The organism is Pseudomonas sp. PHC1 (assembly GCF_046487845.1).
GTDB classification, from domain to species: domain Bacteria; phylum Pseudomonadota; class Gammaproteobacteria; order Pseudomonadales; family Pseudomonadaceae; genus Aquipseudomonas; species Aquipseudomonas sputi.
Genome location: NZ_JBJXHJ010000018.1, coordinates 57,672 through 115,342, shown reverse-complemented (window position 1 = coordinate 115,342; position 57,671 = coordinate 57,672). Strand labels below are relative to the sequence as shown.

Annotated in this window: 49 protein-coding genes (2 of these 49 cut by a window edge); 32 read left to right on the top strand and 17 right to left on the bottom strand. The window is 61.6% G+C overall.

Features of this window, described 5'->3' with window-relative positions; translation table 11 throughout:
• A protein-coding gene (gene nhaB, locus ACKJSM_RS20980) for a sodium/proton antiporter NhaB (RefSeq protein WP_236178501.1) crosses the window boundary here: on the top strand, positions 1-629 show its end. Its footprint begins 874 nt before the window's first position; 629 of the gene's 1,503 nt are visible here — the last part of the coding sequence; its start codon lies off the left edge, out of view; its stop codon occupies positions 627-629.
• Between the two features lie 44 nt (positions 630-673).
• Here nhaB and ACKJSM_RS20975 read toward each other — a convergent pair whose 3' ends face one another.
• From ACKJSM_RS20975 to gnd, 3 genes are read right to left on the bottom strand one after another with little or no spacing between them, the layout of a single operon-like run.
• Positions 674-1,483, bottom strand: a complete 810-nt coding sequence (locus ACKJSM_RS20975; protein ID WP_236178500.1) for an HAD family hydrolase — start codon at positions 1,481-1,483, stop codon at positions 674-676.
• A complete protein-coding gene (gene zwf, locus ACKJSM_RS20970; RefSeq protein WP_410238707.1) occupies positions 1,480-3,003 on the bottom strand; it encodes a glucose-6-phosphate dehydrogenase in 1,524 nt (507 codons plus the stop codon). The genes ACKJSM_RS20975 and zwf overlap by 4 nt, the downstream gene beginning before the upstream one ends.
• Entirely contained in the window at positions 3,000-3,980 is a 981-nt protein-coding gene (gene gnd / locus ACKJSM_RS20965) for a phosphogluconate dehydrogenase (NAD(+)-dependent, decarboxylating) (protein ID WP_236178498.1), read from the bottom strand. Before gnd ends, zwf begins: the two co-directional genes overlap by 4 nt.
• A 272-nt stretch (positions 3,981-4,252) precedes the next feature.
• Between gnd and ACKJSM_RS20960 the strand changes: the two genes are divergently transcribed.
• The 4 genes from ACKJSM_RS20960 (at position 4,253) to ACKJSM_RS20945 (ending at position 9,182) form a co-directional block, all read left to right on the top strand.
• Positions 4,253-4,435, top strand: coding sequence for a DUF6026 family protein (locus ACKJSM_RS20960; protein ID WP_236178497.1), 183 nt, complete (start codon positions 4,253-4,255; stop codon positions 4,433-4,435).
• Positions 4,436-4,647: 212 nt separating this feature from the next.
• Positions 4,648-6,396: a phosphoethanolamine transferase CptA gene (locus ACKJSM_RS20955; RefSeq protein WP_410238705.1), complete on the top strand. Its 1,749-nt coding sequence runs from the start codon at positions 4,648-4,650 to the stop codon at positions 6,394-6,396.
• Between the two features lie 147 nt (positions 6,397-6,543).
• Positions 6,544-8,790, top strand: coding sequence for a TonB-dependent siderophore receptor (locus ACKJSM_RS20950; RefSeq protein ID WP_339488679.1), 2,247 nt, complete (start codon positions 6,544-6,546; stop codon positions 8,788-8,790).
• A 185-nt stretch (positions 8,791-8,975) separates the two neighbouring features.
• Positions 8,976-9,182: a hypothetical protein gene (locus ACKJSM_RS20945; RefSeq protein WP_085603949.1), complete on the top strand. Its 207-nt coding sequence runs from the start codon at positions 8,976-8,978 to the stop codon at positions 9,180-9,182.
• Between the two features lie 82 nt (positions 9,183-9,264).
• On the opposite strand, the gene ACKJSM_RS20940 is transcribed toward ACKJSM_RS20945, so the two are convergent.
• The 7 genes from ACKJSM_RS20940 to ACKJSM_RS20910 all read right to left on the bottom strand — a co-directional run bounded on the left by ACKJSM_RS20940 (position 9,265) and on the right by ACKJSM_RS20910 (position 14,874).
• The gene (locus ACKJSM_RS20940) at positions 9,265-9,762 is read right to left on the bottom strand and encodes a GNAT family N-acetyltransferase (RefSeq protein ID WP_236178494.1); all 498 of its coding nucleotides are present in this window, start codon (positions 9,760-9,762) and stop codon (positions 9,265-9,267) included.
• Between the two features lie 98 nt (positions 9,763-9,860).
• Entirely contained in the window at positions 9,861-10,442 is a 582-nt protein-coding gene (locus tag ACKJSM_RS20935) for a DinB family protein (protein ID WP_410238704.1), read from the bottom strand.
• Between the two features lie 16 nt (positions 10,443-10,458).
• On the bottom strand, positions 10,459-11,577 hold the full coding sequence (zapE, locus tag ACKJSM_RS20930; protein ID WP_410238703.1) for a cell division protein ZapE: 1,119 nt from the start codon (positions 11,575-11,577) through the stop codon (positions 10,459-10,461).
• A 22-nt stretch (positions 11,578-11,599) separates the two neighbouring features.
• On the bottom strand, positions 11,600-11,941 hold the full coding sequence (locus tag ACKJSM_RS20925) for a nuclear transport factor 2 family protein (RefSeq protein ID WP_236178491.1): 342 nt from the start codon (positions 11,939-11,941) through the stop codon (positions 11,600-11,602).
• Positions 11,942-11,992: 51 nt separating this feature from the next.
• Positions 11,993-12,709: a helix-turn-helix transcriptional regulator gene (locus ACKJSM_RS20920; RefSeq protein ID WP_115077845.1), complete on the bottom strand. Its 717-nt coding sequence runs from the start codon at positions 12,707-12,709 to the stop codon at positions 11,993-11,995.
• A gap of 87 nt (positions 12,710-12,796) precedes the next feature.
• Entirely contained in the window at positions 12,797-13,756 is a 960-nt protein-coding gene (speB, locus tag ACKJSM_RS20915; protein WP_236178490.1) for an agmatinase, read from the bottom strand.
• Positions 13,757-13,782: 26 nt separating this feature from the next.
• Positions 13,783-14,874, bottom strand: coding sequence for a polyamine ABC transporter substrate-binding protein (locus ACKJSM_RS20910; RefSeq protein ID WP_410238702.1), 1,092 nt, complete (start codon positions 14,872-14,874; stop codon positions 13,783-13,785).
• Positions 14,875-14,973: 99 nt separating this feature from the next.
• On the opposite strand from ACKJSM_RS20910, the gene ACKJSM_RS20905 reads away from it, so the two are divergent.
• The 4 genes from ACKJSM_RS20905 to ACKJSM_RS20890 all read left to right on the top strand — a co-directional run bounded on the left by ACKJSM_RS20905 (position 14,974) and on the right by ACKJSM_RS20890 (position 18,591).
• Positions 14,974-15,873: a LysR family transcriptional regulator gene (locus ACKJSM_RS20905; RefSeq protein ID WP_410238701.1), complete on the top strand. Its 900-nt coding sequence runs from the start codon at positions 14,974-14,976 to the stop codon at positions 15,871-15,873.
• Between the two features lie 99 nt (positions 15,874-15,972).
• Positions 15,973-17,439 (top strand): nucleobase:cation symporter-2 family protein, encoded by a 1,467-nt coding sequence (locus ACKJSM_RS20900; protein ID WP_085667096.1) that lies wholly within the window; start codon positions 15,973-15,975, stop codon positions 17,437-17,439.
• A 70-nt stretch (positions 17,440-17,509) separates the two neighbouring features.
• Positions 17,510-17,983: an LEA type 2 family protein gene (locus tag ACKJSM_RS20895; protein ID WP_007957522.1), complete on the top strand. Its 474-nt coding sequence runs from the start codon at positions 17,510-17,512 to the stop codon at positions 17,981-17,983.
• A gap of 50 nt (positions 17,984-18,033) precedes the next feature.
• Positions 18,034-18,591 (top strand): GNAT family N-acetyltransferase, encoded by a 558-nt coding sequence (locus ACKJSM_RS20890; protein ID WP_339488642.1) that lies wholly within the window; start codon positions 18,034-18,036, stop codon positions 18,589-18,591.
• On the opposite strand, the gene ACKJSM_RS20885 is transcribed toward ACKJSM_RS20890, so the two are convergent.
• The gene (locus ACKJSM_RS20885) at positions 18,581-19,504 is read right to left on the bottom strand and encodes a carbon-nitrogen hydrolase family protein (protein WP_236178486.1); all 924 of its coding nucleotides are present in this window, start codon (positions 19,502-19,504) and stop codon (positions 18,581-18,583) included. The genes ACKJSM_RS20890 and ACKJSM_RS20885 overlap by 11 nt on opposite strands.
• 84 nt (positions 19,505-19,588) lie before the next feature.
• Between ACKJSM_RS20885 and ACKJSM_RS20880 the strand changes: the two genes are divergently transcribed.
• Complete coding sequence (locus ACKJSM_RS20880) at positions 19,589-20,503, top strand: LysR family transcriptional regulator (RefSeq protein WP_236178485.1); 915 nt, start codon at positions 19,589-19,591, stop codon at positions 20,501-20,503.
• On the opposite strand, the gene ACKJSM_RS20875 is transcribed toward ACKJSM_RS20880, so the two are convergent.
• The gene (locus ACKJSM_RS20875; RefSeq protein ID WP_236178484.1) at positions 20,504-20,758 is read right to left on the bottom strand and encodes a hypothetical protein; all 255 of its coding nucleotides are present in this window, start codon (positions 20,756-20,758) and stop codon (positions 20,504-20,506) included.
• A 153-nt stretch (positions 20,759-20,911) separates the two neighbouring features.
• Here ACKJSM_RS20875 and ACKJSM_RS20870 point away from each other — a divergent pair, with 153 nt between their 5' ends.
• A complete protein-coding gene (locus ACKJSM_RS20870; protein ID WP_236178483.1) occupies positions 20,912-21,229 on the top strand; it encodes a YqjD family protein in 318 nt (105 codons plus the stop codon).
• A 57-nt stretch (positions 21,230-21,286) separates the two neighbouring features.
• On the opposite strand, the gene ACKJSM_RS20865 is transcribed toward ACKJSM_RS20870, so the two are convergent.
• Positions 21,287-22,318, bottom strand: coding sequence for an Ldh family oxidoreductase (locus ACKJSM_RS20865; protein ID WP_236178482.1), 1,032 nt, complete (start codon positions 22,316-22,318; stop codon positions 21,287-21,289).
• A 368-nt stretch (positions 22,319-22,686) separates the two neighbouring features.
• Between ACKJSM_RS20865 and ACKJSM_RS20860 the strand changes: the two genes are divergently transcribed.
• Positions 22,687-27,270, top strand: a complete 4,584-nt coding sequence (locus ACKJSM_RS20860) for a dermonecrotic toxin domain-containing protein (protein WP_410238699.1) — start codon at positions 22,687-22,689, stop codon at positions 27,268-27,270.
• A gap of 59 nt (positions 27,271-27,329) precedes the next feature.
• Here ACKJSM_RS20860 and ACKJSM_RS20855 read toward each other — a convergent pair whose 3' ends face one another.
• On the bottom strand, positions 27,330-27,599 hold the full coding sequence (locus ACKJSM_RS20855) for a PepSY domain-containing protein (protein ID WP_236178480.1): 270 nt from the start codon (positions 27,597-27,599) through the stop codon (positions 27,330-27,332).
• Positions 27,600-27,752: 153 nt separating this feature from the next.
• On the opposite strand from ACKJSM_RS20855, the gene ACKJSM_RS20850 reads away from it, so the two are divergent.
• On the top strand, positions 27,753-28,754 hold the full coding sequence (locus tag ACKJSM_RS20850) for a FecR family protein (protein ID WP_410238698.1): 1,002 nt from the start codon (positions 27,753-27,755) through the stop codon (positions 28,752-28,754).
• A 63-nt stretch (positions 28,755-28,817) separates the two neighbouring features.
• Here ACKJSM_RS20850 and ACKJSM_RS20845 read toward each other — a convergent pair whose 3' ends face one another.
• Positions 28,818-31,154 (bottom strand): acylase, encoded by a 2,337-nt coding sequence (locus tag ACKJSM_RS20845; RefSeq protein WP_410238697.1) that lies wholly within the window; start codon positions 31,152-31,154, stop codon positions 28,818-28,820.
• A 292-nt stretch (positions 31,155-31,446) separates the two neighbouring features.
• Between ACKJSM_RS20845 and ACKJSM_RS20840 the strand changes: the two genes are divergently transcribed.
• Complete coding sequence (locus ACKJSM_RS20840) at positions 31,447-31,824, top strand: fe2+ zn2+ uptake regulation protein (RefSeq protein ID WP_236178475.1); 378 nt, start codon at positions 31,447-31,449, stop codon at positions 31,822-31,824.
• Positions 31,825-31,842: 18 nt separating this feature from the next.
• Here ACKJSM_RS20840 and ACKJSM_RS20835 read toward each other — a convergent pair whose 3' ends face one another.
• Positions 31,843-32,031, bottom strand: a complete 189-nt coding sequence (locus tag ACKJSM_RS20835) for a hypothetical protein (protein WP_410238696.1) — start codon at positions 32,029-32,031, stop codon at positions 31,843-31,845.
• Positions 32,032-32,188: 157 nt separating this feature from the next.
• On the opposite strand from ACKJSM_RS20835, the gene ACKJSM_RS20830 reads away from it, so the two are divergent.
• The 6 genes from ACKJSM_RS20830 (at position 32,189) to ACKJSM_RS20805 (ending at position 39,621) form a co-directional block, all read left to right on the top strand.
• A complete protein-coding gene (locus tag ACKJSM_RS20830; protein ID WP_236178473.1) occupies positions 32,189-32,326 on the top strand; it encodes a hypothetical protein in 138 nt (45 codons plus the stop codon).
• A gap of 262 nt (positions 32,327-32,588) precedes the next feature.
• Positions 32,589-33,848, top strand: a complete 1,260-nt coding sequence (locus tag ACKJSM_RS20825) for an MFS transporter (protein ID WP_410238694.1) — start codon at positions 32,589-32,591, stop codon at positions 33,846-33,848.
• The gene (locus tag ACKJSM_RS20820; RefSeq protein ID WP_410238693.1) at positions 33,848-34,978 is read left to right on the top strand and encodes an acyl-protein synthase; all 1,131 of its coding nucleotides are present in this window, start codon (positions 33,848-33,850) and stop codon (positions 34,976-34,978) included. Before ACKJSM_RS20825 ends, ACKJSM_RS20820 begins: the two co-directional genes overlap by 1 nt.
• Before the next feature lies 1 nt (position 34,979).
• Positions 34,980-37,397: an aldehyde dehydrogenase family protein gene (locus ACKJSM_RS20815; protein ID WP_410238692.1), complete on the top strand. Its 2,418-nt coding sequence runs from the start codon at positions 34,980-34,982 to the stop codon at positions 37,395-37,397.
• Between the two features lie 17 nt (positions 37,398-37,414).
• Positions 37,415-38,704, top strand: coding sequence for a phenylacetate--CoA ligase family protein (locus tag ACKJSM_RS20810; RefSeq protein ID WP_410238691.1), 1,290 nt, complete (start codon positions 37,415-37,417; stop codon positions 38,702-38,704).
• The gene (locus tag ACKJSM_RS20805; protein WP_410238690.1) at positions 38,704-39,621 is read left to right on the top strand and encodes a GNAT family N-acetyltransferase; all 918 of its coding nucleotides are present in this window, start codon (positions 38,704-38,706) and stop codon (positions 39,619-39,621) included. Before ACKJSM_RS20810 ends, ACKJSM_RS20805 begins: the two co-directional genes overlap by 1 nt.
• Positions 39,622-39,661: 40 nt before the next feature.
• On the opposite strand, the gene ACKJSM_RS20800 is transcribed toward ACKJSM_RS20805, so the two are convergent.
• Complete coding sequence (locus ACKJSM_RS20800; RefSeq protein ID WP_236178467.1) at positions 39,662-40,195, bottom strand: hypothetical protein; 534 nt, start codon at positions 40,193-40,195, stop codon at positions 39,662-39,664.
• Positions 40,196-40,577: 382 nt separating this feature from the next.
• Between ACKJSM_RS20800 and ACKJSM_RS20795 the strand changes: the two genes are divergently transcribed.
• From ACKJSM_RS20795 to ACKJSM_RS20740, 12 genes are all read left to right on the top strand, one after another.
• Positions 40,578-42,569 carry a methyl-accepting chemotaxis protein gene (locus ACKJSM_RS20795; RefSeq protein WP_085696421.1) on the top strand — a complete coding sequence of 664 codons (1,992 nt, stop codon included), beginning with the start codon at positions 40,578-40,580 and terminating at the stop codon, positions 42,567-42,569.
• Positions 42,570-42,732: 163 nt separating this feature from the next.
• Positions 42,733-43,179, top strand: a complete 447-nt coding sequence (locus ACKJSM_RS20790; RefSeq protein WP_236178466.1) for a DUF411 domain-containing protein — start codon at positions 42,733-42,735, stop codon at positions 43,177-43,179.
• Entirely contained in the window at positions 43,179-43,613 is a 435-nt protein-coding gene (locus ACKJSM_RS20785; RefSeq protein WP_236178465.1) for a YqaA family protein, read from the top strand. The genes ACKJSM_RS20790 and ACKJSM_RS20785 overlap by 1 nt, the downstream gene beginning before the upstream one ends.
• A gap of 85 nt (positions 43,614-43,698) precedes the next feature.
• A complete protein-coding gene (locus ACKJSM_RS20780; RefSeq protein ID WP_236178464.1) occupies positions 43,699-44,724 on the top strand; it encodes an alpha/beta fold hydrolase in 1,026 nt (341 codons plus the stop codon).
• Positions 44,725-44,737: 13 nt separating this feature from the next.
• On the top strand, positions 44,738-45,691 hold the full coding sequence (locus ACKJSM_RS20775) for a D-2-hydroxyacid dehydrogenase family protein (RefSeq protein ID WP_236178463.1): 954 nt from the start codon (positions 44,738-44,740) through the stop codon (positions 45,689-45,691).
• Positions 45,692-46,219: 528 nt separating this feature from the next.
• On the top strand, positions 46,220-47,806 hold the full coding sequence (gene glgA, locus ACKJSM_RS20770) for a glycogen synthase GlgA (protein WP_410238688.1): 1,587 nt from the start codon (positions 46,220-46,222) through the stop codon (positions 47,804-47,806).
• Between the two features lie 18 nt (positions 47,807-47,824).
• Positions 47,825-49,627, top strand: a complete 1,803-nt coding sequence (treZ, locus tag ACKJSM_RS20765) for a malto-oligosyltrehalose trehalohydrolase (RefSeq protein ID WP_410238687.1) — start codon at positions 47,825-47,827, stop codon at positions 49,625-49,627.
• Positions 49,624-51,702 carry a 4-alpha-glucanotransferase gene (gene malQ, locus ACKJSM_RS20760; RefSeq protein ID WP_236178460.1) on the top strand — a complete coding sequence of 693 codons (2,079 nt, stop codon included), beginning with the start codon at positions 49,624-49,626 and terminating at the stop codon, positions 51,700-51,702. The genes treZ and malQ overlap by 4 nt, the downstream gene beginning before the upstream one ends.
• A complete protein-coding gene (locus ACKJSM_RS20755) occupies positions 51,699-54,476 on the top strand; it encodes a malto-oligosyltrehalose synthase (RefSeq protein WP_236178459.1) in 2,778 nt (925 codons plus the stop codon). The genes malQ and ACKJSM_RS20755 overlap by 4 nt, the downstream gene beginning before the upstream one ends.
• A 29-nt stretch (positions 54,477-54,505) precedes the next feature.
• On the top strand, positions 54,506-54,838 hold the full coding sequence (locus ACKJSM_RS20750) for a DUF2934 domain-containing protein (RefSeq protein ID WP_236178458.1): 333 nt from the start codon (positions 54,506-54,508) through the stop codon (positions 54,836-54,838).
• 108 nt (positions 54,839-54,946) lie between these two features.
• Positions 54,947-57,106 carry a glycogen debranching protein GlgX gene (glgX, locus tag ACKJSM_RS20745; RefSeq protein ID WP_410238686.1) on the top strand — a complete coding sequence of 720 codons (2,160 nt, stop codon included), beginning with the start codon at positions 54,947-54,949 and terminating at the stop codon, positions 57,104-57,106.
• A 1-nt stretch (position 57,107) separates the two neighbouring features.
• Positions 57,108-57,671 carry the 5' portion of an acyl-CoA dehydrogenase family protein gene (locus tag ACKJSM_RS20740; protein ID WP_410238685.1) on the top strand. The gene runs 435 nt beyond the window's last position, so only the first 564 of its 999 coding nucleotides appear in the window; its start codon is at positions 57,108-57,110; its stop codon lies beyond the right edge, outside the window.

The following is a 57,671-nucleotide window of genomic DNA, read 5'->3' as shown; positions in this document are numbered from 1 at the left end:
CCGAGCGCACGCAGCGCCAACGCGCCGCCCTGCTGGTGCAAGGTTGCGCTGCGCTGATCCTTGTTGCCGGGCTGGCCTTCCACATCGCGGAAGTCGGCCTGATCGGCCTGATGGTGATCGTGTTGATCACCGCCTTCACCGGGATCACCGACGAACACCGGTTGGGCAACGCATTCAAGGAAGCCATGCCATTCACCGCGCTGCTGGTGGTGTTCTTCGCCGTGGTGGCGATAATTCACGACCGGCAACTGTTTGCGCCACTGATTCAGTGGGTGCTGGCACTGTCGGCCGATCAGCAGCCGGGGATGCTGTTCATCGCAAACGGCCTGCTGTCGGCGATCAGTGACAACGTGTTCGTCGCCACGATTTACATCACCGAAGTGAAACAGGCGTTCCTGTCCGGCAACATGAGCCGCGAGCATTTCGAGACGCTGGCGATTGCAATCAACACCGGCACCAACCTGCCGAGTGTGGCAACACCCAATGGCCAGGCGGCGTTTCTGTTTCTGCTGACGTCGGCGATTGCGCCGCTGGTGCGGTTGTCGTACGGGCGGATGGTGTGGATGGCGTTGCCTTACACCGTGGTGATGGGATTGCTCGGCTGGTACGCCGTGAGTTACTGGCTGTAGAAACAAAGACGGGAGCCTGGGGCTCCCGTTTTTTTATGCATGAATCAGCGCGGCAAAATGTATTTCTCGATGGCCTGCGCCACCCCGTCCTCAGTGTTCGGCCCGGTGACCACATCGGCCTGACGCTTCACCGCGTCCTCTGCCTGGCCCATGACGATCGACAGACCGGCAACATGGAACATCGCCGGATCATTGCCACCATCGCCGATCGCCGCCGTCTGCGCCAGCGGCACGCCCAGGTGTTCAGCCAGCGTGACCAGCGCCGAGCCCTTGTTGGCCTCAAGCGCCGTCACGTCGAGGTACACCGGTTGCGAGCGCGACACCTGTGCCCGCCCTTCGACCTTCGGCAACAACTGTGCCTCCAGTTCGATCAGCAGGTCGGTGTTGTGGCTGGTCGCCACGATCTTGTCGATACGCTCCAGATACGGCTCGAAGCTCTCCACCACCACCGGCGGATAGCCGAGCCCGTGCTGCTCGCGCGGCACCATCGGCCCGTGCGGATCCTTGAGCAGCCAGTCGCCGCCGCTGAACACCCAGATCTCGACGTCCGGCTGATCGGCGAACAGCGCCAGTGCAGTCAGTGCTGCCGTGGCCGGCAGGTAATGAGCAACCAGAATGCTGCCGTCCGGATTGACGATGGTGCCGCCGTTGAACGCCGCCGTCGGCAGATCGACGCCCAGGGCTTCGATCTGTTGCAGCATGGCTTTGGGCGGACGCCCCGTGGCAAGGCTGAACAGCACGCCCGCTTCACGCAGCGAACGAACCGCGTCGATGACGCGCTGACTCAAGCTGTGATCGGGCAGCAACAGCGTGCCGTCCATGTCGCTCAACAGAAAACGGATCGGCTCGCTCATCCGAGACCATGCCAGACGCGACCATCGCGAGTCAGCAGGTCATCGGCAGCTTTCGGCCCGTCTTCGCCGGCGGCATAACTCTGCACACTCGCATCCTGTTGCCAGGCGTCGAGGAACGGTTGCACCGCACGCCAGCCGTTCTCGATGTTGTCAGCGCGCTGGAACAGCGTCTGATCACCGGTCAGGCAGTCGTAGATCAGGGTTTCGTAGCCGGTGGACGGCTGCATTTCGAAGAAGTCCTTGTAGGCGAAGCCCAGCTCGATGTTGGCCATGTTCAGCGCCGGCCCCGGCCGTTTGGCCAGCAGGTCGAACCACATGCCTTCGTTGGGCTGGATCTGGATACGCAGGTAGGTCGGCTGCAATTCGTCGACCTCGGTATCCCGGAACTGCGCATACGGCGCCGGTTTGAAGCAGATGACGATTTCGGTGTCGCGCACACTCATGCGCTTGCCAGTGCGCAGGTAGAACGGCACGCCGACCCAGCGCCAGTTGTCGATCATCACTTTCAGCGCCACGTAGGTTTCCGTGGTGCTTTCGGGGGAGACGTTGTTTTCATCGCGATAACCGGCGACCGGTTTGCCAGCGACTTCGCCGGTGCCGTATTGGCCGCGAACCGAGTTTTCTCGCGCTTCCTCGGTGGTCCAGGGGCGGATCGCGCCGACTACCTTGGCCTTCTCGCCCCGCACCGCATCGGCGCCGAACGCGGCCGGCGGCTCCATCGCCACCATGGCCAGCAACTGAAACAGGTGGTTGGGCACCATGTCCCGCAGGGCGCCCGTGTGTTCGTAGAAACTGCCACGGGTTTCAACGCCGACGGTTTCGGCAGCGGTGATCTGCACGTGGTCGATGTAGTGGTTGTTCCAGAAGGCTTCGAACAGGCTGTTGGAGAACCGGCTGACCAGAATGTTCTGCACGGTTTCCTTGCCCAGATAGTGATCGATCCGGTAGATCTGCTTTTCCGACATGACCTTGAGCAGGCAGGCGTTCAACGCCTCGGCGGTTTGCAGGTCGGAGCCGAACGGTTTTTCGATCACCACCCTTCTGAAGGCTTGCGGGGTTTCTTCGAGCAACCCGGCGCTGCCGAGACGACGTACCACTTCGCTGAAGAAACGTGGCGCGGTGGCCAGGTAGAACACCGCATTGCCAGTGCCGCTGTCGGCGATTTTCGCCGCCAGGGCTGAATAAGTGCTGTCGTCCAGGAAATCGCCCTGGACGTAGCTGATGCCTTTGGCGAGCTTGGCCCACAAGGCCGGATCAAGCATCTGATCGCCCTTGCCGACCTTGGCTGCCACTTCGGTGCGGATGAAGTCTTCGAGCTTCTGCGCGAAGGCTTCATCGGTGATGGCGTTGTGGTCAACGCCAACGATCCGCAAGCCATCATCCAGCAGGCCGTCGCGACTCAGGTTGTACAGCGCCGGCATGAGCAGGCGCTTGACCAGATCACCGTGGGCGCCGAACAGAAACAGCGTGGTCGGTGGTGCGGGTTCTGCCTTGGATTTCCTGCGGATCGTATGGGTCATTTCTTCGCAGTCTCCACATGGCCGCCGAAGCCGAAGCGCTGGGCCGAAAGAATCTTGTCGCCGAACGTACCCTGGCCGCGGGAGCGGTAGCGCGAGAACAGCGAGTTGGACAGCACCGGTACCGGCACCGCTTGTTCCATGGCCGCTTCAATGGTCCACTGGCCTTCGCCGCTGTCCGCCACGGAGCCCGAGAAGCCGTCGAGTTTCGGGTCGCTGGCCAGCGCATCGGCGGTCAGGTCCAGCAGCCAGGACGACACCACGCTGCCACGACGCCAGACTTCGGCGATGTCGGCTACGTTCAGGTCGAAACGCTGATCTTCCGGCAGGCGCTCGCTGGACTTGGTCTTGAGAATGTCGAAGCCTTCGGCGAAGGCGGCCATCATGCCGTACTCGATCCCGTTGTGAATCATCTTGACGAAGTGACCGGCACCGGCGGGACCGGCGTGGATGTAGCCGTGCTCGGCACGGTGATCATCGGACTTGCGGTCCTTGGTGCGCGGGATGTCGCCCATGCCCGGCGCCAGTGCGGCGAACAGCGGGTCCAGACGCTTAACGGTCTCGGCATCGCCGCCGATCATCATGCAGTAGCCGCGCTCCAGGCCCCAGACGCCGCCGGAAGTGCCGACGTCGATGTAGTGCAGGCCCTTCTCGGCCAGGGTTTTGGCCCGGCGGATGTCATCTTTATAGTTGGTGTTGCCGCCATCGATGATGGTGTCGCCCGCCTCGAGCAGATGGCTCAGGGCTTCGATGGTGTCTTCAGTCGGTGCGCCGGCCGGCAGCATGACCCATACCGCACGCGGCTTGGCCAGGCCTGCGACCAGTGCAGGCAGGTCGGCGACGCCGGTAGAGCCCTCGGCGGCCAGGGTGTCGACAAAGGCGGTATTGCGGTCGTAAACAACGGTGGTGTGACCGTTGAGCATCAGACGTCGCGCAATATTGCCGCCCATGCGGCCCAGTCCAATAATCCCGAGTTGCATGTGCTGATGCTCCTTACTACAAATAAAAGTGTGTCAAAGGTATAGCCCAACGCGACTAATGGAGGTTAGTCCAGAGCGTCGGGTTGAAGTTTCCGTGCATTGTGCCCGATCCAGACTGATAACGTCTGGAAACGTGCCGAAGACACAACGACCATGAAAAATAAAAAAGTTCCATTCGCGAGCAAAAGAAATCAAAATCGGCGCCGATAGCAGATCAAGGCTCGAAAACGGAGCTGATCTGCAGTTGAGACACGCCATTTGCGAGGTGAGCAATGGGCACAGTACACACAGCAATGCCGCCACAAACCCTGTACGTCACCATCCGTCGTGACGAACTGCGTCAGTTGAAAGACGAACGCGATCAGCTCAAACAGGAACTCGCACAATTGCGCCTGCTGACCCAGGGCGCCGAGTCACAGCCCTTGCCGCGCGTGCAGCGTTCGCCCCACGCCTGATCTCCCCGCCCGCTTCGGGAGCGGCCATCGCCGTTCCCGACAGGCTGCACCTCCCGCCCTTTTCGGCAACTAACAAAGTTTTCACACTGGTGTGTTGATACTCCGGCGCATTCTGGCCGTGCGTGTCTGCGCATGGCCGCCGTTCGTCGGGTTCATGCGCCGGTTGCATGAGGCGCCCGGCGGTGGATGTGACGACTGAGCTGGAGTGCTGAATGGCGGTGTTCAAACGCAGCAATACGACTGCGACAGGTTTCGACTGGGCCGGGTTGATCTGGCTGTTCGTGTTCTTCTGGTACTTCTCCGGTATCACCCAACTGCTGATCCAGTTGACCGGCACCTCAGGGTTCACCGGGTTCCGCCAGGCCTTCGTGATGAGCGCCGTGTGGCTCGCACCGATGTTGTTGTTCCCCAATCGCACCCGTCTACTGGCCGCGCTGATCGGCGTGGTGTTGTGGGCCTGCTCGATGGCCAGTCTGGGTTACTTCTTCATCTACCAGCAGGAATTCTCCCAGAGCGTGATCTTCATCATGTTCGAGTCGAACGTGTCCGAAGCCGGCGAGTACATGACCCAGTACTTTGCCTGGTGGATGGTTCCGGCGTTCCTCGCGCACACCGCGTTCGCGTATTTTCTGTGGACCCGCCTGCGTCCGGTGTACCTGCCCCGTGGTCGGGCACTCGTCGCCGCCATGGCAATCCTGGTGGCCGTGATCGGTTATCCGCTGGTCAAACAGACAATGCGCACCGGCAGCTTCGCCCAGGGCTTCGAGAAATTCGAAACCCGCATCGAGCCGGCCGTGCCGTGGCAGATGGCCGTGGCTTATCACCGCTATCAGGAAACCCTGGCCGACATGCAGGGCATGCTGCACAGCGCGAGCAAGATCCCGCCGCTGAAAAACCTCAAGGACTCGGGCGCCAATCAGCCGGCGACCCTGGTGCTGGTGATCGGCGAATCCACCAACCGCCAGCGCATGAGCCTTTACGGTTACCCGCGTAAAACCACGCCGGAACTGGACAAACTCAAGGATCAGCTGTCGATTTTCGACAACGTCATCACCCCGCGCCCGTACACCATCGAAGCGCTGCAACAGGTGCTGACCTTTGCCGACGAAGAAAACCCGGACCTGTACCTGTCCACCCCGTCGCTGGTCAGCATGATGAAACAGGCCGGCTACAAGACCTTCTGGATCACCAACCAGCAAACCATGACCAAGCGCAACACCATGCTCACGACCTTCTCCGAACAGGCCGACGAGCAGGTGTACCTGAACAACAACCGCAACCAGAACGCCGCGCAGTACGACGGCGACGTGATCGAGCCGTTCAACAAGGCCCTGGCCGATGCGGCCCCGCGCAAGCTGATCGTCGTGCACCTGCTCGGTACGCACATGAGCTACCAGTACCGCTATCCGCCGAGCTTCGACAAGTTCCAGGACCGCAACGGTGTTCCGGCCGGCGTGCGTGACGATCAGGTGCCGACCTACAACAGCTACGACAACGCGGTGTTGTACAACGATTTCGTGGTCTCGAGCCTGATCAAGGACTACGCCAAATCCGATCCGAACGGCTTTTTGCTGTACCTCTCCGACCACGGCGAAGACGTCTTCGACTCGGTGGGCCACGGCACTCTGGGGCGCAACGAAAACAAGCCGACGGCGCCGATGTACACCATTCCATTCATGGCCTGGGCGTCGCCGAAGTGGCGTGAAAACCACGACTGGAGCTTCGCCGGGGATCTGAGCCGCCCTTACAGCAGCTCGCACCTGATTCACACCTGGGCGGACCTGGCCGGTTTGAGTTTCGATGAGCTGGATCGCAGCAAGAGCCTGGTCAGCGCCAGCTTCAAGCCGCGTCCGCTGCTGATCGGCAACCCTTACGAACGCGAACAGCGGGCCTTGATCGACTTCAGCCTGATGAAGCCAAAAAAAACCGCCGCCAGCGTCACAGAGGTGGTACAGAAATAATCAGAAAAGGGCCGGAAACGGCCCTTTCTTCATACTGATGAAACATCTGCAAATAACAATATTTCTCGTTTGACACTAAATCGCCCTGCTCGCCTTCGTCTTTGAGCAAACGGATTTTTTTCCCTCAAAGACAAGGAGCCGGCTGCGATGTTCGCGCCCATCACCCGTTCCATGACCCTCACCCTTGGCCTGTGCAGTGTTGCATTGAGCCCGGACCTGCTGGCTGAAACCGACACAGAACATCAATCGCCCGCCACTGCGCCGGCCCTGGAGCTGGCCTCCACAAGTGTCACGGCCCAAGGCCTGGGCAACACCACTGAAAACACCCACGCCTACACCACCGGCGCCATGAGCACGGCTACGCGGTTGAACCTGTCGATCAAGGAAACCCCGCAATCGGTGTCCGTGGTCACCCGTCAACAGATGGATGACTTCAAGCTCGGTACATTGTCCGAGGCCATGAGCCAGACCACCGGCATCGTGGTCCAGCACAACGATTCGGATCGGGTCAGTTATTCGTCCCGCGGCTACTCGATCAACAATTTCCAGATCGACGGGATGCTCAACACCTTCCAGTACATGAAGTCCGATTCGGACACCATCATCTACGATCGCATCGAAGTCGTGCGCGGCGCCACCGGCCTGACCACGGGCGCAGGCGATCCGTCGGCGACCATCAACATGGTGCGCAAACGCCCGACCGCACAATGGCAGGCTCAGGCCGGTGCGAGCGGCGGCAGCTATGACGATTACTACAGTTACGTCGATGTCGGCGGCCCGCTGGCCTTCGACGGGCGCCTGCGCGGGCGCAGCGTGCTGGCCTATCGCGACCAGGGATCGTTTCGCGACAAATACGCCCTGCAACGGGAAGTCGGCTACGGCATCCTCGAAGCAGACCTGACCGACTCTACCGTGCTGGCGGTCGGCTACGACTATCAGGACAAACAGGTGCAAGGCTCCTCGTGGGGCACTTTGCCCTACTGGAATGCCGATGGCAGCAAGGCCAGCCTGGGGCGCTCGACCAACATGGCGACGTCCTGGAGCTCCTGGCCGCTGCGCGACAAGACTGCGTTCGCCACCCTCGATCAGACCCTGGCGGGCGACTGGCACCTGAAAGCCGCCTACACCCACCGCAAAAGCGACACCGACGGCAAGGTCTACTACGCCGGCGCCGGTTTCCCCGAGCCCGATCGCAGCGGCATGACTGCCTACACCTCGCACATGATCGGCCCGCAGCGCATGAAGGCGTACGACTTCAACCTGTCCGGCCCTTACTCGCTACTGGGTCGCGAACACCAGTTGATGGTCGGTTATGGCGAAGCCGAACGCAGCTCCAGCTCGCCCTATACCGTAGACGGAGCCGTTGCACGCGACTACAGCACCATCCGCGACTGGAAGTACATGGGCGACATCGCCAAATTCCCGGACACGGTGACCGGGCTCACCAGCGCCAAGGACAGCACGGAGCAAAAAGCAGGTTACCTGGCCACCCGCCTGAGCCTGACGGACGACTTGCACGCCGTGCTCGGTACCCGATATGGCAGCTGGAAGGCATCGAAGACCGCCAACACCTTCGACGACAACCTGCAACTGGAAAGCGTCGATGCAAGCCGCCAGCAACACAACGACATGTGGACGCCCTACGCCGGCCTGCTGTACGACCTGACGCCCGAGTACACCGTTTACGTCAGCTACACCGACATCTTCAAGCCGCAGACTTACCGCGACGCCAATCGCAAGTTCATCGAGCCGATCGTCGGCAGCAACTATGAACTCGGGCTCAAGGGCAGCCTGCTGGACGAGCGCCTGAACCTCGCCACCGCCATTTTCTGGAGCAAGCAGGACAACGTGGCCGAAGTGGATGACTCGGTTCCGCCGGATCCGGTGACTCTGGAGGAGTTCTACAAATCCGGTGGCAAGGGCAACAAGGTCAACGGTTTCGAAGCCGAGGTCTCGGGCGAGATCCTCGACGGCTGGAACATGACCGCCGGTTACACCTACACCCACTCGGTCAACGGCGAGAAACAGCGCAGCAACACCAATCAGCCGCTGAACCTGTTCCGCCTGTCCACGGCCTATCGCCTGCCAGGCAACTGGAATGCCCTGACCGTGGGCGGCGCGGTGAACTGGCAAAGCGACGTCTACGGCAACGCCAATCGCCCGGTCGGACGCAACGCCAATGGCCGGATCATCACCGAGCGTGCGCGAATCAGTCAGGACGCCTACACGGTGGTGAAATTGATGTCGCGCTACGAGTTCGACAAACACCTGTCCGCGTCCCTCAACGTCGACAACCTGTTCGACAAGAAGTATTACGACAACGTCGGCTTCTACAACGGCGTGTTCTGGGGCGATCCGCGTACCGTGACGCTGAGCCTCGACTGGAAACTCTGACCCCCTTCCCTTACGACCTGCACGCAGCATTCACGCGTGCAGCGTTCGTCCGGTACGCCGTGGAAACACCCGGTAAAACCTACACTGAACGAGCGTTAACCTCTCGTTAATGCCCTCGACGGACACTGCGCCCCGAGGCTTAGATTCATGGACGAACGGCTCCGACATTTTTCGTAGGAGGCACCATGAAAACCACGACTGCAATCCTTGCCGGTCTACTCACCCTCGCATCCGCCAGCGCATTCGCCGAAGGCGGCGCCGAGCGCATGAGGCATTACTGGGCGAACTTCCCGGTTCATTCCGCACAGAGCCAGCAGGCTGAGGCGAAGACCAACGAACTCAAGGTCCCGGACGACCAGACCGCCCAGGTCACCGAGTCCTATCGCCCTTGAGCGAACGCTTTACCGATGGACCTGCGATGGCTCAGCTCTGGCCCCGCAGATGACAGTTGGGCGCCCTTTTCGGGCGCCTTTTTTATGCCGGCAGATCCTTGATCCAGAACAGCATGCGCCCGTGACTGGGGTCGAACATGCCCGGCGCAAAACCGAATTTGGCGTAGGAATTCTGCGCCACGGCGTTGCCTTCAAGCACTTCCAGGGTGATCTTGCAGCAACCACGCTGACGGGCAATGTCCTCGACCTTGCGCAGCATTTTCTGACTCAGCCCCAGACCGCGAAACTTTGTCACCACTGACACGTCGTGCACATTGACCAGCGGCTTGCAGGCAAACGTGGAAAACCCTTCAAAGCAGTTCACCAACCCTGCCGGCTCACCGCCGACGAACGCCAGGACGCTGAACGCGTGGGGCCGTTTGGCCAGTTCGGCGGGCAGTTGCTGCAACAGTTCAGGGGCAATCGGATGGCCGCCGCCCATCGGGTCTTCGGCGTAATGATTGAGCACCACACCGATGGCCTCGGCATGCACCGGGTTGGTGTAACTGGCTTGAAGCACAAGAATTTCTGCGGAATCCATTTCCTTCCTCGATCGCACGGGGCCCCGGCGCGTTTGATACGCACTGAAAGGCTCAGCGACCTTAGCGCGAGGCAGGTCCCGGCGACAACCCGACGTTTTCAGTGGCCCCAGATAAGCTCTTCGGTCCAGCCCAGCTCGGCGAAATCCTCGGCTCGCAAACCGGACTCGCCGGCGCAGAAGAACTCGTCCAGTTGCGGCGGTTTTACCGAGGTGCCGCTGAGCATCGCGTGGACCTGGCCACGGTGGTGGATCTGGTGTTCGAACAGGTGCGAGATCATCCGCAGACGGCTGTCGTGCTGCGGCGTATCGCGGGCGATGGTGACGATGCGCCCCAGATCGGCATCGCGCAGTTGCTCGCAGTAGGCGATCAAGCGGCGGTCGACATGCGCCTGTTCATGGCGCAAGGCCTGCGTCTCGGTGAAGGGTTCGTCAGCATTGAAGAACACGTAGCAATCGGGATGCGGCTCGTCACCGCGCAACTCGCGTTCCAGCGCGTCGACGTAGAACCCGTCGCAGGTGAGGATGTGATTGAGGGTCAGGCGGATGCTCGGGAAGAAACTCACCCGTGGCGCGGCCAGCTCCGTGTCGTCGAGCTGGCTCCAGGCCTTGGCCAGTCGATGGTTGGCCCAGGCATTCTGATAGGCCATGGTCAGCAAGTGGTGGGACAGGGGCTGAGTCATGTGGCGCCTCCGTGTGTCAGGTTTCGGCGAAGCGTTGCAGCTGCATTTCCTGCAAGCGGCTGAGGGTCCGGCGGAACGGGAATTCCAGATAGCCCTCGGTGTACAGCGCGTCCATCGGCACTTCGGCCTCGATGTACAGCGGCACCTTGCGGTCGTAGCACTCGTCGACCAGCGCGATGAAGCGGCGCACGCCGTCGTCGTGCACGGACAGTTGCGGCAGTTCGCGATCGCCGGCCACCACCCGTTCCGCGCCGTCCTCGGTGCCACGGGCAATCCGCCCCTCGCGTTTTTTCGCGCTGAGGTTCGGCACCTCGCTCAACAGGATAGCCCGGTAGGTGTCGCACAGCGCGATGAAATCCATGGCGGCGAACGGTTGCTCGCACAGGTCGGCGTAACGGCACCACAGCACCGAATCACTGGCCTGCACCACGTTCAAGGCGCGGTAACCGACCGGCACTGTTTCGTCACTGACGGTTTGCCCGGTGGTCAATGCGTCGAACACCTGGCTCAGCGCGCTACCCTGCCCCGCAGAGGCAACCCAGTAACGCTGCTCGATGGCGCCGGGATGCAAGCGGTGATCTTGCGCGCCATTCACCGCGACCACTTGCATGTGCTGCTTGATCGCGGTGATCGCCGGCAGGAAACGATCGCGGTTGAAGCCGTCAGCATACAGCTGATCCGGCGGCAGGTTGGAGGTGCAGACCACCACCACGCCTTCATCGAACATCACCTGAAACAGGCGCCCGAGAATGATTGCGTCACCGATGTCATTGACGAACAGCTCATCAAAACACAGCACCCGCACCTCGGCCGCCAGCTCCCGGGCCAGGGCCCGCAATGGATCGGCGATCCCGGTCAGTTGAAAGGAACGCTGGTGCACCCAGCCCATGAAGTGATGAAAGTGCTGCCGCCGCGCCGGCACCCGCAGGCTTTGATGGAATTGATCCATCAACCAGGTCTTGCCGCGCCCGACCGGCCCCCACAGGTAAACGCCGGTGACCGAACGGGCACCGGCGTGCAGGGCTTCATGGCATTTTTGCAAGGCCCAGACTGCGTGTTCCTGGGCTTCATCCTGGATGAAGCCCTTGTGGTCGACGGCGTACTGCCAGGCGCTCAGGGGGGAGTCGAAAGTCATGCGCGGCAGTATGCCACGACGGCTACAGGGAAATATCCAGCCGAGCGATTTTGCCCTGTTCGTTGAGCCGGAACGTGTAGCGCAGCTCCAGCGGACTGCCGGGGAACGTTCCGGAGATCAGCCCTTGCACCAACACCTTGCCGGTGCGCTGTTGGACGCCGAGCACTTCGACCCGTGGCTGATAGCGCTTAGCAGTGTCTTGCATCCAGTCGGCGATGGCCTGCGGGCCGACCTGATGATGGCCTTCATCGAACACATGGGCATCCTCGGCAAAAAAACTGCCGACCCGGGACGTATCGCGAGCATTGGCGGCGTTGATGTACTCAACGATGGCCGGGGCGAGTATCGAGGTGGGATGAAACATGAGTGCAGCTCCTTTTTTCGGGTTCTGTCGCCATCCTAGAACAGCCCTGCGTCAGTTCCTGTCAGGAGTGAAGCGCCCGTTTTCGTCCAGTTGCATCTGCCGCTGCCAGGTGCGCAAGAGGTCGCTGCGACGCCCCGGATAGCGCTCGCCCTGCAGGCTGGCGGCGGCAATCCGGTCGGTGCGAAAGGTGCGATAGGCGCCGCGCAATTCACACCACGCGACGATGATCCGCACCTCGTTGAGAAAGCCCAGCGCCAGCGGCCAGATCAATCGCTGGCTCTGCACCTGCTGCGCATCGGCGTAATCGATATGCAGCTTGGCCTGATCGCGGATCGCGTGGCGGAACACGTTCAATGGCACCGCGTTTTGCGGAAAGCCATAACCTGGCGGCCCGGGCATGACGGTCGGATTGCGCAGTGCTTCCTGGGCCTGCGGGTCCAGCACCGCAGCGATCTTCGCCAAGGCATCCGCCGCCGCCTTGCTCAGCACCTCGTCACCGCGCTGATCGACATAGCGCAAGCCCAGCACGATGGCTTCGGTCTCGTCGGCGTTGAGCATCAACGGCGGCAGAAACAGACCGCTGCGCAACACGTAACCGATGCCCGCCTCGCCATGGATCGGCGCGCCGAGTGCGGTCAATTCGGCGATGTCGCGATAGAGGGTACGCTCGGAGATCTCCAGCTCGGACGCCAGCGTCGCCGCAGTCACCGGGCGTTTCTTGCCGCGCAGCACTTGCAGCAGGGTCAGTAGACGTGTGGTTCGCGACACGGTGTGAGGCTCTGGACAGAAAATTTGCCGGAGCTTAGCAGAGCCAGGTGTCAGAAATTGTCAGGAGCTTTCACCAGGCTCAAAGGGTCACACGTCGACTTTATGCCTGGCCGCGTACAGGCACAGCATCTCCATCGCCAGGGTTGCCGCTGCCAGCGATGTTACGTCCGCATGGTCATAGGCCGGCGCCACTTCCACCACGTCCATGCCCACCAGATTGATCCCGCGCAGGCCGCCAAGGATCTCCAGCGCCTGCACCGTGCTCAGGCCGCCGCACACCGGGGTGCCGGTGCCCGGGGCAAAGGCCGGGTCGAGGCAATCGATGTCGAATGTCAGGTACACCGGGTTGTCCCCGACTCGCGCCCGAATGGCCTCGACGATCGCTTCGCAACCCCGCCGATGCACCTGCCGCGCGTCCAGCACCTGAAAGCCCTGATGATCGTCATTGGTGGTGCGCAAACCGATCTGCACCGAACGCGCCGGATCCACCAGCCCCTCCCGCGCCGCGTGCCAGAACATGGTGCCGTGATCGACCCGTTTGCCGCCCTCGTCCGGCCAGGTGTCGCTGTGGGCGTCGAAGTGAATCAGCGACAACGTGCCGTGCTTGCGCGCATGGGCCTTGAGCAGCGGATAGCTGATGAAGTGGTCGCCACCGAAGGTGAGCATCGCGCTGCCGGAACCGAGAATGTGCTCGGCGTGGGCCTCGATGCTTTCCGGGACGGTGTGCGGCGAGCCGTAATCGAAGTCGCAATCGCCGTAGTCGATCACCGCCAGATGATCGAACGGGTCGAACGTCCATGGCCAGTGCCGTTCCCAGGCAATCCCGGTGGATGCCGCACGAATCCCGCGCGGCCCGAAACGCGCGCCCGGACGGTTGCTGGTGGCGGTGTCGAACGGCACACCGCTGACCGCCACGTCCACGCCGCGCAGGTCGCGGCTGTAGCGTCGGCGCATGAAACTGGTGATTCCGGCGTAAGTGCTTTCGGCAGCGGTGCCATAAAGGCTGTCACGGGTCAGGGCCTGATCGTTTTGCATGGGCACGTCCATCGGTGTGTTCCTGTTGTTATGAAGGGCTATTGGCGGCTGCGGAAAGTGGTCCACAAGCGGGTGCGCTGGCGCATGTCCTTGAGGCTCATGCTGCGGTCGGCGTACAGCCGCTCGCGCACGTCGGGTTTCGGGTAAATGTCCGGATCGTTGCGCACCGCTTCATCCACCAGCGGCATGGCGGCCTGGTTGGCGGTGGCGAAAAACAGCGTGTTGGTCAGCGCCGCCACGGATTCGGGGCGCAACATGAACTCAATGAAGGTGTGTGCGGCTTCGGGGTGCGGCGCGTCTTTGGGGATGGCGAGGTTGTCCTGCCACACCAGCGTGCCTTCCTTGGGAATCCGGTAAGCGACCTCAAACGGCTTGTTGGCCTTGCGCGCCTGATCGGCCGCCATGCTCGCGTCACCGTTGTAGGTCAGCGCCAGGCAGACGCTGCCGTTGGCCAGATCATTGATCTGTCGGCCGGTGGCGACGTACAGCACCGAGGGCTGCAACGTCTGCAACAAGGCTTCGGCGGCGGCCAGATCGGTCTTGTCGGTGCTGTAGGGATCTTTACCGAGGTAGTGCAGCGCCAGGCCGATCACTTCCTGCGGCGAATCGAGAATCGCGATCCCGCAATCCTTGAGCTTGCTGGCGTATTCGGGCTTGAACAGCAGATCGAGGCTATTGAGCGGCACATCCGGCAGCCGCTGCTTCACAGCTTCGACGTTCATGCCCAGCCCGAGCGTGCCCCAGGTGTACGGCACGCCGTAGCGGTTGCCGGGATCGACCGCCGCCAGTTTTTCCAGCAGATCGGGATCGAGATTGGCGTAACCCTTGAGCCCTTCGTGGGGAATTTCCTTGAGCGCTCCAGCGGCCAGACCTCGGGCCAATACGCTGGACGAAGGCACCACCACGTCATAACCGCTGCCGCCGGTGAGCAGTTTGGTTTCCAGAACCTCGGAGGTATCGAAGGTGTCGTAGCGCACGTGGATGCCGGTTTCCTGTTCGAAGCGCTGCAAGGTTTCAGGCGCCACGTAATCGGCCCAGCTGTAGAGATTGAGCGTTTTCTCTTCGGCCTGGGCGGCGATGGAGACGGTAAGCAACAACGCGGGCAAACACAGCTTGAAGACGGGAGCCATGACGAACACCTGACCGAAGGAAGTGGTGGCAGGATGCGCCGTCGGATACATTCGAAAAATATCAAGTTTATTAACCTGACTTTATGCCGGAGTAATGTGATGCTCGGTCAGCTCCACGATGTCGATCTTCAGCTGCTGCGGCTGTTTCTCGGCGTGGTCGAATCCAACGGTTTTAGCGCTGCGCAAGGTGAACTGGGGCTCAGCCAGTCGAGTATCAGTCAGCAAATGGCCAAGCTGGAAACCCGCCTAGGCTATCGGGTGTGCAACCGGGGCAAGGGTGGTTTCAGCCTGACGCCCAAGGGCGAGCAACTGTTGATTGCCGCCCGGGCGCTGTTCGATTCGATCGAAACCTTCCGTCATCAATCCAACGGCGTCGCCGGACGCCTGATCGGCGAAGTGCGCTTGGGCCTGTCGGAAGCGGTCGACCAATCGGTGCTGCAACGGGTGGCCGAGGCGATCCGGCGCTTTCGCGAGCGGGACGAATCGGTACGCATCGAGCTGATCAGCGCCATGCCCGGCGAAATGGAGCGCCTGCTGTTGCAACAGCGGCTGGATCTGGCCATCGGTTACTTCTCCCAGGTGCAGAGCGCGTTCGACTACCGCGAGCTGTTCAGCGAAACCCAGCATCTGTATTGCGCGTCCGGCCATCCGCTGTTTACCGACGAGGCACCCGATGATGGGGCGTTGCAGGCCTGCGACCGGGTCGATCACCCCTACAGGTTCCTGCGCAGTGACGAGCCGTTTCAGGGCAAGGTCTGCTCGGCGCGCTCGGAACAGGTCGAAGGCACTCTCGCCTTCATCCTGTCCGGCAAGCACGTCGGCTATCTGCCCAGCCATTACGCCCGCCAGTGGCAAGACAAAGGCCTGCTGCGGCCGGTGCGCGAAGGCGAGTTGAGCTTTGACGTGGCGTTTCATCTGGCCCGGCATCGGGCGCAGGTGCCCGGCGATGCACAGAAGGCTTTTGAAGAAGATCTGCTGTCAGCCTTTGGTCGAACCTGACCTTTTGGGCAGTTTTAATGCGTTGCCCTCGCCCCTCGCTTACGGCATCCTACGCACCCATTTTCCGACCCGGCCCCGCATTGCGGCACGCACACCACCATGACCGTCTCTGAAAAAGCCCCGCGCAACAACGATCTGATCTACGGCCTCAACGACCGTCCGCACTTCACCGCAACGGTGTTTGCCGCCCTGCAACACGTGCTGGCCAGCTTCGTCGGCATCATCACCCCGACCCTGATCATGGGCGGCGCCCTCGGCCTGCAAAGCGAAATCCCGTACCTGATCAGCATGGCGCTGTTCGTCTCGGGCCTCGGTACCTTCGTTCAGGCCAAGCGCTTCGGCCCCGTCGGTTCGGGGCTGCTGTGCCTGCAAGGCACCAGTTTTTCCTTTATCAGCGTGATTCTCAGTGCAGGCTTTATGGTCAAGGCCCGGGGCGGCGGCACCGATGAAATCCTGTCGACGATCTTCGGCGTGTGCTTCTTCGCCGCGTTCATCGAAGTGGTGCTGAGCCAGTTCATCGGTAAATTGCGCATGCTGATCACCCCGGTGGTGACCGGCACCATCATCACCCTGATGGGCCTGTCGCTGATCAAAGTGGCGATGACCGACATTGCCGGCGGCTTCGGCGCGGCGGATCTGGGCGCGGCCAGCCATGTATTTCTGGCGGCGCTGGTGCTGGGCACCATCGTGGTGTTGAACCGGGTGGACGTGCCGTTCCTGCGGTTGGGCGCAATCGTCATCGGCCTGACCCTCGGCTACGTGGTGGCGTGGCTGATGGGCACGGTGGACTTCGCCAATCTGCCAGAAGTGCCGGTGGTCAGCGTGCCGGTGCCGTTCAAGTACGGCTTCAACTTCGACTGGGTGGCGTTCGTGCCGGTGGCGGTGATTTTCCTGGTATCGCCGCTGGAAGCGGCCGGTGACCTGACCGCCAACTCGATGATTTCCCGGCAGCCGGTCAAAGGCCCGCTGTACATCCGCCGGATCAAGTCCGGGCTGCTCGCCGATGGCCTCAACTCGGCCATGGCGGCGGTGTTCAACAGCATGCCGATGGTGACCTTCGCCCAGAACAACGGGGTGATTCAGCTCACCGGCGTGGCCAGCCGTTACGTGGCGTTCTTCATCGCCGGCCTGTTGGTGCTGCTGGGTCTGTTCCCGATGATCGGCGCGGTGCTGCAACTGATGCCGAAGCCGGTGCTCGGCGGCGCAGAGCTGGTGATGTTCGGCACCGTGGCCGTGGCCGGCATCAAGATCCTCGCCGAGGCCGGCCTGCATCGGCGCAACATGCTGATCGTGGCGATTTCCGTCGGCATGGGCCTGGGCATTGCCGCCGTGCCGGAAGTGCTGCGCGAACTGCCGCAGGCGCTGCGCAACATTTTCGAATCGCCGATCACCGTCGGCGCGCTGTGTGCGATCGTGCTGAATATCTTCCTGCCGGAAGAATTCATCGAACTGGAAGAAGATGACTTCGACCCGGAAGCCTCTATTCTTCAGGTCATGGAAAACCCCGACCTGCCGGCCAAAGCTGAACCCGCCGCGCCGGCCGCTGTCGCACAGTTGAACCGTTGATCCTGTCCGCTCGATGAAAAAAGGGCTGATACCGGCAACGGTTCAGCCCTTTTTCAATGAGAGAGCATCAATGCGCCGCCTTCAAGCCGTCATCCTGTCCCTGCTTCTGCTCTCCCTCAGCGCCTGTGCGCTGTTCCCCAACCGCGACCCGGTGAACATCAACGTGGTCGGCCTCGAACCACTGCCGAGCCAGGATCTGGAAGTGCGCTTCGCGATCAAGCTGCGGGTGCAGAATCCCAACGAAACGCCCATCGACTACAACGGCATCGCGCTGGATCTGGAGGTCAACGGCCACTCGCTGGCGTCGGGTGTGAGCGATCAGAGCGGCTCGATTCCACGCTTTTCCGAAACCATCGTCAGCGTCCCGGTGAGCATTTCCGCGTTCTCGGTGTTGCGCCAGACCCTGGGCCTGAGCCAGACCCAGACCCTCGACAATCTGCCCTATGTGCTGCGCGGCAAACTGGCGGGCGGGTTGTTTGGCACGATGCGGTTTGTCGACACCGGCAAGCTGAGTTTGCCCAGGGCCAGTGCCGCAACCTGGTAAAGATGCGGTAGCCTGCACCGCCCACTGTCAGAACATGGAAGTCGTGGTTTATGCAAGACACTCCCACGCTGTACACCGAACGGCTGATGTTGCGCCCGCTTGAACTCGCGGATGCCGACGCCATCCAGGAGCATTTTCCCCACTGGGAAGTGGTGCGGTATCTGAACGTCTTCGTTCCCTGGCCTTACCCGGACGACGGCGCCCTCACCTACCTGCGCGACATTGCGCTGCCCGCCGTTGCGGCCGGCAAAGAGTGGCACTGGACGATCCGCCTCAAGTCGGCGCCAGAACAGTTGATTGGCAACATCAGCCTGATGGACGAGCCGGACAACCACCGTGGGTTCTGGCTCGCCCCGGCCTGGCAAGGTCGGGGCTTGATGACCGAAGCCAGCGACGCCGTGACCCGGTACTGGTTCGAAACCCTCGATCAACCGTTGATGCGCGTGCCCAAAGCCGCACCGAACCTTGGCTCGCGAAAGCTATCGGAGCGCACTGGCATGCGCTTGATCCGCACGGACGAGGACAACTTCGTCGGCGGCCGCTTCCCGCGGGAGATCTGGGAAATCACCCGCGAAGAATGGCGGCGCCGACAATCCGTCAAACCGTGAAACGCACCCCCGGTTTCGCCCGCTCATCGACGCTCAGCTCAAACACATCCGGCCGCGCATAGTGGCCGACCACGTCGTAGTCGTAGCGGGCGCGGACCAGTTCGGCGGTGTCGATTTCAGCGGTGAGCAGCCCGGCCTCGCCGCGCAACGGCCCGGCCAGCACGTCGCCCATCGGCCCGACGATCACGCTGCCACCGGCGATCAACGGTCGATCCGCCGGCCAGTTGGCGATCTCCACGCCCAGCTCATTCGGCGAGGCCTGCACCTGACAGGCGCTGACCACAAAACAGCGCCCTTCGTGGGCAATGTGGCGCATGCTCACCTGCCACATCTCGCGCTCATCCACAGTCGGCGCGCACCAGACCTCGATGCCCTTGGCGTACATCGCCGTGCGCATCAGCGGCATCATGTTTTCCCAGCAGATCACTGCGCCGAGCTTGCCGACCTGGGTGTCGAGCACCGGCAGCGTCGAGCCATCGCCCTTGCCCCAGATCAGCCGTTCGGTGCCGGTGGGCATCAATTTACGGTGCTTGGCCACCAGGCCCGCCTGCGGGTCGAAATACAGCGCGGTGCAATGCAAGGTGCTGCCGGCCCGCTCGATTACGCCGATCACCAGGTTGGCACCGGTGCGCGCCGACAGCCCGGCCAGCGCTTCGGTTTCCGCCCCCGGTACATCGATGGCATTGGCGAAATAACGGGCGTAGGCCTCGCGACCTTCCGGCAAGCGATAACCCAGCTGCGTGCCGAACCCCTCGCCTTTCGGGTAACCGCCGAGCAAGGCTTCGGGCATCACCACCAGCGCTGCACCGGACTCGATGATCGCGGTTTCCCAGCTCAGGATCTGTTCCAGGGTTTCAGCCTTGCCACCGGGCAAGGCACCGATCTGCAGCGCGGCAACGATTGATTTGGGCATGGTGGTCACTCCGTGAAGTTCAGGTGTTGCTCATTCTCCGGCGCCACGGGATCATGAACAAAGACCGATCCACTGCTGAATGATATGAGCCAGATGAATATCGCAACCGTCGACCTCAACCTGCTGAAAGTCTTCGAAGCCCTGCATGAAGAGTCCAGCGCCAGCCGCGCAGCGTTGCGTCTGGGCGTGACCCAGTCGGCGGTCAGCGCAGCCTTGCGCCGGTTGCGCGAGGTGTATGGCGATCAACTGTTCGTGCGCACCGGCCGGGGGCTGGCCCCGACCCTCAAGGCCAACCAGTTGAAACCGGTGGTCAGCGATGCGCTGAACAAGTGCCGGCAAAGTCTGGCCATGGTCGATCCGACCGCCCATCACTACGAAGGACGCTCGGTCACTGTGGGCCTGTCGGACGATTTCGAAATCGCTTACGGCCGACGGCTGATCGAGGAAATCGCCCGCCGCGCACCGAAACTGCGGCTGATCTTCCGCCAGACCCACAGCCAGATCGTCGCCCGGGCGCTGATGGAGCGCAGTATCGACCTGGCAATCACCGCCGGCGGATTTGCCGAGCGGCTGCTCAGTCGTCAGGTGTTGGGCGAAGGGGGTTATGCGTGTCTGGTGGATCCGGCGAGCCTGGCGCCGGGCCAGCAGCAGATCGATCTGGAGGAATTCGTCACCCGCGAGCACCTGCTGGTGTCGTCGGGCGGTTTTATCGGGATCACCGATGAAGGGCTGGCGGCGCTGGGCCGGACTCGCCGGGTCTGCGCCTCGACCACGCATTTCGCGGCGTTGCCGCACCTGCTCAAGGGCAGCGATGCGGTGGCGACCATTCCGACCCACGCGGCGCAGGCCATTGCTTCAATGAGCGGGCTGGCGCTGCTGCCCTGCCCGCTGGCGCTGCCGCGTTACCCAATCGAACTGGGCTGGCGCACCAGCACCCAGATCGATCCGGTGGTGCTGACGGTGCGCGAAGCGATTGGCGCCAGTTTCAGAGCCGAGTGATTACTTGTTGGCCGCCATCAGGCGATTGACTTCACTGCGCACCATGTTGGCGAATTCCGGCGGCGACATGCCGTCCAGTTCGGCGCGCACGAATTCGGCCCATTTGCCCTTGCGCTTGGCGCGCTCGCCGAACAACCGCGCGGCTTCACCCTTGGCTTTGCCCAGATTGTTCTGCCAGAGTTCGAACAGTCGGGATTTTTCATCTTCCAGCGCGGCGCGCTCTGCGAGGGATTTGTCGGCCAGATTGAAACTCATCGGGAATTACCTGCTGCATGAAATGGCGACATCTTACACGCTGGACGGAAACCTCTGACGCTGGTTTTTGCTCCGGATGGAAAATCGCTGCAACTTTTCAAGTCGCGCCACACTCCATTGTTCACTGTCCATTCACCTGCAAGGAGTCACCCAATGGCCCGGAAAACCGCCGTTCAAGCCGCCGAAGAACAAATCAAGGACCAGGCCTTCAGCGAACTTCAGGCGCTGATCGAAGAGTCGGAAAAACTGCTCAAGAGCAGTGCCTCACTGGTCGGCGAGGAAGCGGAGACCCTGCGCGGGCAAATCGCCCAGAAATTGCAGCAGGCGCTGGATTCGGTCACCCACGTGCGTGATCGCACCAAACCCGCGGTAGACGCCACCGAGAGCTACATCGGCGGGCACCCGTGGCAGACCGTGGCGATCTCCGCCGGTTTCGGTCTGGTGGTCGGATTGCTGCTTGGTCGCCGCTGAGCGTGAACCAAAAAGGCGAGCCCTCGCAGGCTCGCCTTTTTCATGTCCGGCAAACACTCATTCGCCGGCCAGTTCTCGCAACTGTGACAGGGTCTGTTGATCCAGCTCGATTCCTTTGGCCAATGACTTGGCCCGCTGCAAATGCCGCCGATCTCCCGGCAAGCGCTTGAGCCCTACCCCGTGCATCTGCCGCACAAGTTCCTGACTGCGTTCGGCAAAGCTTTGTCCGGCGGTCTTGCTCGGGTCGATGACGATCAGCAACTGACCGGTCCACGGGGTTTTGGCCCCCGGATGGTTCTTCCAGTCGAATTCGAACGAGAAATTGCCGCCGGTCAGCGCAGCGGCGAGCAGCTCGACCATCATCGACAGCGCCGAGCCTTTGTGCCCGCCAAACGGCAGCAACGCGCCGCCTTCCAGAATCGCTTTCGGGTCGCAGGTCGGCTGGCCGAGGCTGTCGACGCCCATGCCCGCCGGCAGTTTGTCTCCCTTGCGCGCGGCGATCTGCACGTCGCCATGGGCAATGGCGCTGGTGGCCAGGTCGAACACGATCGGCGCACCATCGGCCCGGGGCGCGGCAAAGGCGATCGGGTTGGTGCCGAACAATGGCCGGTCGGCGCCGTGCGGCACCACGCAGGTCATGCTGTTGACCACACTCAGCGCCACCAGGCCTTCGTCGGCGAAAGGCTCGACGTCCGGCCACAACGCGGCAAAGTGATGGGAATTGCGGATCGCCAGCACCGCGATCCCGGCGCTGCGGGCCTTTTCCACCAGCAGAGGCCGTGCAGCCGCCAGCGCAGGTTGAGCAAATCCATTGCCGGCATCGACACTGACAAATCCTGAAGCCACGTCTTCGACGTTCGGCACGGCCTGACCGTTGACCCAGCCGCTGTTGAGCGTCGAGACATATCCGGGAATCCGGAAAACCCCGTGACTGTGGGCGCCGTCCCGCTCGGCAGCGGCGCAATTGGCGGCCAGCGTTCGGGCGACTTCGGCCGAGGTGCCGTGACGGGTGAAAATCGTTTCCAGCAGTTGAGTCAGCTCGTCCAGGGACACCGTGGACGAGACCGCATGATCGTGAGGCGCAGACATCTGAAGCTCCAGAATAATTATTGGAGGGAACAACAGCGAACGGACAACCCGCAACCGGATTAACCACATGCAGCCGGCAACCTGTCAACCCTGGCATGCGCAACGACCCGGACGCGATATGTATTTACCACCGGCACCAGGCAGCGTTTTTTTAGCCTTGGGTTTCGATCTATCCACGCGTGCAAACGCCCTTATCGAGACTCGAGATGCCAGCCCCCACGCCACCGTTGTTATTCCCCGAAACCTTCGACTCACCGAGCCTGTGGCCCGAACTGGGCAAGGCCCACGGCCTGAGTGAAAAGGATTTGCGATGGCTCGGCCATGCCAGACTGGCATCCGACGCACTGCGTCGCCAGCAAGACCCATCCATGGTTATCGAGCGTGTTCTGCTTCCCATCGCCGGCGAGGCGCCCGTGCCATTGGCTGGCGCCTTTGTCATCGGCGATACGCCGGACGACAGGGGGCTGATCCTCTACACCCCACTGGCGGGCATCCAGAAGTTCCACAACCGTGCCGACTTGAAAGAGCGGCTCGAACGACGGCTCAACGACGTCGATGAGCAGGATAAACTGCTGGCGTTCCTGGCCTTGCACCAGCGCCAGCGATTACAGGGCGCGGAGCGTATTTCAATGACGCTCACCCGCTTCACCGGTGACGTCTTCGCCGAGCAATTGGCTGACTTTCGGCAGAGCCTGCTGCTGAATGCCGGCACAATGTGCGAGGAGCTGAAAAAGCTTCCGACACTGAGACAGCTCCTGGAGGCGCTGCTGGATGAGTTGCTCCAGCCTCACTTCGGGTCATTGCCGCAAAGCCGCACTCAAGTCAGCTTCAACCGACTGGCCGACCTCATGAGCCTGAGTGACGCCGTACTGATGTACTACCGCCACCAGCATTGGCCAACCGAACAGCCGCCGCACTTTTCCAATCCGGGAAGAACACCGGCCACCGAAGATCAGGCGCAATGGGAGAAAGCGGTCATACACGCAGCAAGCAAACTGCCAGCGCTGTTGTTCCGGCATTTGGAGCGTTATTGGGAAGCGCCATCCGCCCTCGGACTGTCGCGACGCACCCTGTTTGGCCAGGCGCTGGAAGATCAGGCGTACAGCGAATGGATGTCCAGGCGCGAAAGCGGCGTTATCGATGCCGGGCAATTCAACACGCTGCAGCAATTGATCCGGCCGGTCGCTCAGGCCGCACGCTTTCCAGTCGTGGAAAACGTGCGTCTTTGGGAGCGCGAAGCCAATTATGTGGAACTGGCGGGCTCACTGATGATCAGCGAGCCTCATGCCTTTCTCTACACGCCCGCTCACGGCTTGCAACTGCTCAAGGACTACAGGGATCTCAAGGACACGCTGAGGGCAAAATTCCTCGCCAGGGGCCACGAAGACGAACTCTATGGCCTGCTGAGCCTGGACGAACGGAATCGTTTTCTCGGATTCGGCCAGCCGCAAGTGACCGGCGAGCGGATTGTCGGTGACATTTTCAGGATTCTGTTCGAGTCGATCATCACCAAACAACGGCAGAACATCGAATATGCGCTGCAGGTCTTTCGCCACAGCGACGGAGCCGTGAACCTGCACGCCCTGTTCGACAAGAGCCTGGACATCCGCTCGATGATCCATGAACGGCTGCAGCAAATCGATGCGGGCGGACGCTGGAGCACGCATCCAGTGATTGCCGGCAACCAGCAACCTTCCGTGGTGCTGGCGGACAAGGCGCTTGCAGCGATCAAGACGTTCGATTCGGTGGCTGCACCAATCCTCGAGCAACTTAAGGCTCAGCCGATGGCGAACCTGGCGATCCAGCGCTATTGGCTCGAGCGCCTGAAACCGGATCTGGCCCAAGCCTGGTTCGTGGGGGTCAATGGTGAAGCCAGGCTCCGGTCGCTCACAGGCTCCCTGAGCCCCTCGGTGCAGGCCATTGTCAGCAATGTCATCAATGCCGATCAGCCGAGCCGTGCGCAGCGCTCCGCCCTCAACGGCTTCCGCCCGGACGCTTACGCACTGACGCTTGAATGCGCCGCCCGCCAGATTCCGGTGCCCCTCGCCCACTGCGTCTTCATCACCGAACGTGGCGGGCTCGACGAACAACACTCCGGACGCGCCGTGTTGTGGACCCCGGCCCTCGGGCTGGAGGTTTTCGATACCGTAGCCGTCGCCCGGCAGGTATTGAACCGGCGCCTGGGGGACAGCGACCAGTGCCTGTTCCTGCTGGAAAACATCGCCCCCTCGCAGTACCAGCCCCATCGACGGTACAGCCTGGGACCGTTTCAATACATCGATGGCAATGTATTGCACGAGCGCATGCAGTCCACCCTCGAACACTATCTGGACCGTTGCCAACAGGTGCGCGAACGGATCAGCGACGTCACCCGCCGTGACAGGGCACTGGCAGCATTGCGCAGTGCCTGCTTGCCCACCAACCTGCCGCTGGCCAGCGCCCACGCCCGGGCAATCGCTACCCAGCAGACACTTCCCGCCTGGCTGGGCATGGCACCGGTCCGGGAACAGAAGCGGCATGTCGAGCTGCTGGAACAGTGGTACCGGAGCGTCACTGACGACAAGGACTACCTGTCCGGCGTACCGTCCCTGGTTGAACATGTCGAGCAGACATTGAAATCAATGTTCGACAGCCGCTTCCCCGGTAACCGGCTGGCCCCGCATGAGATCGAGATCACCCCCAATCTGGCGTTGGCCGGCCCGGCGCGGCCTCTGGCGGAGTTTGCCCTGAATCACATCAACGTTGCCCAGGGCACCGGTTTCAGGATCACCTCGAAAAGCGCCAAGACTTTGCCGGCCGGACTGGATCAAACCGCCGTGACGCAAATGCTGCTGTCACTGGCGATACCGACCACCTACGCCCGGAAAGTGATGCAGGCGCTATCGGCGAACACCCCCGAAAGCCACGCGCGCAAACAACGTTTTTTTCGCCAGCTCCCCTGGCAGCTGCTGCAACATGCCCATGCAGCCAAACTGCAGCAACATCTCTCAGACAATGCCTTCGGCCTGATCCATCAGGTCCTGGACATGCCCGACGCCCTTGCGCGAGCAGCCGTGCCCGGCGCCCATGCCATCGCCAGCCCGCTGGCGCTGATCAAGACTGCGGGGGCAACTGCCGTATTCGTTCAGGGGATGTATGTTTTCACTCCCGGCAAGGGGCACAAGGGCCCTCTGGTGCTCTATACGCCGTATGCCGAGCAGGTTTTCCAGGAGTTCGAGGACGAAAAAAACCTGATTGCAGCCCTCAACATGCCCGGTCTCTTGCAAGACCTGCTGCTGCGCCGTCTGCCTGACAGCGAACGAGCGATATTGCGCAACCTGCTGATGTCGTCCATTGGCCAGACCAGCGAAATGAAACTGGCCATCCATGCAATTGAAGGACATCTGCTGGAGGAGCTCTACAACGACAATCTTCTGCTTCTGGAACAGCAGTTGGGCACCCAGAAAAACCCTGAATCGCAATTCGACTGGGAGACAGCGAAAATCCTGTTCAGTCAGGAAATAAGGCAGCTCAGCGCTATGTTCCCCGGCAAGCTGGGCTACATTCCTGTTCTCTGGAAAGCCTATGACGACTTCAAGGACTCCGCCGAAGCCCTGCAGAATCACCATTGGAAACGGGCGTTGAAGTCGTTTATCCAGGGCGCCGAGCAAATGGTTCTGGTGGGCTTGCTACCGCAGGCATCGGGCGCAACGCAAGCCGTTGCCGACGAAGTTCAAGCGACGGCTGACACCGCGGAACTGGCCAGCATTGACCTGACGTCACCCGCACGCACATCGCTGCAATCGTTCGAAGTGACAGACATTGCGCTCAAGGATCTGAAGTTCAATCCGAATCAGGGCACCTACCTGCAAATATCGCGCAACCGCCATTTTGCAGCGGTTGATGGCAAGGTGTATCCGGTCGTCAAAAGCGGTAATGCCTGGCGTCTGGCAGACAGTGTGATCCAAGGTCCGCTCTTCCAGAAAAACGGCCCTCGCATGGTGCGAGTCGCCGATCACCAGACCGTTCACTACGGCCAGGCATTCGGCAGACTGGTCGAACGCCAGAACACCACCTACATGCGCCGCACAATGCTCAATATCGAAGCGCAGGGGATGGATGAAATCCGCGTCAGGTTTCCTCTCAAAGCCCGGGCGCTGGTGAATGCCATCGACCAGGCACGACGCTACGCCTTCTATTGCCTGCATAACCTGGTCCCACTCGCCAACGGCGCCCTCCATTCACGAGTGAACCGTTTCCTGAAGGACTTTTTCAATGTGCCGACGGTCACGCTGGAGCTTCTCTCCAGGATCAACGCGGCCATTGTGCCGATCTGCAACGCGCTGGTGGACCCCTCCGATGAACTGCTCGACACCGACCGTTTCGTCGTCGGCTCCAACAAATTGCTGCACGATGTCATCGCTTTTGTGCTCGACGGCGATGCGCGGAAGCGGGTGCACTTCACCGAGCATTTTTTCCAGCAACAGCTGGATCATTACAAACCCTTTATTCTCGAGCCGTTCGATGTAGATGGCCATGCGCAGGCATCCACGTTGATACACGAGTTTTCCCATCAGTTCAGCAAGGCACTGGATATCATTACCCTCAGGGCGCGGGAGCCGTTCAGCGACTTGATATCGACGATAACCTCTGGTGGTTTGGCGTTATACAACGACCTGGTCTCCGACCAGCAGTCAGCCCTGTCTCTGAGTACACCGCGTGCCAGACTGTTCGCCGAGTGGAACGCTGTCCTCAAGACCTGGGTCGATTTCGACAAGGTACCGGGCATGGAACTGATCCACGCAGAGATCCTGCGTTTGACCGGCGCCCGGAACCTTCGTGAGGCGCGCGATGCGTTCCTCGACCAGCAATCTGCAAACGCACGCACCGCTGTCATCCTGCGCAACGCCGATTCCATTGCCCGTCTGATCTGTGAAGTCGGCCGCCAGCTGGATCCTGTGCCAGCCCCCTGAAACAGGCAAAAAAATGCGCAGGCTCGACACCTGCGCATTCTGGGCCACAGCGTTCGGGATCAGTCCTTTTGATCGCGCAAGACATTGCCCGATGCACCGTCGATACGGAATTCGTAAACCACACCGTCAGCCTTGCGCCCTTCACCTTTCCAATAGCCGTCGTTGTCGGCCTCGATTTCATAAACCTCGACATACCCGGCCTTGGTCTTGGCGGTTTCGATGGCCTTCTCGATCGTGATCCATCCTGCGCCGGGACGGTCGGCCAGCGCCAAACCGGCACTCAGAAGGCTGGCTGTTGCGACGAAAGCGGCCAAGGTTTTTTTGATCATTTTTCACTCCATATCCGGATACTGTTTACGGGACATCCTGATTTTTTGGGGGCGATTGAACGAAAAAAGTTCAATGTTTGATGGGCAATTGCCATGACCTTGTTCTCGGCGCCTTCCCCTCAAGGTTAGAATGCGGGAAATCAGGACGAGTCAATGACCCAGAACACCCTCTCGGAAGCCGAATACGATGCGATCACCGATGCCGCCGCGCATTGGTGCATGCGTCTGCACGCCGTTGACTGCACCGCTGAAGAGCGCATGGCGTTCGAACAGTGGCGTGATGCGCACCCGCTTCACGCATTTGAATACGAGGCGATGCTGGAGATCTGGGACGTTGCCGAGCACCTGCCGCGTCCGGAACCCGCACCGGTCGTGCCGATCCGCCAACCGGTCAGATCGTGGCGCCAGTACGCCGCGGCGGCTTCTGTCTGTGCACTGGCTTTGCCACTGGCTGCCTGGGCCGGATGGAACCTCGGCTGGTTGCCCGACCGTTATCAGCATTTCGCGGCCACCGACAATGTCCGCCATGTCACTCTGGATGACGGCAGTCAGGTCGAGCTGAACCTCAACACCGAGCTGACCTACAGCAATTACAAGGACGAGCGTCGCGTCACCCTGAAAAAGGGCGAGGCGTTCTTCGAAGTCAGCCATGACCTGAGCCACCCGTTCATCGTCAGGGCCGCCGAAGGCCGGATTCGCGTGACAGGCACCCGCTTCAACGTCTGGATGTATGAGGATCAAGTGAAGGTGAACCTGATCGAAGGTTCCGTGCGGGTGACCAGCAATTCCCGACCAGGCGTTGATGGCTTGCTTCTGAGCCCTTCGATGCAGGCACGTTACAAACACGGCGATGACATACCGCAGATCAGCCAGACCTACGCCAATGACAACTCGCTGGCCTGGCGCAACGGCAAACTGGTGCTCGACAACCTGCCGTTGAGCGAAGCGCTGCCGCAGATCAACCGCTACCTGGCTAAACCCCTGATGCTGGCCGACAACGCCACCGGTTCAATCCGGGTGGGCGGCATTTACAACATCAAGGAGTTGAACAGCTTTGCCAGTTCGCTGCCGAAAGTGTTGCCGGTGTTCCTGACCCGCAACAAGGACGGCAACCCGGTGATCAACCCGATGCCGCAGCAACCACCCAAAAACTGAAGGCCGTTCCCGTAAGAGCGCGGCCTTCTGCTTTGGCGGCTGTCGCCGGGTTGAAACCGCTGATTAATGCGCCGCGACGTTCCCCGCTTTTTCCAGATCATCGCGCACGGTTTGCACCTGATACTGCGGATCGGCCTTGATCTGCTGTTCGGTGAACGGCAACACACTCCATTGTTTCTTCGAGAAGGCTTCGGTCTGATCCCGGGAATACTTCGACGCCGGATCGCTGGACAGCGAGAACGCCAGCAGCCCCTCGGCATGTGGCCCCTTGTCGTCGAATGTCACGACCTGCAGGTAACTGGTGCCGCTGACCACTTCCAGCTTGCCGTCCTCACGGGGCACACTCTGAATGGCGTTATAAATGCCCAGCGTCCCCGGGCCACCGTGGATCGGCGTTTGCTGACCACCGCTGCTGACCACCTGCACATCCCCCCAGCGGGTGTTGGCGGTCAGGCCCGTTTTTGCCGCCGATTCGGCCGATGCCAAAATGGCCTCGCGCAGTGCCTTGGCCACTTCAGGCTTCTCAACGGCCAGCCCCCGCGGGGTGTGTTGCGCATCCTTGGGATCGAACGCCACGCGCCAGGCCTGCGGTGATTGCTGCATCGCTTGCATGATGTTCTGGAAATGCACCAGACCGATGCCCGACTCCAGATTCGCCCGACCGTCCCATGCCTTGAGACTGCCGCACACCGATTTCAGCGCGGCCTCAGACTGTGAAGCACAGAACTTCAGCAAGTCCGGCACCACCTGGTTCGCCAGGAACACCTGATCGTCCATCACCATGCGTTGCAGATCCTGCACCGAGACCGGGCCTTTTTTGCTCAAGGTTGCCAGACGATCCAGCGCAAAGCGCGAGCGCAGGCCCAGCGGTTGCCCGTCCTGACTGATCAGCGGCGAGAAGCCGGTGAGCGGTTGCGCCGGGTTGGCCAGCCAGGCCGAATCGTTGGAATGCTGGACGAAATCCTTGCGCAACAACTGCGGCAGCTGACTGGCGGCGTAAATACCCTTCTGCGCAGCTTGCGGGTCGATGTCCCAGGCGCAGGCGCTGTTGGAACCGTCGAGCACGATCATTTGCAGGCCGATGCGCGGGTCGCTGCATTTGGCCAGTTTGTCGGCACCGACGTTCGGCACCACCGACAGGTTCATGTACAGCGTCTGGCCCTTGTCATCCACCGCCAGGGTATTGACCCACGGGATGCCCTGGATCGTGTGCACCGAATCCTGCAGATCCTTGAGATTGCCGGCGCGGTTCATGGCGTACCACTGTTTCAACACTCGGTCGTTGTCGAGGTTGGCATCGCGCAGGCTATAGGCGAACTGATTGTCCCAGTCGAGCTTGCCGGGCCACTGCACGATCGGGCCGAACTGCGAGCTGAAGATATCCCGCGACACCGGTACCACTTGGCCGTCCGCCTGCTTGACCTGCACCGTGACCGTCTGTTTGTTCATCGGCAAGGACTGACCGTCGAGCAGGTAACGGGTCGAATCCTTCGGATCGAGCTGCAGGCGATACAGGGTAAAGTGCTTGGACGAGTCGACGGTGTGAGTCCAGGCCAGGTGTTGGTTGAAACCGATATTGATCATCGGCAGGCCCGGCAGCGCTGCGCCCATCACATCGAGCTTGCCGGGAATGGTCAGGTGCATCTGATAGAAACGCATGCCGCCGACCCACGGAAAATGCGGGTTGGCCAGCAGCATGCCGCGACCATTGAACGAGCGCTCGCTGCCCACCGCCACGGCGTTGCTGCCGCGGTCCAGGGCGAAGCGTTGCTGGCGCGTGTCCGCCAGTTGGTAAGCCTTGGCATCATTTTCGATCTGCGCAGTGGCCTGCGGCGGTGTTGCGCCTGCCAGGGCTTCGGCGAACTGACCGACACCGCCCTCGACCAACAGGCGGCGGGTCAGCTTCACCAGGTCTTCGGCGGCGATATCGCGCACCCATTCGCCCTGGCACTGTTGCGGCAGTCCCTGCTGGCGACGCTCGGCCAGGTAACGGTTATAGCCGGCGGCGTAACCCTCCACCAGATCACGCACTTCGACCGGCTGCGCCTGCCAGAAAGCACTTACCGCCTGCGGCGTATTGAGCCATTGGAAAAAGACGTCGCTGACGCGGTTCTCGCGCTCTTCGACCGTCAATTGTTCCGGCCCGAAGTACCGCGAGCGCTCGCCGTTGACCGTCACGATCTCGTTGGCCAGCAGGCACAGGTTGTCCTGCGCATAGGCGTAACCGATACCGAACCCGAGACCGCGTTCGTTTTCCGCGCGGATGTGCGGTACGCCAAAGGCTGTGCGACGGATATCGGCGCCGGTCTGGCTGGAAGGGCTGAACGCCTGTGCCGGCAGACTCAGCCCGAGAAACAGGCCGGCAAGGGTCAGTCCGGTGAATTGCCTGGAAATAGTCACGCTCGCTCCTGATCGAAATGCCGAAGAGCGAACCGCCCGCCACCGTGAACACGTCGGGCCCGGCTCGCTCTGAAATCACCCACGCGTCACGCGCAATGAGCCTTTCCAGATAACGAAGCCGTGGAAAAAAATTTAGTCGGTCACACACCCGTTCGTGCCGCAATCACAGGCAAACGACAAAACCACGACAAATTTTCTACATTTTTCGCTTCATGATTTGTCGGGCTGAAACGTCTTGTTTAGAGAGAGCACGAAAAACCTTTCCTGATCAGGCTCTGAAAGGAGAAATCGCATGTACAACCCACTACTACCATCGGACGGTAGCCAGACCCCCAAAGGAGCGCCCATGGGTTCACACGCCGACGTATTCGGGCAGCGGGTCGAGCGTCACGGCAATGAACGCATCCGTTTGCTGCTCAAGAGCTTCGGGCTGCGCACCAGCCTGATTCGCCTCAAAGTCATCGATACCCTGCTGGTTGCCGCCGAGGACGACCGTCGTCTGGGGGTGCGTGGCGTGCATAGCCAACTGCTGGATCTGGACATTCCCTTGTCCTTCCTCAGCGTGCGCGAAGTACTCAAGCGCCTGTGCGCCGAAGGCGTGATCACGTACAACGACGACAAGAGCTATAGCCTCCATCCCCAGGCCGCCGCCGTGCTCAACCACGATTGAGGGGCGCGGCAGACGCCGTCAGGGCTTGACCTTGCGGCGCATCACGCCGTTGATCACCACGACCACCACTGCCACACCGATGGCGATGTACTGGAACGTTTGCTCGCTGAGCTCGCCGGCGTTTTGCAGCCAGGACAGGCCGAGCATGATCAGCAGTACGGCGACGGCGATCAGAATCGAATATTTCAAGCGTTGCTTCTGGGTCATTACAGGTTCCTGAACCGTTGGAATGTATCGGGTTTGTATCGGCGTTGATGCCATGCGCATACCCTTTCACGGGGATGCTTCGCCGCAATCGGGGTCTCATGTTACAGCCGATCAAGAGCTTTGGCTTCAGGCGGCTTTAACCATGAGGATTTTCGAAATGCTGCGTCGAATCACCTGGCTGATTCCTGTCCTTGCACTGCTCACCCTGAGCGGCTGCATCATCTTTCCCCACGGCGGCTGGCATGGCGATCATCGCCACTACGCGCCGCAAGGTCCGGGCGACTACCATCGTTAAGTCATGCCACGGCAAGGATGCCAGCGTCCCTTCATTCAAATGCAACAACTGATTTAGTGACAGCCGAAATGCCCACAGGAATGTGGGCATTTTTCTTAGGACTCTATCCACTATCTTGTCAGGCAATTCGCCCTGGCGTGTAGGCATCCCGACCTACGTAACATCACGTAAACCCTCGTCATAGAGCGTCACAGCAATGACGTAGGAACAGTCCTACCCCGCCCCTACCCTTTGCACTCTCTCTCGAATCTCGTGGAAGCGTATGCAAAGAACTCTCATCAATCTCTCGCCCCGGCAGGCGCTCGGTTTCTGCCTCGCCATCATGCTGTTCGAATGGCTGACCTACATGGCCAGCGACATGGTCATGCCAGCGATGCTGACCGTCACTCGGGATCTTGAAGCCGATGCCCGTCATATCCCCAACGCGTTCAATCTTTACCTGATCGGCGGCGCGTGCCTGCAATGGTTGATCGGGCCTCTGTCCGACCGGTTCGGCAGACGCCGATTGTTGCTGGCAGGTTGCGCATTGTTCAGTGCAACGTGCGCAGCGACAGTGCTCGCACCCGGCATTGAAACTTTCAACGCATTACGGCTGCTGCAAGGCATGGGACTTGGCTTTGTGGTGGCTGTCAGCTATCCCGCGCTTTCGGAAGTGTTCTGCGAAGCCGATGCCGTGCGCCTGATGGCACTGCTCGGCAATGTTGCACTGCTTTCGCCGCTGATCGGCCCCCTGCTGGGCAGCCTGTTGCTGGAATGGCTCAGCTGGCGCGAACTGTTTCTCGGCCTGGCCATGGTTGCGCTGCTTGCATGGACCGGACTGTACGCCTGCATGCCCGAAACCATCGGCGTGATCCGTCGTGATGGCACGCAACAAGCGCCTGTAACCTTTTCCCTTCGCCAGATCGGTGCTCGATACCTTGCGTTGTCGCGCAACAGAAACTTTCTCGGGACCTGCGTTGCACTTGGCCTGATGAGCCTGCCGCTGATCGCCTGGATCGGTCTTGCACCGCTGTTGCTGGTCCAGTCACTGGGGCTGACAACGCGAGAATATGCCCTGTGGCAGATTCCGGTGTTCTCGGCGGTCATTCTCGGCAATCTGATACTCGACCGATTGCTGCCCACCCGTGAATTGCCGCAATTGATTCGCCTGGCACTGTGGCCGTATTGCCTGGGGCTGCTGACCCTGGTGGCAGTCGCCATGACCAGCCTGCCGCTCATCGCGCTGGTTGCCGGCCTCGCGCTGTACGCCGTAGGCCTGGGCATGAGCAACGCGGCCCTGTATCGGCTGGCGCTGTTTTGCAGCGATGACAGCAAAGGGCTGGTTTCGGCCGCGATCGGCATGATTTCGATCGCCGTGATGGGGGCCGGTGGATCGCTGATTGCCGCTTTCGGCGGCGGTCTTCGCCTCGAGTTCTTTGCGCTGCTGGCCGCACTCGGCGGTCTGCTGTGCCTGCCTCTGCTCAACCGGTTTCTGCCTGCTGCGCCAAGGCCGACCGGTCAACATAACGATAAGGACGTCTGATGTTCCAATTCCCCCACAGCGATACGCTCTGCGCGTTGACGCAACCCTATTGCCCGGATTCCGTGCCGGGCGGGCTGTTCGACCAGGCCATGGCCGAGATCAGCCGTTTCCACAGCCTGCACACCCCGGGCTACGAGCACTGGCTGAACGCCAACGGGCTGACCTTGGACGACCTGGCCAACCTCGACGACTGGTCGCGTCTGCCGCCCATATTCGCCAGTTTTTTCAAGCAGCAACCATTGCTCAGCCCCACCGGCACCCACGCGCTGGAACTGACATCCTCAGGCACCAGCGGTCAGAAAAGCCGCATGCGTTACGACCAGCGCAGCCTGGGGGCGGCCCAGTACATGGTCGAACGCATCTTTCACCATTATGGCTGGAGCACTCCACACACGCCCTGCAACTACTTGCTTTTGAGCTATGAGCCCGAGGGCGCGATCAGCCTGGGAACCTCCTTCACCGACCAGTTCCTGTGCCGGTTCGCCCCCGTCAACCGAGTCGCCTACGCGCTGCGCCATACAGGACGCGGCCATGAGTTCGACAGTTTCGGCGTCATTGCAGCGCTGCAATCCTTCGCCGAAGAAGGCTTGCCCGTACGGATTCTCGGCTTTCCTGCCTTTCTCTGGCAGGCCCTGGAGCGCATGCGAGCCACCCGGGTCGCTGATCTGCAACTGGCCACGGATTCGCTGGCACTCTTCGGGGGTGGCTGGAAAACCCATGCCGCGCAGGAGATTCCCCGTCAGCGACTGTACGAGCGCATGCACCAACAACTGGGCCTTCAGGTCACCCGCTGCCGTGACGGTTACGGCGCGGTCGAGCATCCGGTGCCTTACCTTGAATGTGCTCATCATCATTTCCATGTTCCCGTCTATTCGAAGGTGTTCGTGCGCAATCCATCCGACTTCACGGTTCTGCCGTATGGCCGTCAGGGCTTGCTGAGTTTCGTCTCGCCCTACATTTCATCGAGTCCGGCCCATGCGGTCGTCATGAGCGATCTGGCCACCCTGCATCCGGGCGCCACCTGTGGCTGCGGTCTGTCCGCGGACTGGTTCGAACTGCACGGCCGCGCCGCGACCACGGCCGGCAGAAGCTGCGCCATGGCCGCCGCCGAATTGCTGGGGAGGCACTGACATGTACCTGATCAACGGACAGCTGCATGCCGACTGCCGGCTCGCCGACGCACTGGATCAATTGAACCTGGACCTGCCACAACGCCTGGGTAAGGCACTCAGGCACACGACAGTCATCGATGCGGTGGCCGCTTTCGCCACACGACTGCACGATCCGGCTCTCGATCTGCCCCTGGATCCCGACCACCGGCAGTCCCTGATCCAGTTTTGCCAGCCTGAGGCGCTGAAACGCAAGCTGGCACGTGAGCTGGGTGAACAACCGGATACCTTGCGCCGCATCGACTACCGCCAATCACGCTTCGAACGCTGGAGCCCGCTGGGCCTGGTGGTGCACATCACGCCAGGCAATGCGCCCCTGTTGGCATTCTGCGCGATCATCGAAAGCCTGCTGGCCGGCAACGTCAACTGGCTGCGTCCCAGCAGCAGTGACGATGGGCTGACAGCCCGATTGCTGCATGCACTGGCGCAGTGCGACAGCACCGGTCAAATCGCCGGCCACGTTGCGGTCATCCCGACAACGACCGCGCAGATCGGCCAACTGTGCCAATCGGCCAACGGTGTCTCGGCCTGGGGCGGTGAAGCGGCCCTGCAAGCCATCCGCCAACAACTGCCGGCCGGATGCCGCTGGATCGACTGGGGTCATCGGATCAGCTTCGCTTACCTGACACCCGACGCTCGCTCGCCAGAGGCGCTGGACGCGGTGGTCGACGAAGTCTGTCGTCTCGACCAACAGGCCTGCTCAAGCCCGCAATGGCTGCTGGTGGACAGCGATGACAAGGAGGTTCTGCGCAGTATCGGCAAGGCCCTGGCAGAGGCGTTCGACCGTCGGGCCCACCACTGGCCGCCCCTGACGCCCTCCATTCAGGAGGCTTCGCAAATCACCACCGTGAAGGCGATGGCACAGCTGGCTCACAGCTTTGTCGGTACCACCGGCCAGATCTGGGAGGCACCGGGCTGGCGGGTGATCTGGGCGCACGACCGACAACTCGGCCCCTCGCCGCTGTTTCGCACGGTGCTGCTCAAACCGCTGCCCCGCGCACAAATCATCCGCACGCTGTTGCCCTGGCGGAATGTGCTGCAAAGCTGCGCCCTGATCTGCACCGAACACGAGACAGCCGAACTGTCACAAACGTTGATCTCGGCGGGCGTCACGCGCATCGCCCCCGCAGTATCGATTCACGAAGGTTACGAAGGCGAACCCCACGACGGTGTCTATGCCTTGCAGCGCCTGAGTCGGCGAGTGTCGGTCAGCCTGCCGGTTGCGACGCTGTCCATCTGTGCCACGCTTGATCCGCTACCGGCCCCGCCCTGCATCGCAGGTCGTCCGATCATGAACAAGGAAACGTTTGTCACCCGCCCAATCAATCCGGCGGCCCGCCTGTACTTCCGCTCCGGGGGCAGCAGCGGCGTTCCGGCGTTGTCGGGTTTCAGTTACCGCGATTTTGATCGGCAAATGCGTGCCGCCGCCGATGGGCTGTTTGCGGCAGGCCTCGACCCGGCCCGGGACCGGGTGATGAACCTGTTCTTCAGTGGCGGCCTGTATGGCGGTTTCTTCAGTTTTTCCAAAGTGCTGGAGCTGCTGGGTGTCACTCATCTACCGATGGGCGCACCCGCCGATGACGATTACCGCGAAATCGCCCGTTTGATCATCGATCAACGTGTCACCACGCTGGTCGGCATGCCGAGCACCCTGCACCGACTGTTTATCAACGAACAAGCCCGATTGCGTGCCTATGGCGGCATCGAAAAGGTCTTTCTCGGCGGTGAGCATCCCGGCGAACAGAGCCGTGCTTTGATGCACCGCTGCGGCGTCAGGCTGATCCGTTCGGCCATTTACGGCAGCGTCGATGCCGGCCCGCTCGGCCATGCCTGCCCGGCAACATCTGACGGCGTATTCCACTTGATGAGCGATATCCAACACCTGGAAATCGTCGGGTTCGAAGCCGACCGGCCGGTGACCGGCGATGAAATCGGGCGTCTGGTTTTCACCTCGATAGAACGGCAAGGTCAGGACGTTCAGCGATATGACCTTGGCGACAGCGGCCGCTGGATACCCGGCCGCTGTGCATGCGGGCTGCCTGCTCCACGCTTCGAGTTGCTGCAGCGTCACGGCCGGCTGCTGCGCATCGGCACGGACTTCATTTGTCTGGAAACACTGGCTCGGCATCTGCAAGTCGAATTCCAGCTGGTCCTGGAGCATGCACCCGACGGGCTGGAGCGGATGCGGTTTCGCAGTTCCCTGCCTGCCCGCGACGTACATGACCGCCTGCAGGACTACCCGACACTGGCGACCCTCATCCGCACGGGACTGCTGACGGTGGACGCCGAACGCTGTGCGATCGATCAGTTCGCCCGAAACAAACACAGCGGGAAGACGCCGCAGGTCATCGACAACCGTAACGTGAGTCACGCTCTCTGATTTGCAAGGAATGCACCATGAACACAAGGATTGAGTTGAACGAGCTCGTGGCGTTTGCACGTCGCCATTCAAGCTTTTATGCAGGCCACTTCGCCGATGTGCCCGAACACGTCACTTCGCTGGCTCAATTGCCGGTGATCGATCCCGCTGCCTACTGGGAAGGCAGCCAGGATCTGGACCACTGGCCTGCACTGACCGGCTCTCTGGAAAACGCACTGGTATTCAAGACGGGAGGCACCACCAGCGCCGGCAAATTTTCGGTTTTTCAACGCGAGGAATGGCAAGCGCTGGTGGAGGATTTCGGCCGCAGTTCAAGCAGCCAGTTGAGCGCAGGCGATCGTATCGCCAATCTGTTTTTTGCTGGCGACCTCTACGCCAGTTTCATCTTCACCCACGATGCCCTGGCACATGTGGAAATGGATATCGTCGAATTTCCGTTCACCGGGCATGTCGACTCGCGCATCCTCGCCGATGCCATCGCCCGGCACCGGATCAATGTGCTGGCCGGTCTGCCCGCCCATTTGCTGTCCTTAGCTGCCTGGCTTGAGCAGCACGGCCGGGTACTCGAGGGCGTGACCACCCTGCTCTACGCCGGAGAAAGTCTGTTCCCGGCACAACTGCGACGACTGAGCCAGGTCTTTCCCGGAGCACGCATTGCTTCTCTGGGTTATGCCAGCGTCGACGCCGGTTTCATCGGCGCCAGTCAACGTGACTGCGACCTGGGTGAACATCGTGCGGCTGACAACCATAGCGTGCTGGAGATTCTCGACGAGGAAACCGGAGCGGTGATTGACGGGTGCAACCAGGTGGGCCGGCTGGTGGTGACCAACATGAACCGTCGGTTGATGCCGTTGATTCGCTATCCGGTCGGCGATCGCGCTTGTTGGCGAGAGCCCGGTAACGTTCCCCGGCGCAAATTCGCGTTGATGGGACGCTGTGCCGACAGTCAGCGGGTTCGCGTCGGGGTACTGACCCTGCTGCCCCAGGCCATCGGCCAGACCGTACAGCGGATTACCGGCAGTGAAGACTGGCAACTGGTGATCGAACAGAACGGCACGAAGGATATCCTTCGCCTGCTCTGGGTACCCGATACCCTGTCGTCGATGGGCGAACAGGCAGACCGGTTACTGCACCGAGCGTTGATCGAAGCCTATCCATTGATCGAAGAGTTGAGCACCGGGCATTTGCTCGAATTGCAGATCCGCCGCTGCACGATTGAGTCACTGGCACGCCATCCACGATCAGGCAAACAACAGCGTGTAATCGATCTGCGTGTCTACAACGGTCTGCACCGGGAGGACGATTGATGGAACCGCTGATCCTGCGCAGTTACCGCGACAGCGATGCCCGTTCCGTCAGCCAACTGTTCAAAAAGGTCTACGGCGACCAATACGCTCAGCCGCATGTTTATCTGCCGCGCATGATCACCCAGAACCATGTCGGCGGGCGCTGGCATTCATTGGTGGCGGTGTCGGGGGATCAGGTACTGGGACACGCTGCATTGGTTCGCGATAAAGGATCGCGCATCGCCGAACTCGCGTTGAGCGTCGTGGACCCAGAGAGTCGTCGCCAGAACATTGCCACTCGGCTGGGCCGACAATTGTTGATTCATGCCCAGGCGTTTGGATGCCATGGCGTGACGATCAAACAGATGACCCATCATCCCTACACGCAACAGATGGCTGCCCGCCTGGGTTTTCACAGCACCGGGTTGCTGCCCGATCATGCTCCTTCACCCTTTGGTGAACCGGTACCGGAATCGTTGGTGCTCGGTTATGTCCGGATCGACGGCTATCAGCGCCCGTTGCCAAGACTCGCATGGCCGGATGGCTGCCACGAATTCATGCAGCAGATGGTCGACATGTTCGGGACACGGGACAACGCATCGCCCTGGATCGGCGACCCCATACAACTGGATCAGCGCTGGGGACGCTATGACGGCGTATTGGAATCGCTTGACGACGGATTGCTCAAGCAACTGCAGCAGTTGCCGGACCATTGGCTGATTTCGATCAGGCTCAGACTGGCGCAGGGTTTCGACAGCGCCTGGTGCCAGTTGTCGACCCTGGATTTCACATTCACCGGACTGGCACCCGATGAAAAAGGCTCGGGATGGCTGGCGCTGTTTCATCGCGGATTCCAGCCAAGAACGCTGACATTGGACTGTCCGCGGATGCAACGTCTGCAGGAGGACATGCGGCGTCGGGAACCCAAGGCTCCATGAACGATGAGGCCCGCTCCGTTACCGGGGCGGGCCTGCCTCATCAAGCCTTGGCGCTGACACCTTTGTCGGTCGGAGGCTTGCGCTCTCCACCCTGACCGTAGGTCTGCAGGTTCTGCAGCACATAGATGGCTTTCTTGTACTCGGGGATCAACGTATTGGCGTACTTGTTGCCCTTGAGATTATTGGTCTGGATGGTATCCAGTTGCGTCGCGAAATACTCCAGCGCATTGAACTTGGCATCCGGATCCTTCTGAATGCCGAAGCGATCAAACTTGTCGCCGGCGTTGAGCAAGGTCATGGACGTGATCTCGGAAATCAGGCCCCGACTGCGCAGCATTGCACTGAGGCTGCCCAATTGCTTGGCCGAAACATTGGTTGGATCGAAGCCCTTGATGTTCTTGTGCAGACCCTGCTTGTCCATCTCCGCTGTGCTGATCGCGGTCGGGTCGTTGCCGACCAGGGCCAGCATTTGCTTGACCTTCACGCTTTGAGAAACCGGTTTGCTCGAGCTTCCTGTATCTCGAACCAGCAAACCCGCCTTGGGTTGCCAGGCACCGGTATAGCCGATAGTCATGAGCAGGCTCCTTGCGAGGAAAACATGAAAAATTCCTTGTTGGATGACTTTTGAGTTGCCCGGAGTATCGGCCGGCAAACTAATGGCACCAACTTCTTTCTGCACTTTTTTACAATTTTTGTACATTCACGATACAAACCGGTAACAGCCCCGTAAATGCAGGGTTAGAGCGCTCATGACAATGCGATGAAAGTGGGTTTATTGCTCTAATGTTCGGCACAGTTAGTTCTCACGTAACGGGCCGGATACGTTCCATCGGTCGGGATCGCGGCTTTTAGGACGAAAGTACCTAAAGCTTCCCGAACTCGCGACGATACGCTAGGAAGCCCGCGCTGTTTTTTCCCTGCCCACAATAAGAATCCCTGCTCAAGGACCGGTTTCCATGCCCGCATTCCGCACCATTCAGGCTCGCTACACATTGTTTCTGGTTCTGTTCATTCTGTTGCTGTCGGTGCTGACCGTGGTTGGCATCAGCCAGTTGGTCGCGCCCAAGTTGCGCCATACCGAAGAACAGGTGGTGCTCAACCGTATCGCTGAAGTGGCCGAACAGATCCAGGGCGAATTGAACAAGGTCCAGGCGCAACAGCGCAGCATCACCCAGACCATCCCGCTGCTCGACAGCGCGGCCATCGACACCGTATTGCCGGGGCTGGTGGATCAATACGGTGAGCTCAAAGTATTCGGCGGCGGTATCTGGCCGTTGCCCGGCCAGCGTGAGGCCGGACGCAACAAGTTCAGTACGTTCTGGCACCGTGATGCCTCCGGCAAACTGGCAGTGAACACGTTCTGGAACAGCGACGCGGCGCCCAACTATTACGACCAGAGCTGGTACAAGGGCGGCATGCAGACCCCACGCGGCCAATGTGCCTGGGCCGCTGCCTATAAAGATGACGCCAGTGCCGAGCCGCGCACCAACTGCGCCATGGCCATCCAGAAAAACGGCAGCGCCTGGGGCGTCTCGACCATCGACGTGACCCTGGGCTTCTTCAACGATCTGGTGGCGCGCAAGGAAAAAGACCTCAACGCCGAAATGCTGATCGTCGAGGCCGACGGCAAGATCATCAGCAACAGCTCGCGCATCAGCGGGCCGATCGTGTTGAAGAACATCAGCGAACTGGCCGGCGGCTCGACCTTCGCCAGCCAGGTCAAGGCCGGGCTGCAAAACCGCGAGCAGGCGCAGCGCGTCGAATTCGACAATCACGGTGAAGCCAGCACTTTTTTCATGCGCCCGATCGAAGGCACCCCGTGGTTCCTCGCCACTGCCCTGCCGACCAAAATGCTCACTGCCCAACGTGACGATGTGCTCAGCAGCCTGAGCCTGTTGCAGATTCCGCTGGTGATCCTGCTGGTGCTGTTGCAGGTCTACGCGATTCGCCAACTGGTTTCGCGCATGAAAGCGCTGAAAGCCAACATCGATTCGCTGTCCAGCGGCGATGCCGACCTGACCCGGCGCATCACCATTCGCGCTGAAGACGAACTCGGCGCCATCGGCCATTCGGTCAACACCTTCATCGCCTATCTGCAGAACATGATCGGCGAAGTCACCCAGGCCACCGGCGCCATGGCCTCGAGCCTCGACAACCTGCAGCGCACCTCGGCGCACACCAGCCAGATTCTGCTGCGCCACGCCTCGGAAACCGACCAGACCGTGACCGCGATCAACGAAATGAGCTCGACCGCCGAAAGCGTCGCGCAGAACGCTGCCGAAACCGCCGCCTTCACCCAGCGCGCCAACGAAAACGCCGACCGCTCCCGCATTGTGGTCGGTGAAGCGTCCGGCAGCGTGGTGGCGTTGATCGACGAAGTGGCCAGCGCCACCCATAAGGTCGAAAGCATGCAGCAGGATGCCCAGCGCATCACCGAAATCCTCGGCGTGATCGGCGCCATTGCCGGCCAGACCAACCTGCTGGCGCTCAACGCGGCCATCGAGGCGGCGCGCGCCGGTGAACAGGGTCGAGGATTTGCGGTGGTGGCGGACGAAGTGCGTGCCCTCGCCGCCCGCACCCAGGCCAGCACCTCGGAAATCAACGAAATGTTGACCCGCCTGACCCAGGGCGTGAGCTCGTCGGTCAGCGCCATGGAAAACACTCAGGCCAGTTGCCAGTCGGCCGCCGATGCCACCACCCGGGTCAACAGCGGGCTGGACGAAATGGCCGGTGCGGTCAGCCACATCAACAGCCTCAGCACCCAGATCGCCACCGCCGCCGAACAGCAGAGCGCAGTCACCGAAGAGATCAACCGCAGCATGGTGCAGATCCGCCACATGGTCGATGAGCTGGTGGAAAGCGGCCAGGCCAGTGAACTCAATACCCGCCAGCTGCTCGAAGCCAACAGCCGAGTGAGCGCGATCATGGGCCGCTTCAAGGTTCGCTGACCGTTTTGTCATCTGGCGCTCAGTGGCCTGTCAGCTTTGATCTACGATCATGTTGGCAGGCCTGCCTCGTATCACTTGGAAACACTCCGTTGATGCCAGGCGGGAAAAACCGGTCAAAATGCCTTCCTTTTTGACCGTTCCTCCTCTGAGCCGAGAGCCCTCCATGCGAAACCATCTGCGTCTGGCCGCCCTGAGCGCCCTGTTCATCTCCTCCTTGGCACAAGCCGCCGACCTTATCCCGATCGAAGTCCATCGCGACGCCAACTGCGGCTGTTGCAAAAAATGGATCAGCCATCTGGAAGCCAATGGCTTCAAGGTCGAAGACCATGTCGAAAGCGACATGAGCAGCTTCAAGCAGCAGCACGGCGTGCCGCCGCGTCTGGCGTCCTGTCACACCGCGATCATCAACGGCAAATTCGTCGAGGGCCATGTTCCGGCGGAACAGGTGCTGGCCCTGAGCAAGCGTGACGATCTGCTGGGCGTTGCCGCACCGGGCATGCCGATGGGCTCGCCGGGCATGGAAATGGACGGTAGGAGCGATGCCTATCAAGTGATCGGCCTGAAGAAGGACGGCGCCGATGTGGTAGTGGCGGATTACCCGGCCCATTGATGACGGCGGGTTATTTCGGGCTGTTCCTGGCCGCGTTTGGCGCGGCCACGCTGTTGCCGCTGCAGTCGGAAGCCGTGCTGGTCGGGCTGCTGGTCAGTGATCGCTACTGGCTTTGGGGGCTGTTGGCCGTGGCCACGCTGGGCAATGTCCTCGGTTCGCTGGTGAACTGGTGGCTGGGGCGCGGGCTGGAACGGTTTCAGGACCGCCGCTGGTTTCCGGTCAGCCCCAAGCATATGGAGCGCGCCCGCGTTCACTATCAGCGTTACGGTCACTGGTCGTTGCTGTTCAGCTGGTTGCCGGTCATTGGTGATCCGCTGACGCTGATCGCCGGGGTCATGCGCGAACCCCTCGGACGATTTCTGCTGATCGTCACCCTCGCCAAAGGCGCTCGCTATGGGGTGCTGGCGATGCTCACCCTCGGCTGGCTCGGTTGAACGATCGGGCCCGGGCATTGCCTGTGTTTAACGTCGCCCTAATCCGGCCGCTCCAGCATCGGCCGATTTCTTGTGGAGTTGTCCCATGTCTGTTTCGCTGACCCGCTGGCTGCCCGGCCTGGTGCTGACCGCCGCCCTGCCCCTGCTCGCTCACGCCGAAGGCCCGCAATACGGCCCGGAATTGCAGGGTTTCGAGTATCCCTACACCCTCAAGCATTTTGCCTTTCAGTCCCAGGGCAAGTCCCTGCAGATGGGCTACATGGACGTCGCCGCCCACGGCAAGGCCAACGGACGCACCGTGGTGCTGATGCACGGCAAGAATTTCTGCGGCGCGACCTGGGACAGTTCGATCAAGGCCCTGAGCGAAGCCGGCTACCGGGTGGTCGCCCCGGATCAGATCGGTTTCTGTACCTCCAGCAAACCGGATCATTACCAGTACACGTTCCAGCAACTGGCGGCCAACACCCAACAACTGCTCAAGGCGCTGGGCATCCAGAAAGCCACCCTGCTCGGCCACTCCACCGGCGGCATGCTCGCCACCCGTTACGCCCTGCAATACCCGGATCAGGTCGAGCAACTGGCGCTGGTCAACCCGATCGGTCTGGAAGACTGGAAAGCCCTCGGCGTGCCGTATCGCAGCGTCGATCAGTGGTATCAGCGTGAACTGAAAGTCACCGCCCAGAGCATTCGCGATTATGAACGCACGACCTATTACGACGGCCGCTGGAAACCCGAATTCGACCGCTGGGTGGACATGCTCGCCGGCCTGAACAACGGTCCGGGCAAGACTCAGGTCGCATGGAACTCGGCGCTGATCTACGACATGATCTTCACCCAGCCGGTGTACTACGAGTTCAAGGACCTGAAGATGCCGACCTTGTTGCTGATCGGCACCTCCGACACCACCGCCATCGGCAAGGACATCGCGCCGCCGCAAGTGAAGGCGAAAATCGGTCATTACGAAGTGCTGGGCAAGCAGGTGGCGAAGCTGATTCCACAATCCACGCTGGTGGAATTCCCCGGCATGGGCCACGCCCCGCAGATGGAAGAACCGGCTAAATTCCACGAAGCACTGCTGGGCTGGCTGGACAAAACCAATCCCGTTCGTTGAAGAGGTAACGCTGATGGCGGTGCAGATTGCGGTGATCGATGACTGGCAGGACGTGGCCCGCGACGTGGTCGACTGGTCGGTGCTGGGCAGTCTCGGCGAAGTGACCTTTGTCCATGACTACCCGGCAGACAACGCCACGCTGGCCGAGCGTCTGGGCCGATACGAAGTGATCTGCGTAATGCGTGAACGCACGCGCTTCGATGAAGACCTGCTCAAGCGCTTGCCGAATCTGAAGCTGCTGGTCACCGGCGGCATGCGCAACGCAGCGCTGGACATGCCGGCCGCTGCCCGCCTCGGGATCAAGGTCTGCGGGACCGACAGCTATAAACACGCGGCACCGGAACTGACCTGGGCGCTGATCATGGCGGCCACCCGCAATCTGGTCAACGAAGCCAACGCCCTGCGCGCCGGCCAATGGCAGCAAGGGCTGGGCGGCGACCTGCACGGCAAGACCCTGGGCATTCTCGGACTCGGCAGTATCGGCCAGCGGGTGGCGCAATTCGGTCAGGTGTTCGGCATGCGAGTGATCGCGTGGAGCGAAAACCTTACTGCCGAGCGCGCGGAACAGGCCGGCGTCACCTATGTCGGCAAACAACAATTGTTCGAACAGGCTGACGTGCTGTCGGTGCACCTGGTGCTCAGCGACCGCAGCCGGGGGCTGGTCGATGCCCAGGCGCTGGACTGGATGAAGCCGACTGCCCTGCTGGTCAACACGGCCCGTGGGCCGATTGTCGACGAAGCGGCGCTGATCAAGGCCTTGCAGAAACAGCGCATCGGCGGTGCGGCCCTCGACGTGTTCGATCAGGAACCCTTGCCGGCGCTGCACCCGTTTCGCACCCTCGACAATGTGCTGGCCACGCCCCATATCGGGTATGTCAGCCGCCAGAACTATGCGTTGTTCTTTTCGCAGATGATCGAAGACATACAAGCCTGGTCAGCCGGCGAACCCGTCCGCCTGCTCAACTGAGCCTCCTCGCCTTCGCGGGCAATCCCTGCCCGCGAAGCAGCACCCGCTGTGCGCCTGCCAACACCTGTGTCCGCACCGCAACAGTGCGCTCGCACGCTTCCGGCGCCCGAAATCGTGACCGAGCGGTCACCATTTTGCATCATCGACACCGCCAGACATGCACTTCGTCGGGGCGTACCCCGTCCCCACGTCACGGTTTTCGCGAGCCTGCAATAGATTGTCGAACAATTCGTCCGCCAGCCCTGGCCCGCTCTAGGATCTGGCCTAGACTGATGTTCGCGGGGTAAAACCGGCCGGTCACAAAGCGGAAATTTTGTCGAAACTTTTGCTGATCGCCACGGGTCATCTGATAGGCAGGGCCAAAGCGACTGGTTCAAGTCTTGCAATGGCCCCCTCACCCATTCTGCTTGCACGTGTTGGGTAGCGTTTGCTCACCGATGCGTGGCGCGTTTGCGCCCGGCCACAGGACCTGGCCATGGACATCGCTTGTTCAAGACAAGAATCAGATCAAAAAGACGGGAGATTCATATGATCAGTGCGGCATTGGAAATTCAGGGAGAACGGGCTCATCAGCCGATGGGTGAATCGAGCACCGTCAGCGTTCCCGGCAGCCGATCGATCAGCGTTCCCGGCACCAAGACGCTGACGCCAGTGGCCAGTCAGAACCCCAACAAGAAGAAAGTGCTGTTCGTGACCTCGGAAATCGCCGATCTGGTGAAGACCGGTGGTCTGGGAGACGTTTCGGCCGCCCTGCCCCGCGCCATGGCGCATCTGCACGACGTCCGGGTATTGATCCCCGGTTATCCGCAAGTCATGAACAGCGAAAATCCGATCCACATCATCGGCGAACTGGGTGGCCACGCCGCGCTGCCGCCCTGCAAGATCGGGCGCATGGACATGCCCGATGGTCTGGTCATTTATGTGTTGATCTGCCCTGAGCTCTACGCCCGTGAAGGTGGCCCCTATGGCGCCAACAACGGCCGCGACTGGCCGGACAACCACATCCGCTTCGCCCGTCTGGGGCTGGCTGCCGCCGATATCGCCGCCAACCTGGCGCAAATCCACTGGTGCCCGGATCTGGTGCACGCCCACGATTGGCCGGCCGGGCTGGCACCTGCCTATATGCACTGGCGCGGTCAGCGTACGCCGACCCTGTTCACCATTCACAACCTGGCCTACCAAGGCGTGACCAGCCTCGGCTCATGCCCGGAACTCGGGATTCCCGCCCATGCCCTGCAACAGGAAGGCATGGAGTTCTACGGCAAGATGTCGTTCCTCAAGGCCGGCATGGCCTATTCGAGCCACATCACCACGGTCAGCGCCACCTACGCGCAGGAAATCACCACCCCGGATTTCGGCTGCGGTCTCGACGGCTTTCTCGCCGCCAAGACCCAGCAAGGCTTGCTCAGCGGCATCCCCAACGGCATCGATGAAAGCTGGGACGCCGCTACCGATCCGCATCTGTTCGCGCCTTTCGCCATCGGCGACTGGGAAGGCAAAGCCATCAATGCCGCCCACGTTCGCGAACTGTTCGGCCTGAACGACTCCGAAGGACCTCTGTTTGCGGTCGTCTCGCGCCTTGTTTATCAAAAAGGCCTGGACCTGACCGAAGCGGTGTCGGAATACATCGTCCAGAACGGTGGCCAGATCGCGATCATCGGTCGCGGCGAACCGGAAGAAGAACAAGCCATGCGCGAACTGGCGCTGCGCTTCCCCGGCCAGATCGGCGTGCGCATCGGCTTCAACGAAACCGACGCCCGGCGCATGTTCGCCGGCAGCGATTTCCTGCTGATGCCGTCGCGCTATGAACCCTGCGGTCTGAGCCAGATGTACGCCCAGCGTTTCGGTTCGCTACCGGTAGCGCGCAACACCGGCGGGCTGGCCGACACCATTGAAAACGGCGTCACCGGTTTCCTCTTCAACGAGTCCACCGCCGACAGCTACCGCGAAGCCCTGAGCCGAGCGTTCAAGGTATTTGCCTTTCCCGAACTGCTCAACGCCATGCGTTGCCGGGCGATGGCCGCGCCGTTCAACTGGTGCAAGGCGGTCGAACCCTACGCCGAACTCTACGAACAATTGGTGGCCAAGTCGCTGGGTAAAACGCACCACAAATAACCAGGGAGGTTTTCAACGATGCCGTCACGGACACCTGAAAGCTGGCCCCACGGCGCGATCCTGCTGGATGCCGACCACACGCAATTCGCGCTGTGGGCGCCGGACGCTTTTTACGTCAGCGTCGAGCTGGACAACGGCCAGTCGCTGCCCATGCTGCCACAGGGCGATGGCTGGTTTGTCATCAAGACCCGCTGCCCTGCCGGCAGTCGCTACCGTTTCAACATCGATGGCGAACTGGAGGTGCCCGACCCGGCCTCCAGGGCGCAGGACGGTGATCTTGACCGCTACAGCGTGGTGGTCGATCCGCACCTCTATTGCTGGCGCAACACCACGTGGCAAGGCCGGCCATGGAATCAAGCCGTCATCTATGAACTGCATGTGGGCGCCCTCGGCGGCTTTGCCGAGGTCGAACAGCATCTGGCACGTCTGGCCGGGCTGGGCATCACCGCCATCGAACTGATGCCGATCGCGCAATTCCCCGGCGAACGCAACTGGGGCTACGACGGCGTGCTGCACTACGCGCCACAAGCCAGTTATGGCACACCTGAACAACTCAAACATTTGATCGACAGCGCCCACGGTTATGGCCTGGCGGTGATCCTCGACGTGGTCTACAACCACTTCGGCCCCGACGGCAATTACCTGCATCGCTACGCCAAAGGCTTTTTTCGCGAAGACAAGCACACCCCATGGGGCGCGGCCATCGATTTTCGCCGTCGGGAAGTGCGGGACTTCTTCGTCGAAAACGCATTGATGTGGCTACTGGAATACCGTTTTGACGGCTTGCGCCTGGATGCAGTGCATGCCATTGAAAGCCCCGACTTCCTGCCGGAACTGGCGCAGCGTATTCGTCAGCAGCTCGACCCGTCCCGTCATGTATGGCTGACCATCGAGAACGAACTCAACCAGTCAAGCCTGCTCGAGGAAAACTACGACGCGCAGTGGAACGACGACGGCCACAACGCCCTGCACGTGTTGCTGACCGGCGAAACGGATGCCTATTACGCGGACTATGCGCTGCAACCTACCGAGCAACTGGCCCGCTGCCTGAGCCAGGGTTTCGTGTTTCAGGGTCATATCACCCGCCACGGCGCCCCCCGTGGCGAGCCGAGTGAGCACCTGCCGTCCACCGCGTTCGTGCTGTTCCTGCAGAATCATGACCAGATCGGCAATCGCGCCTTTGGCGAGCGCTTGCATCAACTGGCCGATCCGCGCGCGGTAGAGGCCGCGACAGCACTGCTGTTGCTGTCACCGATGATTCCATTGATGTTCATGGGCGACGAATACGCCGCCGAACAACCGTTCCTGTTTTTCACCAGCCACCATGACGAACTGGCGAAGCGGGTGCGCGAAGGTCGGCGCAACGAGTTTGCGGCGTTCAGTGCATTCACCGATCCCCACAAACGCGAGCAGATTCCCGACCCGAACGCTGCGCAAACCTTCCACGCCTCACAACCGCGCCTGATGGGGAACGGCACGCCTCGGCAACGGGAGACACTGGCCCTGTATCGCCAGCTCCTGCAATTGCGCCATCAATACATCATTCCAAACCTGTCTGGCACTCAAGCCCTTGGCGCACAGGTACTGGGCCACGGCGCCGTCAGTGCGCGCTGGCGACTGGGCGATGGCAGCGAGCTGCGAATCGACCTGAACCTCAGCGATACGCCAGTGGTCAACCTTCCACAGGCCGAATCGGTGTGGCTGTTTCGTCAGCCATCGACTGCCGGCCTGTCGGATGAGGGGCACCTGCCCCCGTATTGCGCGCTCGTCAGCCTCACGGCCGCAACCCCTTTGCCACCCCTGGATGGAGAGCGCCTATGAGCGATGCGCAACTGGAAATTCTTGCCAGCCGAGCCGGCCTCGCCGTCGACTGGATTGACGCCAACGGGCGAGCGCAAAAAGTCGCCCCGGCCGTACTGCGCAATGTGCTGATCGGTCTTGGCCACCCGGCCGCAACGACCCAGGAAATCGACGCCAGCCTGCTCGAACTGCAACAAGTTCAGGAAAATCGTCACTTGCCTCCGCTGCTCACCGCCGACGTTGGCAGGGGCGTGGATCTGGCCCGCTATTTCGAACCCGAGACCCCTTGCGAGATTCACCTTGAGGATGGCTCGCGTATGAGCCTTCAGCTGGATGCCGAGGCTGTGTTGCCCGGCGAGATTCCGGTCGGCTACCAGCAAGTGCACATCGCCGGCCAGCAATTCACCCTGGCCGTGGCACCGGAGCGCTGCTTCAGCGTGGGTGACGCGGTGGACAGCCCGATCCCCCGCGCGTGGGGCCTGAGCGTGCAGCTTTACGGCCTGCGCCGCGCCGGCGACGGCGGTTTCGGCGACACCCAGGCCCTGGAAGAACTGGCGCGGGTGGCCGGCGAACGCGGCGCCGATGCCCTGGCAATCAGCCCGCTGCACGCGATGTTCAGCGCCGACACCGGGCGTTACAGCCCTTACTCACCGTCCAGTCGGCTGTTTCTCAATCCGCTGTACGCCGCACCGGGGGCGATCCTTGGTGATCGTGCGCTGCGTGATGCGATTGACGCCGCCGGGCTGACCGATCAGTTCAAGCAACTGGAAGACCTGAAGTTGATCGACTGGCCCAAGGCTGCCGAGGCCAAGCTGAAACTGCTGCAAGCCTTGTATGACGGATTCATCAGCGGTGACCACCCGCTGCATGCCGACTTTTCCAGTTTCCGCGATGCCGGGGGCGAAGCGCTGGAGAATCACTGTCGCTTTGAAGCCATCCAGGAAATGCGCGCGGCCCGAGGCGAAAGCCTCGACTGGCGTGAATGGCCGGAGCACTGGCACGATCCACGCGGCGCCGCCCTCGGCGCGTTTGCCGAGGAATACGCCGAACGCATCCGTTACTTCGCGTTCTGCCAATGGTTGATCCACCGCTGCCTGGAACGTGCCCAGAGCGCCGCCCGCAGCGCCGGCATGGGTATCGGCCTGATCGCCGACCTGGCCGTGGGTGCCGATGGCGCCGGCAGTCAGGCCTGGAGTTTTCAGGACGAACTGCTCGCCTCGCTGACCGTCGGCGCGCCACCGGACATTCTCAACCGCTCCGGACAGGGCTGGGGCATCTCCGCGTTTTCCCCGGAAGGTCTGGTGCGTAACGGCTTTCGCGCGTTCATCGACATGTTGCGCGCCAACTTCGCCCACGCCGGCGGTCTGCGCATCGACCATGTCATGGGCCTGCAACGGTTATGGGTCATCCCCAACGGTTGCGCTCCGGCAGACGGTGCATACCTGTATTACCCGGTGGACGACTTGTTAAGGCTGCTGACCCTCGAATCCCATCGTCATCAAGCCATCGTGCTCGGTGAAGACCTCGGCACTGTGCCCGATGGCCTGCGGGAAAAACTGATCGCACGGGCCATGCTCGGCATGCGCGTGCTGTTGTTCGAGCAGGACAACACCTGTTTCAAGCCGATCCTCGACTGGCCGGACAACGCTCTGGCCACCACCAGCACCCACGATCTGCCGACCCTCAACGGCTGGTGGCACGGCCGCGACATCGACTGGAATGCCCGGCTCGGGCTGATCGATGCCAACGGCGAAATCGACTGGCGCCGGTACCGCGAACGCGAGCGTGAAGGCCTGCGCAGTGCCTTGAGCCAGGACCCGCAGAACTTTCGCGAGGAATCCCACGAGGCCGATCAGGTAGTCGACGCCGCTGTCCGCTTCCTCGGCCACACCCGTGCGCCGCTGGTGCTGCTGCCGCTGGAAGATGCGCTGGGTCTCGACGAACAGGCGAACCTGCCCGGCACCATCGACACCCACCCGAACTGGTCGCGCCGCCTGCCGGCCACCAGCGAGGCGCTGCTTGACGGTGTCGATGCCGCAAGGCGCCTGGAACTGTTGGCGTGCGCCCGTCTTCAGGCCGCCGAGCGTGACCGATGAGTGCATTGCCTATCCAGACCCTGCGGGCCACGGTTCGCCTGCAATTTCACCGAGGTTTCACCCTTGATCAGGCGGTGCCGCTGGTGCCGTACTTCGCCCGTCTCGGCATCAGCCACATTTATGCCTCGCCGCTGCTGGCCGCTCGCGCCGGTTCAATGCATGGCTACGATGTGGTCGATCCGACCCGGGTCAATCCGGAACTCGGCGGCGAGCCAGCCTTGCGTCGCCTGGTCGCCAGCCTGCGCGAGCACGGTATGGGGTTGATCCTCGACATCGTTTCCAATCACATGGCGGTCGGTGGCGGCGACAACCCGTGGTGGCTCGACCTGCTGGAATGGGGCCGGCTGAGCCCCTACGGCGAGTTCTTCGACATTCAATGGCACTCGCCCGACCCATTGATGGAAGGCCAGTTGCTGCTGCCGTTTCTCGGCAGTGACTACGGCGTCGCATTGCAGGACGCGACCTTGCCGCTGGTGTTCAACGCCGAGAGCGGCACCTTTCACGTCGAGCATTACGAGCATCACTTCCCGATCTGCCCCGGCGATTACGGCGAACTGCTCAAGTCCGATGACACCCCGAACGAAGCGCTGAAGGCCCTCGCCGACCGGTTCAGTGCGCTCAGCTATCAGACCGACGCGCGTTCGCTGGCCCTCCCGCTCAAGGAACAACTCCAGCGACTGGCCAGCGACCCGCACGTCCTGCGGGCCATTGAACGCAACCTGACGCACTACGATTCGAAGACCGAAGAAGGCTTTCAGCGCCTGCACCAATTGCTCGAACGGCAAAGCTATCGCCTGGCGAGCTGGCGCACGGCGGCAGATGACATCAACTGGCGGCGCTTCTTCGACATCAACGAACTCGGAGGTTTGCGGGTCGAGCGCCCGGCAGTGTTCGAGGCCACCCACGGCAAGATTTTCCAATTGATCGGCGAGGGCTTGATCGACGGGCTGCGCATCGACCACATCGACGGCCTCGCCGACCCGCGTGGTTACTGCCGCAAACTGCGCCGGCGGCTTGACCACCTGGCACCGGGCCGGCACTTGCCGATCTACGTCGAGAAAATTCTCGGTGACGGCGAAACCCTGCCCACCGACTGGGCCGTGGACGGCAGCACCGGTTACGAATTCATGAACCAGCTGTCGCTGCTGCAGCACGACCCGGACGGTGAACATGTGCTCGGCGACTTGTGGCAACGCCGTACCGAGCGACCCGCCGCGTTCATCGAAGAAGCGCAACTGGCGCGCCAGCAGATCCTCAACGGCTCGCTGGCCAGCGACTGCGAAAGCGTCGCCCAGGCCCTGCTGCAAGTGGCCCGCGATGACCTGATGACCCGCGACCTCACGCTCGGCTCGATCCGCCGGGCGCTGCAGGCGCTGATCGTGCACTTCCCGGTCTATCGCACCTACATCACTGCGATGGGGCGCTCGGCACGGGACGAGGTGTTTTTCCAGCAGGCCATGCACGGTGCGCGGCAAACGCTGAACGAAAGCGACTGGCCCGTGCTCGACTGCGTAGCCGGTTGGCTCGGCGGTCAGCCGTGGCGGCGCAAACCCCGAGGCCGCTCGCGCAAAATCCTGCGCCATGCCTGCGTGCGCTTTCAGCAGCTCACTTCACCGGCCGCCGCCAAAGCGGTGGAAGACACTGCGCTGTATCGCTCGGCGGTGCTGCTGTCGCGCAATGACGTCGGTTACAACACCGAGCAGTTCAGCGCGCCGGTCAGCGACTTTCACGCGGTGAACCTGCAACGACTGGAAAGTTTTCCCGACAACCTGCTGGCCACCGCCACCCACGACCACAAACGTGGCGAAGACACCCGCGCGCGCTTGGCCGTGCTCAGCGAACGCAGCCACTGGTACGCCGAACAGATCGAGTTGTGGCGTGCCCTCGCCCGGCCGCTGCGCGATGACGATCAGGTGCCGTCATCGGCGGACGAACTGATCCTCTATCAGGCACTGCTCGGCAGTTGGCCGCTGGACTTGCATGACGACGATCAGGCCGGTTTCGCCGATTACGCCAAACGTGTCTGGCAGTGGCAGCAGAAAGCCCTGCGCGAAGCCAAGTTGCAAAGCAGCTGGAGTGCGCCGAACGAGGCATACGAAAACGCGGCTCAAGCGTTCACCGAACAATTGCTGCTGGCTCCTGAAGGTGAACTGCTGCGCGGAGCACTGGCCAAGACCGTCAACAGCATCGCAGCGGCCGGCGCCCTCAACGGTCTGGCGCAAACCTTGCTGCGCATGACCGTGCCGGGAGTGCCGGATTTGTATCAGGGCAACGAGTTCTGGGACTTCAGCATGGTGGACCCGGACAACCGCCGGCCAGTGGACTACGCCGCCAGGCAGCAGGCGCTGGAGGCACATGGGTCGGTTCAGGAACTGTTGGTGAACTGGCGCGACGGGCGCATCAAGCAAGCATTGATCGCCCAGGTGTTGCGCCTGCGCGCCGACTACGCCCAATTGTTTCGCCAGGGTTCGTACCAGGCCCTCGAGGTGCTGGGCAGCCAGGCGCACAACGTGCTCGCGTTTGCCCGCGAGCTAGGGGAGCAACGGGTCATCGTGATCGTGCCGATCCGTTGCGCAACATTGCTGGAAAACAGTGCTGTGCCGAGGGTTGACGCGCTGCGCTGGGGCGATACACGGGTGGTTTTACCGTTCGACGCCTCTGACGAAAATCTGAAGGGACTTTTTTCGAGCACCGCAGTCACAAAAAACAGGGAGCTGCAGGTCAGCGCCGCGCTGGGGGATTTCCCGGTCAATCTGCTTATCCAACACGTCTAGCAGCATGAGTTCAGTTCAGGAGCATTGCGATGAGTACCGACGATAAACGCATCCGCGAATTCGCCTATCAGATCTGGGAATCCGAAGGAAAACCCGAGGGCCAGGACGCCCGCCACTGGGAGATGGCGCGCAAACTGGCCGAGGCCGAGGCATTGGCGCCGAAGAAATCGCCAAAGGCCACCGGCAGTAAAACCGCCGGCAAGACCGCTGCCAGCAAAGCCGTCGATGACAAGGCAACCGCTGCCAAACCCAAGGCCACGACGGCCAAGGCCAAGCCTGCCGGCGCCGCCAAAGTGATCCCCCCGGGCGAAAAAGCCGCCGAGAAAAAGCCCCGCGCGCCGCGCAAGCCGCCTGCGGTCTGACGCGTCCAAAACCATTGAGTTGAATAACCGTGTGGCGGGTTCGCTCGCCACCGAGGGCTTATTCGTCCTCGAAAAATGCCCACCCCCGATTTTTTTGCAGGAGCACCTATGACCCGTCCAAAGAAAGCCGAGCCCGCCGCGCACGCTGAACCCTCGCGCATCCGTGAAGGCCTGCCCTTCCCGCTCGGTGCGACCTGGGATGGTCTGGGGGTGAACTTCGCGCTGTTCTCCGCCAACGCCACCCGGGTCGAACTGTGCATTTTCGACGATGCCGGCGAAGTGGAACTCGAACGCATCGAGCTGCCGGAATACACCGACGAGATCTACCATGGCTACCTGCCCGATGCACATCCGGGCCTGATCTATGGCTACCGGGTCTACGGTCCGTACGACCCGGCCAACGGCCATCGCTTCAATCACAACAAGCTGCTGATCGACCCGTACGCCAAGCAGCTGGTTGGCGAACTGAAATGGTCCGAAGCCCTGTTCGGCTACACCATCGGCCACCCGGACGCCGACCTCAGCTTCGACGAGCGCGACAGTGCGCCCTTCGTACCCAAGTGCAAGGTCATCGACCCGGCGCACACCTGGGGCCACGACCATCGCGTCAGCGTGCCGTGGGACAAGACCATCATTTACGAGACCCACGTGCGCGGCATCAGCATGCGCCACCCTTCGGTGCCGGAAAATGTGCGCGGCACCTTTGCCGGGCTGATGGTCGACGACGTGCTTGAGCACATCCGCAAGCTGGGCGTGTCGAGTGTCGAGCTGTTGCCGATCCACGCTTTCGTCAACGACCAGCACCTGCTGCACAAGGGCATGACCAATTACTGGGGCTACAACAGCATCGCGTTCTTCGCCCCGGACCCGCGCTATCTGGCCAGCGGCAAGATTGCCGAATTCAAGGAGATGGTCGCGCACCTGCACGACGCCAATCTCGAAGTGATTCTCGACGTGGTCTACAACCACACCGCCGAGGGCAACGAGCAAGGCCCGACCCTGTCGATGCGCGGGATCGACAACGCCTCGTACTATCGCCTGATGCCGGACGACAAGCGCTTCTACATCAACGATTCCGGCACCGGCAACACGCTGGACCTGAGTCATCCGTGCGTGCTGCAGATGGTCACCGACTCGCTGCGCTACTGGGCCAGTGAAATGCACGTCGACGGCTTCCGCTTCGACCTGGCGACCATCCTTGGTCGTTATCACGACGGTTTCGACGAACGCCACAGCTTCCTTGTGGCCTGCCGCCAGGATCCGGTGCTGCGACAGGTGAAAATGATCGCCGAGCCCTGGGACTGTGGCCCCGGCGGCTATCAGGTGGGCAAGTTCCCGCCGGGCTGGGTCGAGTGGAACGACAAGTTCCGTGACACCGTACGCGCCTTCTGGAAAGGCGACGACGGCCAGCTCGCCGACTTCGCCAGCCGCATGACCGCCTCCGGGGAAATGTTCAACCAGCGCGGTCGCCGGCCTTATTCGTCGGTCAACTTCGTCACTGCTCACGACGGTTTCACCCTCAACGATCTGGTGTCCTACAACGACAAGCACAACGAGGCCAACGACGAAAACAATCAGGACGGCAGCAACAACAACCTGTCCTGGAACCATGGCGTTGAAGGCCCGACCGACGATCCGGAAATCAACGCACTGCGCCACCGGCAGATGCGCAATTTCTTCGCCACCCTGCTGCTGTCCCAAGGCACGCCGATGCTGGTGGCCGGTGACGAATTCGCCCGCACCCAGGACGGCAACAACAATGCCTATTGCCAGGACAGCGAGATCGGCTGGGTCAACTGGGACCTGAGCGAGGACGGCAAGGCACTGCTGAAATTCGTCAAACGCCTGATCAAGTTGCGCCTGGCCTACCCGATCCTGCGACGCGGGCGTTTCCTGGTCGGTGAATACAACGAGGACATCGGCGTCAAGGACGTGACCTGGCTTGCGCCGGACGCCACGGAAATGACCACCGAGCACTGGCATGACGCGCAGAACCGTTGCATGGGCATGTTGCTCGACGGTCGTGCCCAGGAAACCGGGATCCGCCGCAAGGGGGCTGACGCCACGTTGCTGCTGGTGGTCAACGCCCATCACGACATCGTCAACTTCACCTTGCCGGAAGTGCCTGAAGGCAGTTTCTGGACGTGCATGATCGATACCAACCAGCCCTCGATCCGTGGCCAGGAGCGATTCGAGTTCGGTCATGAGTACTCGGTCACCGGACGCTCGCTGTTGCTGTTTGAACTGCAACGCGAGGAAGAGGACTGACATGGACTTGTCCGCCTATCTCTCACGGCACACGCCGGATTACCGCGACACTGCCGCCCTCGGCCTGTGTCTGCGGCAGCTGGTCGAGGCCGGCCTCGACCGCCTGCCGTTGCCCGGTAGCGGTCGTACGCTGGAGCGCTGGCAAAGGCTGGCCGAGGTCGGCGGGCATGATCTGGGGCTGTGCAAACTCTACGAAGGTCATACCGATGCGTTGGCGATCATCGAACAACTCGGTGGCTCGCCGACGCCCGCCAGCACGTGGGGCATGTGGGCCGCCGAACCGCCGCAGGCGCGGGTCCGGGTCAGCCGTTCGGGGCAAATGGTGCAGTTGAATGGACGCAAGGCCTGGTGCTCCGGGGCGACAGTGCTCAGTCATGCCCTGCTGACGGCGTGGGATGAGGACGATCGTCAGCAACTGGTGGCCGTGGCCCTCGATCAACCGGGCGTGACCGTCACCGATCAAGGCTGGCAAGCGGTCGGCATGGCCGCCACCGGCAGCGTCGAGGTGCTGTTCGATGAGGTCGAGGCCCAGGCGATCGGCGATCCTGGCGACTACCTGCAGCGT

Excerpts from the sequence above, each read along its gene's own strand:
- ACKJSM_RS20975 (WP_236178500.1), bottom strand. The coding sequence starts at position 1,483 with ATGAGCGAGCCGATCCGTTTTCTGTTGAGCGACATGGACGGCACGCTG.
- zwf (WP_410238707.1), bottom strand. The coding sequence starts at position 3,003 with ATGACCCATACGATCCGCAGGAAATCCAAGGCAGAACCCGCACCACCG.
- gnd (WP_236178498.1), bottom strand. The coding sequence starts at position 3,980 with ATGCAACTCGGGATTATTGGACTGGGCCGCATGGGCGGCAATATTGCG.
- ACKJSM_RS20960 (WP_236178497.1), top strand. The coding sequence starts at position 4,253 with ATGGGCACAGTACACACAGCAATGCCGCCACAAACCCTGTACGTCACC.
- ACKJSM_RS20955 (WP_410238705.1), top strand. The coding sequence starts at position 4,648 with ATGGCGGTGTTCAAACGCAGCAATACGACTGCGACAGGTTTCGACTGG.
- ACKJSM_RS20950 (WP_339488679.1), top strand. The coding sequence starts at position 6,544 with ATGTTCGCGCCCATCACCCGTTCCATGACCCTCACCCTTGGCCTGTGC.
- ACKJSM_RS20945 (WP_085603949.1), top strand. The coding sequence starts at position 8,976 with ATGAAAACCACGACTGCAATCCTTGCCGGTCTACTCACCCTCGCATCC.
- ACKJSM_RS20940 (WP_236178494.1), bottom strand. The coding sequence starts at position 9,762 with ATGGATTCCGCAGAAATTCTTGTGCTTCAAGCCAGTTACACCAACCCG.
- ACKJSM_RS20935 (WP_410238704.1), bottom strand. The coding sequence starts at position 10,442 with ATGACTCAGCCCCTGTCCCACCACTTGCTGACCATGGCCTATCAGAAT.
- zapE (WP_410238703.1), bottom strand. The coding sequence starts at position 11,577 with ATGACTTTCGACTCCCCCCTGAGCGCCTGGCAGTACGCCGTCGACCAC.
- ACKJSM_RS20925 (WP_236178491.1), bottom strand. The coding sequence starts at position 11,941 with ATGTTTCATCCCACCTCGATACTCGCCCCGGCCATCGTTGAGTACATC.
- speB (WP_236178490.1), bottom strand. The coding sequence starts at position 13,756 with ATGGACGTGCCCATGCAAAACGATCAGGCCCTGACCCGTGACAGCCTT.
- ACKJSM_RS20910 (WP_410238702.1), bottom strand. The coding sequence starts at position 14,874 with ATGGCTCCCGTCTTCAAGCTGTGTTTGCCCGCGTTGTTGCTTACCGTC.
- ACKJSM_RS20905 (WP_410238701.1), top strand. The coding sequence starts at position 14,974 with ATGCTCGGTCAGCTCCACGATGTCGATCTTCAGCTGCTGCGGCTGTTT.
- ACKJSM_RS20900 (WP_085667096.1), top strand. The coding sequence starts at position 15,973 with ATGACCGTCTCTGAAAAAGCCCCGCGCAACAACGATCTGATCTACGGC.
- ACKJSM_RS20895 (WP_007957522.1), top strand. The coding sequence starts at position 17,510 with ATGCGCCGCCTTCAAGCCGTCATCCTGTCCCTGCTTCTGCTCTCCCTC.
- ACKJSM_RS20890 (WP_339488642.1), top strand. The coding sequence starts at position 18,034 with ATGCAAGACACTCCCACGCTGTACACCGAACGGCTGATGTTGCGCCCG.
- ACKJSM_RS20885 (WP_236178486.1), bottom strand. The coding sequence starts at position 19,504 with ATGCCCAAATCAATCGTTGCCGCGCTGCAGATCGGTGCCTTGCCCGGT.
- ACKJSM_RS20880 (WP_236178485.1), top strand. The coding sequence starts at position 19,589 with ATGAGCCAGATGAATATCGCAACCGTCGACCTCAACCTGCTGAAAGTC.
- ACKJSM_RS20875 (WP_236178484.1), bottom strand. The coding sequence starts at position 20,758 with ATGAGTTTCAATCTGGCCGACAAATCCCTCGCAGAGCGCGCCGCGCTG.
- ACKJSM_RS20870 (WP_236178483.1), top strand. The coding sequence starts at position 20,912 with ATGGCCCGGAAAACCGCCGTTCAAGCCGCCGAAGAACAAATCAAGGAC.
- ACKJSM_RS20865 (WP_236178482.1), bottom strand. The coding sequence starts at position 22,318 with ATGTCTGCGCCTCACGATCATGCGGTCTCGTCCACGGTGTCCCTGGAC.
- ACKJSM_RS20860 (WP_410238699.1), top strand. The coding sequence starts at position 22,687 with ATGGTTATCGAGCGTGTTCTGCTTCCCATCGCCGGCGAGGCGCCCGTG.
- ACKJSM_RS20855 (WP_236178480.1), bottom strand. The coding sequence starts at position 27,599 with ATGATCAAAAAAACCTTGGCCGCTTTCGTCGCAACAGCCAGCCTTCTG.
- ACKJSM_RS20850 (WP_410238698.1), top strand. The coding sequence starts at position 27,753 with ATGACCCAGAACACCCTCTCGGAAGCCGAATACGATGCGATCACCGAT.
- ACKJSM_RS20840 (WP_236178475.1), top strand. The coding sequence starts at position 31,447 with ATGTACAACCCACTACTACCATCGGACGGTAGCCAGACCCCCAAAGGA.
- ACKJSM_RS20835 (WP_410238696.1), bottom strand. The coding sequence starts at position 32,031 with ATGACCCAGAAGCAACGCTTGAAATATTCGATTCTGATCGCCGTCGCC.
- ACKJSM_RS20830 (WP_236178473.1), top strand. The coding sequence starts at position 32,189 with ATGCTGCGTCGAATCACCTGGCTGATTCCTGTCCTTGCACTGCTCACC.
- ACKJSM_RS20825 (WP_410238694.1), top strand. The coding sequence starts at position 32,589 with ATGCAAAGAACTCTCATCAATCTCTCGCCCCGGCAGGCGCTCGGTTTC.
- ACKJSM_RS20820 (WP_410238693.1), top strand. The coding sequence starts at position 33,848 with ATGTTCCAATTCCCCCACAGCGATACGCTCTGCGCGTTGACGCAACCC.
- ACKJSM_RS20815 (WP_410238692.1), top strand. The coding sequence starts at position 34,980 with ATGTACCTGATCAACGGACAGCTGCATGCCGACTGCCGGCTCGCCGAC.
- ACKJSM_RS20810 (WP_410238691.1), top strand. The coding sequence starts at position 37,415 with ATGAACACAAGGATTGAGTTGAACGAGCTCGTGGCGTTTGCACGTCGC.
- ACKJSM_RS20805 (WP_410238690.1), top strand. The coding sequence starts at position 38,704 with ATGGAACCGCTGATCCTGCGCAGTTACCGCGACAGCGATGCCCGTTCC.
- ACKJSM_RS20800 (WP_236178467.1), bottom strand. The coding sequence starts at position 40,195 with ATGACTATCGGCTATACCGGTGCCTGGCAACCCAAGGCGGGTTTGCTG.
- ACKJSM_RS20795 (WP_085696421.1), top strand. The coding sequence starts at position 40,578 with ATGCCCGCATTCCGCACCATTCAGGCTCGCTACACATTGTTTCTGGTT.
- ACKJSM_RS20790 (WP_236178466.1), top strand. The coding sequence starts at position 42,733 with ATGCGAAACCATCTGCGTCTGGCCGCCCTGAGCGCCCTGTTCATCTCC.
- ACKJSM_RS20785 (WP_236178465.1), top strand. The coding sequence starts at position 43,179 with ATGACGGCGGGTTATTTCGGGCTGTTCCTGGCCGCGTTTGGCGCGGCC.
- ACKJSM_RS20780 (WP_236178464.1), top strand. The coding sequence starts at position 43,699 with ATGTCTGTTTCGCTGACCCGCTGGCTGCCCGGCCTGGTGCTGACCGCC.
- ACKJSM_RS20775 (WP_236178463.1), top strand. The coding sequence starts at position 44,738 with ATGGCGGTGCAGATTGCGGTGATCGATGACTGGCAGGACGTGGCCCGC.
- glgA (WP_410238688.1), top strand. The coding sequence starts at position 46,220 with ATGATCAGTGCGGCATTGGAAATTCAGGGAGAACGGGCTCATCAGCCG.
- treZ (WP_410238687.1), top strand. The coding sequence starts at position 47,825 with ATGCCGTCACGGACACCTGAAAGCTGGCCCCACGGCGCGATCCTGCTG.
- malQ (WP_236178460.1), top strand. The coding sequence starts at position 49,624 with ATGAGCGATGCGCAACTGGAAATTCTTGCCAGCCGAGCCGGCCTCGCC.
- ACKJSM_RS20755 (WP_236178459.1), top strand. The coding sequence starts at position 51,699 with ATGAGTGCATTGCCTATCCAGACCCTGCGGGCCACGGTTCGCCTGCAA.
- ACKJSM_RS20750 (WP_236178458.1), top strand. The coding sequence starts at position 54,506 with ATGAGTACCGACGATAAACGCATCCGCGAATTCGCCTATCAGATCTGG.
- glgX (WP_410238686.1), top strand. The coding sequence starts at position 54,947 with ATGACCCGTCCAAAGAAAGCCGAGCCCGCCGCGCACGCTGAACCCTCG.